This window comes from Anabaena sp. WA102, assembly GCF_001277295.1.
In the GTDB taxonomy this organism is placed as follows: domain Bacteria; phylum Cyanobacteriota; class Cyanobacteriia; order Cyanobacteriales; family Nostocaceae; genus Dolichospermum; species Dolichospermum heterosporum.
The window spans coordinates 2246559-2304229 of the sequence record NZ_CP011456.1 but is presented as its reverse complement, the minus strand read 5'-3'; the positions used below and the strand labels follow the sequence as shown (position 1 = coordinate 2304229).

The window sequence follows — 57671 nt, the reverse complement described above, 5'->3', positions numbered from 1 at the left end:
CGGGTTTCAGGATTAATTCTGGGGACTAACCGCCCACTTTTATCTTTGGTGACATTGGCACTAGAAAGAATACCTTCCCGCACAACCCGCAAGTATGACCAATCGAGAGCAATTTGATCAACAACTTCCGTATATTCGGGGTGATCTGTTTTTAAATTATAAAGGGCTGCTAATAGTCTTCCCACATCTAAAGACGACCAGCCAGTACCTTCTGGAACTGGATTACCACCATAATCTACTGGTTGCAATGTTCGCGGATCATAACCCCGACTCGGTAATTCCCCTGCATACAGCGGTATCTGCGCTAAAGCACTCAACAACTGTCGAATGCGTTGATCAAATTCCTTGGGAGAAATTATATCCATTGCCCATGCTGCATTGAGCGCTGTTAGATAATCTCCTAATCCCCACAATGTTGAACCCTTAACATCAGAGCGATCGCTCACCAATCCTGTGCTAGGCTGAGAATTAGCGGAGAAATAGTTCCAGGCAGCTTGAGCGTAGCGTCTTTGTACAACTGTTAACGGTTTAGGTAATGGTTTAGCTGGCTGCGGGACACCCAAGGATGGAATAGGTTTAACTATCAGCGGAGGTGGGTTAGTCGCTGTATTAGTCTTAGCAGGTGTAACATTTATGGGAATAGGACTTTGGGCTGGAGTCGGGGAATTTGCAGAAGGTGATTTAGAATCTGAGGGTTTAGAATCTGAGGGTTTAGAATCTGAGGGTTTAGAATCTGAGGGTTTAGAATCTGAGGGTTTAGAATCTGAGGGTTTAGAATCTGAGGGTTTAGAATCTGAGGGTTTAGAATCTGAGGGTTTAGAATCTGAGGGTTTAGAATTTGAGGGTTTAGAATCTGAGGGTTTAGAATCTGAGGGTTTAGAATCTGAGGGTTTAGAATCTGAGGGTTTAGAATCTGAGGGTTTAGAATCTGAGGGTTTAGAATTTGAGGGTTTAGAATCTGAGGGTTTAGAATCACCAGACGGTATTTTTGCAAAACTCACCCCACTACCACCAATTAAGGGGCGATTTCCTCTAGCTTTATAATATAAAATCTCCATGATTAGGCCATTAGTATTACCTGTCAAGGATTTATTAGGTTTTTTTGTTTCTTCATACAGTCCAGCGTAGAAGCCACCACCTTTAGGATCACGTAAATCCTTAACAGCATCAAAAACCTTTTGAGCATAAGCATTACCTGGATAAAGATAGCGCCAGCCAAAGGCAGCTTTAGTGCTAATACTCCGCAACTCTGTATAGGGCTTATTTTTCTCCGTAATTGTTGCCCAAGCAACTCCATTAGAGTAAATAGTATTGTAGAGAAAATAAGGAGGTTGATCAATATTGTCTTCAGAAACAGCAGTTAGTTGTCCCGTAGATTCAAAGCGTCGCTTTTGTACTTCTAAAATGTCAGCAGCATATTTTTTTAAATAACCTTCTAAGCCAAATTCAATGCCATCAAGAATATAGGATTCACCAACTACATAATTATTAGCATTAGTGCTTTGAAAATCACGGGTATCAACAGGAATTTTCACCCCATTAATATCTACAAGTTTGAAAGGCTCTAAAGCCGCTGCTTTGGGTGCTTTAAATCCCCATAGTTCATAACCCCTAACAGCATATTCCTCATAACCAAGTCGCCCTTCTTGTACCAACAATGTTTTACCATTAGGTAAGACAAGCGCTCCGTAAAGTTGGTCATCTTTCAGTGATCTTGCTAACTGCCACTTACTGAGAACTCCCTTCAGCCAATTTTTATATTGAGGATGACAAGTACCAATAATATGAAAAGCAGCCAATATGCGACCAATATCCAAAGCTGACCAACCTAGCCCCTTTTCTACAGGTTTATTACCATAATCAGTCATTTTTCCATTAGCAGCATTGTATACCTTATTTGGTAAAGCGTTTTCAAATAAACTAAGGTTAGCAAAATTGGTAAGAAATTTATTAAAGCGCGAATCAAATTCCGACTGGTTAATCAAATTCATCCACCGCGCTGCATTCAAAGCCATTAGGTAATTACCAATGTCCCAGAGAGTACCAGAAGGATAACCACCAGTAGAATTAGTAAACCCTGTATTTGCTTGATAGTTATTGACAAAATACTGCCAAGCTGCACGAGCGTAAATCTGTTCCTCCGGTGTCAGAGGCGCTGAAATTTGACTACAGCCATTAGGAGTAGAATTTTGTGCTAAAGATACTGTAGGCACACAGAACAGAAATTGCAGAAATGCTCCACTTAGGAACAATGCAATCCATCTTAATATTTTGTAGTGACGGTGTTGCTGTATCATTTATAAATAAAATTTGAGAACCATTCAGGGAGGACTAGAGTGCTAGAGAAGACAGAATCACTTCGCTATAGTTAGAAATGACACCAAAAATCTGATACATTAAATAACAACTCTACTTTAACAAGCTACAGGAATCCTCAGTGATATCTAAAAAATATCAAGGACTATAGACTGGCTATGGACAACCATGGGAGTTCAAATCAAAAATCAAATACGTGACTCGTATAAAAACAAACAACCGCTAATTGACTAATTTAAATTTTATTTTTGGTAGCAAAATGAATTCAGCCTCCTCTAGTTATGATTCAGCGAATTTTTCCGGTAATAGCCGTTCAACACTGAAAAAAAGAACCCTACTTTTTCGGTACTTAGCGGAAATCAACTTAATTTTTGGTGCTTGGTATTTACAATGGCGGATAACCCATTCTATCAACTTTGATGCTCTATGGCTGTCTATTCCTTTATTGCTGGCGGAAATTTACAGCTATTTCGGAGGAGTTATGTTTGTCATCGGATTATGGCGGCCTATAGTCCGACAGGTTAAGTCTCTCAATCAGTTAAGCCCACCTCTCCCTACCTGTGATTGGGCAAATGTAGATGTGTTTATAACCTGCTATAATGAACCCTCAGAAATGGTGGAAGAAACTGCTAGAGCAGCTTTAGCAATAGATTATCCAACCACAAAGCTGCGTGTATATGTATTAGATGATGGTAATTCTGAACAAATGCGAGCTATGTCAGAAAGATTAGCTCTGGAGGATTTACAATCACCATTATTACAACAGGAAGCTAATCGAATTGACGCGGAATTATCTACTTTAAATCAACGAATTGAGCAACTAGAAAATCTAGCACCTGAAGTAAAAGCCGCTGAAGAATGGCTGCAAAAATCATCTTTAAATACCTTAAATACTTCAAATACTTTCGAGGATATTCCCTCTAGATTTGTCCACAGTTTACAACAGTTTATTCTCTGGTTAAATCCTCAAAATCAAAATAGTCATCATGCCAGTAAATCAACTATATATGAACATCTTAATCATGAACGTAGCGCATTAGAATTAGCAATTCGTCAAAAAGAATTAGAACTTGTGCAACTGGTTAGGTTGCGGTATATTGCTCGTCCTAAACAACCAGGAGTACCTCATCATGCTAAAGCAGGTAATCTCAATTACGCCATTTTTTCTGGAGAGACCGCAGGAGATTTTATTCTTACTTTAGATGCAGATCATGTTCCTAAACCAGCATTTTTAAAGCGAGTTTTGCCATATTTCTATACCTATAATTTGTATTCAGGAAAATATGAACCAAACCGCATTGCATTTGTGCAAACTCCCCAAGATTTTTATAATATTCCTCCTGGAGACCCCTTTGGACATCGAGCCAATTTATTTTATGGACCCATTCAACAGGGTAAAGATGGCATGAATTCAGCTTTCTACACAGGTACAAATGCAGTCCTAAGAAGAGAAGCATTAGTTAGTGTGGGTTTACAATATTTTGCAGATGAATTTGTCAAAGATGGCAAAAAATTAGATGAATTTGAATTAATTGGTGGTGTTTCTAGTAATAGTATTACCGAAGATATGAATACAGCCATGCGGTTGCATAGTTCTGGTTGGAAATCAATTTATCATCATGAATTATTAGCAGAAGGACTTGCTCCTGATGATTTAAGTTCTACCCTCAAACAGCGAATGCGCTGGTCTCAAGGCACAATTCAAGTGTTAATGAGAGAAAATCCTCTCACCAAACCAGGACTGACATTTTGGCAACGATTACACTATTTTAAGACAACATATAGTTATTTTTCTGGGTTTGCAACTTTGATTTTCATTGCTTGTCCCATTATCTATTTTTTTACGGGAACTATCCCCGTGGAAACTTATGGCTTTGATTTTACTATCCATTTTCTTCCAGCTTTTATAATTAATAGGTTGACTTTTTTAGCCGCTGGTTGGGGAATTAATGCTGCGGAATTATGGCGTTCAGAACAATATTCTATCTCTTTATTTCCCCTATTCATTCAATCTGCATGGAGTGTATTAACCGGACAACCTATTAAATTTCAGGTTACACCTAAGCAGCGACAATCAGGAATTTATCTCCAGCTAATCTGGCCACAACTAACTGTGTTTATTTTGATGATTTTAGGTATAATATGGAGTATATATCGTTTCGCTATTGGTCAGTTAGAAACTCCTTGGGTTTATTTGATCAACACATTATGGGGTATATATATTTTATCTCTACTTTGGGCAATTATCAGCGCTGCTGTTTGGCAACCACAGGACTTACACAAAACAGAAGTAAAGTAGAGGTAATTCATTAATTATCTCTAAAAGGGTGTTTCAAACGAATTGCATAGAACCACAAAACTTAACCCCCTAACCCTGTGGGGAGAGGTTTGGAAACTGGTTATATTGAGCTTTTCTTGTTTACATCTCTTCTTGACTTTTTTTGAACTCGTATAATCTCAAAAATGAAAGTTCTTATTGCTTATAAATCTATTTTTTAAAGTTCTACAAAATGCCTTAAATAGTAGTAGAATTTTAAATAGATATGACGATTTTCAATAGCAAATTTACAAACTAACACAGAAAGGAAGATAATTTATGACTTCTAAAATTCACGTCTTTGAACCATCAGGAATTTTAAACGCCACCGCCGGTAACGAATTACGTCGTCAAATTACTGATATCCTTAATAATGGATTTAATATGCTATTGATTGATATGTCAAAGGTGAGTTTTATTGATAGTTCTGGTTTAGGTGCTTTAGTAGGAGCAATGCAAAGTGTGAGAAATGCTAAAGGAGAACTATTTGTATGTTCCATTAATGAGCAAGTCAAAATGTTATTTGAATTAACGAAAATTGATCGAGTTTTGAACATATTAAGTAATAGAAAAGAGTTTGACAGCAAAGTATTAGAACTAGCAAATCGCCAAAAACTTTTCAAACAACCTTGATAAAAGTTTACATCTTAGGGATTTTGATATCCACTAAAATTAACTTGTAGTAAAGACAAATCATCATCAAAATTTTCGTTCCCGCTGATATTTATAATCTCAGGTAAGAGTTGATTAATATGATTGTTATTTGTCTGATTATGGGTGAGCAATAAATTAACGAAGGAGTCGAAACCCCAAATTTGTCCCTCTGGTTGCAGCAATTCGTAAGCACCATCACTAAAAATATATAAAGTGCTGTTTTCTGCAACTTCCAAAATAGCAGTTTCAAAACTGATATCTTGTAAAAAGCCAATGGGTAAATCTAGAGATTTTAGTTTTATAACCTCAATACTGGAGGGATCATTTCCAAATATTAATACAGCCGGTGGATGTCCAGCATTGCCATAAACTAGCTGATGATTAACACGATTAAAAACACAGTACAAAATGGTAAAGTATTTATCGCCATGTTTACTCATTTGAAAAGTCTCATTGAGTGCCTTGAGAACTTCTGCTGGTTGACAAAAATTAGTATTTGGTAGAGACTGCGATCGCAAGATATTCAATACAGATACAGATAACAAAGCCGAGCCTACACCATGACCAGAGACATCTAATAGATAAATTGCCAAATGCTCATCGTCAATCCAATAGTAATCAAAACAATCCCCTCCCAACTGTGCTGAAGGTACAAATAAAGATTCTATGGTCACTGATCCTATAATCGGTAATGGTAAAAGCGATCGCACATAATCAGCAGCTTCAGCTAGTTCGGTTTCTAAAACCTGCTTTTGATGCTGCAAATCTCGATTTAACTGCTCTAAAATTTGCTTTTGATGCTGCAAATCTCGACTTAATTGATGTAGCCTTAATCCTGCTCTTACCCGTGCTTTTAATTCATTCATCTCAATGGGTTTAGAAATAAATTCATCTGCTCCTGCATCCAATCCTCTAACACGATCATCTTCCTCTCCTAAAGAAGCTCCTTTTGCAGTCAGAAGAATAAAAAAAGTTGTAGCTAATTCCGGATCTGACTTAATCAGACGACACACTTGTAAACCATCTATCCCAGACATTACCCAATCACAGATAATGAGAGCGGGACATAATTTTTTTGCTTCTATTATTCCTTCTTCGCCATTAGCCGCTATGGTAACATCATAGCCCTGGGTTTTCAGAGTTTTTTTCAAAACCATTCGTAAGATAGGATCATCATCAATGACGAGGATTTTAAACATTTTGACCATGAAACAGTTTGAATAATTACTTATTAATTACTCTACATTAAATCTTGTCTAAGGATTTACATTTTTCTTTTTCACATTCTATGGATTGACCAATGAATCATAAAATCTACCTAAAAACCAATACAGATATTAATGCTACAAGTGAAGTTTTATCCTGGCTGGAGCAAATCAACCAGCCCCCATTTAATAATCAAAAAATTTGGTGGGAATTACAAACACTTCTAGTCGAAGGATTTATTAATGTTGTAGAACACGCCCACAAAAAATTACCCAGAGAAACTCCGATTGAATTAGAAGTTATTAGACTCGAAGAAGATATAGAAATTCGGATATGGTCTTTGGGAGAACCTTTTGAGTTAGAAAAGCAATTGCAAATAACTTCAGCATTAGAGGATAATGATCAAGAAAGAGGACGGGGATTGCAAATAATGTCCTCCATTGCTGACAAACTGTCTTATAAACTAACAGATGACAATCGTTATTGTTTATTTATCAGTAAACATTATTGTTAGAATATGAAATTTATTTTGCAATTAGGATACAGTTTAGCAGAATCAGCACAAGGTTATGGTTACATGACAGAAGCCTTGTCTATTTCCACTAAGTATGTTTTTCAAGAATTAAATCTGCACCGCATTATGGCTAATTATATGCCCCATAATCGCCGCAGTGGTAATGTTCTTAAAAGGGCTGGTTTTGTAGTTGAAGGATATGCTAGAGATTATTTAATGATTAATGGTAAATGGGAAGATCATATTTTTACAAGTTTGACAAATTCCCAGTGGCGATCAGATTTATAATATTATAATACCTCAGATCCCCGACTTCTTGGACAAGTCAGGGATCTGAAGATAATTATGGAGAAATAAATTATGTCAATATATAATAATCGCGTGGCTATTTTGGCGACAATGCACAATAAAGAAAAAGTAATTTCTCCTTTATTGAAAGAACATTTAGGAATTAATTTGATAGTTCCTCAAGGCTTAAATACTGATGTTTTTGGAACTTTTACTAGAGAAATTAAACGTCCAGATACACAAATTATTACTGCTAGGTTAAAAGCTAAAAAAGCCTTGGAAATGTATGATGAAAAAATAGCAATTGCTAGTGAAGGAAGTTTTGCACCTCATCCCCTAATTCCCTATATTTATGCTAACCGAGAAATAATTATTTTTTTGGATCAAGAAAATGATTTAGAAATTATTGGTGAATTATTTTCTATAGAAACTAATTTTAATCATCAAACTATATCTAGTTTAGAAGAAGCTGAAGAATTTGGTAAAAAAGTAGGTTTTCCTGAACATGGGTTAATAATTTCATTTGATAATATATCTACAGGAACAACAGAATTTATTAAAGGTATTACCAGCCAAGAAAACCTAATCAATTCCGTAGAAATTGCCATAAAAAACACAAATGGTAAATTTCATATAGAAACAGATATGAGAGCAATGTATAATCCTACCAGGATGAAAAATATTGCCTTTGCTACTCAAGACTTAATTAATAAAATTAATAGTTTATGTCCCCAATGTCATACTCCTGGTTTTATGATTAATCAAAAAATCCCTGGACTACCTTGTGAACTTTGTCATCAGCCAACTTCATTAATTAAAGCAGTAATTTTTCAATGTCAAAAATGCGGTTTTACCCAACAACTATTATTTCCTAACAATCAAGAATTTGCTGATCCTAGTTTATGTGAATATTGTAATCCTTAGATCCCCGACTTCTTGAAGAAGTCGGGGATCTATTTTTTTATTTATCATTCTCAAGAAAATAAATAATTTTCATAAGCTACTTTAAAAAATCCATCACTTCTTGTAGAACATCAGCTATATGTGGTTTTTCGCAAGCAATTACATTGTCAAAAAAATGTTTATGGTGGGGGAAACTAGGCAAGTTGGGAAAGTGTGGTGTACTGTCATAACGAAAAATCAGACTATTTTGCTCATCTTGAAAGTGATAGCGGTAATCAATATATTTAATCTGATTATCTACAACAACAAAGGCTTCACTGACTGCTAGTAAATATCTAATTGCAAAACGTATCCTAATGCGGAGATTAGCCCGCTCTGTCGTTAAAATGACTGCACTATATTCCTCAATGTATGCATTAGAGCAATTGAGTAAAAGTTGCTCAATTTCATCTAAATACGCTTGGATAAGTTTACGCGACATCTTGGAGTTTGCTGGTTATTTCTTGATGTAAAGCTAGATAATGCTGATAATTTCCTGCCCATTCGACAAACACTTCATCATCAGAAGTTTTTCCTTGCTTATATTTGGCAAAAAAATCTTCTGAACTCATTTGGTACTTGATTTCATAAACATTTAACTGTTTGGTAAGGGCAATCAACGCATCTAGTGGAGATGTATATTCGATAACTTGTTTACGCATTAATTTATCTGTTTAATTTGATTAACTTAATCATCTTGTAATTTTAATCTTAACGCCCATAGATTGTAGGTAGCGTTGATAGGCTTCTGACTTTTCCCGTTATCTTTCCAGTTGAGCGATCGCTTATTATAACCCATGTCCCAAAGTCCTATTTTTTCGCTGATTATTCTCATTAAAGATCATTTATTGAGAATAGGGCTTTATTCCAAAACCCTGATTATTTGGATGTTTCGAGACTTACAACAATTCCCGATCTAATGAAATACAATAGAGGGCGCAGACCCTGCGCCCCTACTTGTTTGGCGATAAAAAACTAGACCTCATAACATCAGGAAGTGCTGTAACAGGAAAAGTCAGATTCCCTGTTCCCTGCCCTCATAGACAAATTTTATGGCTTACGCCACGCTACGCTATCAGCAAACCCTAAATAAAAAGATCGTAAGCTTTTTTGTCTATTATTAAAGAAATATCACATTAAGCATAATTATAATGACTCTGGATGAAACTCCCAATCACACCCATTCTACTAATCCTTTACTTACCCTCAATTATGAATCAGCCTTAGAATCTCTAGGTGATGATTACTATGATCAAGTTGTTGCGGAAGAATTTCCCCAACATATTTTACGTTGGCGCAATGACGTACTATTACCACGCTTAGGAGTTGATCCCCAAGTAGTTAAAGACGAAGATTTTATTAACGCTTTTGGTAAATTTGAGGGACGAGAACCCCTATTAGCACTACGTTATCACGGTTATCAATTTGGACAATATAACTCCCAATTAGGTGACGGTAGAGGCTTTCTCTATGGACAAGTGCGGGGTATTGATGGGGAATTATACGATTTTGGCACAAAAGGTTCGGGAAGAACCCCCTACTCTCGCGGTGGTGACGGAATGTTAACACTTAAAGGAGGAGTGCGGGAAGTTCTCGCCGCTGAAGCACTTCATAGTTTAGGCGTTCGCACTTCTCGCTGTTTAAGTATGATTGAAACGGGTTTGGGTTTGTGGCGCGGTGATGAACCTTCTCCAACTCGTTCTTCTGTCATGATTCGCATGAGTAAATCTCATATTCGTTTTGGTACTTTTGAACGATTAAACTATTTCAAACGACATGATTTAACTCAAAAACTGTTAGATCATGTAATCGAACAATATTACCCGCATTTGCAAGCTGAAAATGATAAATATGCTTTATTTTATGCCGAATTAGTGCAGCGTGTCGCCGAATTAGTAGCACAATGGATGGCAGCGGGTTTTTGTCATGCAGTTCTGAATACTGATAATATGTCAATTACCGGGGAAAGTTTTGACTATGGACCCTATGCCTTTATTCCTACTTACGATCTCCAATTTACGGCGGCATATTTCGATTATTATAAACGTTATTGTTACAGTCAGCAACCAGGGATTTGCAAATTAAATTTAGAACTTTTGCAAGAACCTTTAAAGGCGATAATTCATCAAGGTGATTTGGATATTGCTTTATCTAAGTTTGCTGAATATTACCAGGCTGAATATCGAGCTTTGATGTTGAAAAAATTGGGTTTTGAAGATTTACAATTAGCGGAAGCTGATGAATTTTTGCGGTTAACCATTACCTTTTTACATGATAGTCAAGTTGGTTATCATCAATTCTTTGCTGATATAGCTGCTACCTTTTCTAGTAAATGGCGAGATGATCCAGCTTTTGTGATGAATGGTTCAGAACTTAGCCCCGCATTAGGAAAATCAGCCACTTTTGATAATTGGTGTTTCCTCTATCATAAAATTCTCAATCATTTTGATCCTGACCAAATGGATAAAATTCACCAAACTTTGATTGAAGCTAATCCCAAAACAGCTTTATTAAGACCTGTGATTGAGTCTGTTTGGGAACAAATCACTGAAGATGATAATTGGCAACCTTTTTATGATTTAGTGGAAACACTGCAAACAGGGAAGTAATCAATCAGAATCAATCAGATCCCCGACTTCTTTAAGAAGTCGGGGATCTAAAGTTACCAAAACTATGATCAGCATTAATTTCAATTACTAAATCAACAGATGATGATTGAATTAAGGGATTAATGAATAATTCGGGATGTAAAGAACGCCAAAAATAATTTACAAATTCTTCTATTTCTGAGTCAGTCATTCCTGATTTACCAGCAGCAATCATTTGTCTTTCTGCTTGCTTGCGCCATGCTAAAGAATAACGGTAATCTGTGGGATAAAGAACTATTAAACTATCTAATCTTTCCCACAGTGGTAAATAATCTTTTAGCTGATTATTCATATCAGAGGCAAATTGTTTATCTACGTCTGTAAGAATAGGTGGTGGTGGAGTTAATAACACTTTAGGAGGAATTGGTTTTACGCCCACAAACCAGCCTTCAAACAGAACAATATCTATAGGATTTGTGATAACTTCAGAAGTAGTGCGATCGCCTGCACCCCCATGAGCGGATTTATCAAATCTAGGAACTATAACAGGACTCTTGCTTTGGTGAATCTGATCGAGTAGACTTAAACCTAGATGAATATCGTGGGTTCCGGGCGGACCACGCCAAACTAACCGGGAATCTTGCTGCATTAAAGCCAAGCGATCGCTATAAGTTTTGTATAAGTCGTCCAAAGAAAAACTTAACGTCCTGTATCCCAAATGCTGGAGAATCAAACCCAGTATGTGGGACATTGTAGTTTTACCCGTGCCTTGTGCGCCTAAAATTCCCTGGATAAAAGGTTTCCCCGACTCTTGATGCTGTGCTGCAATTTTCATTCCCAAAGGTAGCCACACATCCCACAATACCTGCAACATTCCTTGAGGATCAGTTTTTAGGCTAGTTTGACAAAATTGACTAAAATCAGGGAAAACTAACTTCAGTAAATCCCCTCTGTTTTCCATAATTTCAGCCACATGATCAGAAGTAATATTAAACACCTTAGCTCGCAAAGGATCTGCCAATGCTGCGGCTTGTGCTAATACTTGCCAAGATGTGTCCGTTGTCAAAATCTTACTCAACCATTCGCTATTCATAAAATTACGAACCCAGTTTCAAGGCTTCTAGAAATAGACTGTAGATGAAACCAACCTTGAGATAGTTGAGTGTTTCTACCCAAAATGCTTGGCGAGAAAAAAAACTGCGACTGTAAAATATCCTACTGGTAATTTCAGTTAATAGCACTAAAAATCCAGCTACTACGATGTCTAATTCTGCCTTCTGTCCAGCGGTTGTTGATACTGCTGATCCCAGAAAAAAACCAAACAAAAAACTAATTAGTAGTAATGATAACCGTCGCCAAGGATTGAGAAACCATTCACTCAAGCTTCTATAAATTGTTTCTAATAGGTTGTTCAGACGAGTATTTTGCATGAAGAGGGGAACAGTGAACAAAAATAATCACCAATCATTTGGGTTTAGCTGACAAAAAATCTTATTTCTAAATCTATATCATTATGAAAAACTTGGCTCTTCGGTATCGTAACTTCATTATCGGTTTTTCTGTATTAGGATTTATGGGGATCGTAACTGGATGCTTAGATATGAGGATATCCTTGGAGTCTACAAATCCAGAAAAAAATTCACCTGTAGTTACAAACACGGTCAATAGTGCTGATGCAATCAATTTAGATAATACACCAAGTGAATCAGTAGAATCAAGTTCACAGAAAAATCACTCTACAGTTGTAGCCTATCGGTTTGATTCGGATAGTAAAACCAAGACTGCTGGATCACTTCGCATGAGCAACAAAACTACCCAACCTGTACGTCTAGCATTATTAGCTAGACAATCATCTCAAAAAAGCGCCACTGCGAATAAATCTAAATCTGGTATTCCGGCTCATTGGGATTTTGCTCCCCAAGAAGGAAATGAGAACGGGTTAATTTTATCTTTACCTCAAGGTAATTTAAAGCTAGAGAAAGGTGATATTTTGGTGGCTTTTGCTCAAGATGGTTCTCGACGCTATTGGGGTCCCTATGTTGTGGGAGAAACTTCTTCTCCACAATGGAATTCGCAAACTCAAGAATGGCAATTGGTGTTAGAAAATAGGTGATATGGGAGGAGTCAGGAGTATGGCTAACGCCACGCTATCAGGAGGTAGGGGCGCAGGGCCTGCGCCCATTCAGCAGTATGGCTAACGCCACGCTGCGCTATCAGGAGGAAGAAGAAGTAAGAAGGAGTTGTTTGAATTTTGATAGTAAAGCTCCTCGAAAGAGGCATTTTGAATTGTAAACTGTTGTGTATTGGTAAGGACATGATTACCGTGTCTCTAAGTATGAATTCATGAGTATAAAATTGAGTGTCACCGATAAAGTGGTTGATAAGTGGTTGAATAATTTACAACAGCGTCCAGTCATACTTGTAGCTGTTTCGTCTCTGTGGTTGTTGGTGATTGGTTGGATAGCTTTTGGCTGGAATTTGGGGAATGTGGGCTTGATTGATGAAACTGAGCCGCTGTTTGCTGAAGCTTCCCGGCAAATGTTGCTAACTGGTGATTGGATTACGCCGTTTTTTAATGGTGAAACTCGCTTTGATAAACCTGCTTTGATTTATTGGTGTCAGGCGATCGCTTACTCTATTATGGGAGTAAATGAATGGGCTGTGCGTATCCCTTCAGCATTGGCAGCAATGGGCGTAATTGCTTTGGCATTTTACACTGTGCAGTGGTACTTTGCCAAAAAAGATGAATTAGAACAAGTTACTAATTTGCCTAGACGTTACTTTACAGCCGCCATTGCCGCTGCTTTAATGGCACTCAACGCAGAAATGATTGTTTGGGGCAGAGCCGGGGTTTCTGATATGTTACTCAACGGCTGTATAGGTTCAACTTTATTATGTTTTTTCCTGGGATATGCTCAGAATAATTCCCCAATCGTCACTGCTAATTGGCGACTTCCCAATAAATGGTATTTAGCCAGTTATGTCTTAATTGCTGGGGCAATATTAACTAAAGGTCCTGTAGGCATTGTCTTACCAGGACTAATTATGATTGCTTTTGCCTTGTATGTGGGGAAATTTTGGGAACTATGGCGAGAAATGCAGCCGATTTTAGGAATGGCGATAGTTTTAGTTATCTCACTTCCTTGGTATGTTTTGGTAACTTGGCGCAACGGCTGGAATTTTATTAATGCCTTTTTTATCTATCACAATATAGACCGTTTTACCGAAGTTGTTAATGGCCATTCAGCCCCTTGGTATTTTTACTTTTTAGTCGTTTTGTTGGGCTTTGCACCATATTCAGTGTACATCCCTGCGGCTCTAGTTAGAGTAAATCTTTTGCAGCGATCGCATTGGTTAAACCAAGAACGCTCCCAACAACTAGGTTTATTTACCTGTATATGGTTTCTGGGTGTGTTTGGATTTTTCACCATTTCCGTGACCAAACTGCCCAGCTATGTATTACCCTTAATGCCAGCAGCGGCGATTCTTGTGGCATTATTTTGGAGTGATCTTTTCCCCAGTTCACCTACTATTACACCAACGCCTCCCAAATTTTTACGCATCAGTGCTTGGATAAACGTAGGATTCTTGACTATTCTGGCGATCGCACTTTTCAATCTTACCCAAATTGCTGGACTTGATCCCGCTGCTCCTGAATTATATGTACAAATGGAAAGATCAGGAATCCTCAAATTTGGAGGCATAATTTGGTTATTATCCACAATTACTACCGCCATCCTCATCTTAACTCACCGTTACCAGCAGATCATTACGATTAACTTATTAGGATTTATCGCTTTTATTGCCATCGTTTTAATACCTGCTGTTTCCATCATGGATCAACAGCGTCAACTTCCTCTCAGAGAATTATCCGCCCTCATTGTTGAATCAAAACAACCCAATGAAGAATTAATTATGGTTGGATTCAAAAAACCTACCGTGACTTTCTACACGCACAAAAATGTTAATTACATCAAATTTGCTCAACAAGCTCTTGAATATATTCAAAAGCAAGCATCCCAACCAACTAAACCACCATCATTATTACTCTTAGTTGAACAGGGAAAATTTCACGAAATGGACTTACCACCGGATAACTATAAAAGTCTAGCCACCAAAGGTGCTTATCATCTTATTCGCATTCCCTTGAAAACAGCCAAACCAGAAAATATCAACCTGTCTTAAACTATGATTTTTTTGATTGATGTGATTTATGTGATGATTGATTATTGTCATCGTCACAATCAAATAAATCATAGTCTAATTTGTCAAAGATTGATTGATCTGAATTAATAACTCTTCCATTGGGATAGAACGAGGTAGTATTTGGGTAGCAATTCCTCGAACCGCAGTTTCCACAGAAGATGTATATCTTTGTTTCCGAGATTTTGCCGCATTTCCATAATTAGGTTCATTTAATTTTTGGTCAAGTACCAAAATTGGTGGCAAATTCAACTGTAAATTCCCCAATGATTCAATAGCTTTTTGTACTTCCTTATTAATTGCCGTTTCATGCAAGCAAATTAACAGTAAATCAACACTTTTATGGCTAACTTGTTGGACAACTTCCGACCAACAACTGGCAATAGAAGCTCTAAAACCAGCAGTTTGTAAATATTGAATTAAAGCTTGAAACCACTCATATCCCCGATTAATTTGCTCATCTTCAAAATTGAGAAAATAATTTTTGACTGACTGATCATCCTTAATTGGTTTGCGTTTTGATTTGGGTAAATCACTCAGCATATTTATATCTACCACTAAAATATTTATTGGGCAACAAATACCAGCAGCAATTTGTAATACAGATGACAAAGCACCTTGTTGATAATTTTGATTATTATCTTCCTGAGTCAAAGGACTTAAACAAGGAAATACAGACAATCCTGGTATTTGAGAAGCAGCTAAAGTAGTCGCAACATCACAAGTTACCAATGGTAATGTCGCCAACCTTTGGTGTTTATTTAATTGTTGTAGATAAGTGCGAGCAGTAGAAATCCCCATATCTAGCAAAATTACATCAAACTGCCAAACTCGCGCTAACAAATCTGCTTGATCTAGATCATCTACTTCAATCACCCGATGTTCTCGCAGAGAAGGATAGAGATTAATTACCTCCAATTCTGGGTGTACTAACCTAAGAATTCGCAAAGGAATATTTTGAGAATTGATACTATTATTTTCCAGTCCTGAATGCTGAAATTCGTTCGTTATTGATATTTTTTCTAATAATGATGCCAATGGTTGATGCTTAATTGGTAAACTCAAAAAACCATCAGCTTGTTTAGTAAATGCTTGCTCTTTTTCTGCCGCTGTGGCTGTGACAATAACATGAATATGACGAGTTAAAACATCATATTTCAGTAAAGTCATCAGATCCCAGCCAGAAAGTAAAGGCAGTAAAGGATTTAAAAATATCGCCTTTGGTTGTAAGCGACGAGCTTTTTCTAGTGCCTCTGTTCCTGATCTAGCAATAACAACACGATACCCTAAACCTTTGAGTTGTTCAGTTAATTCCTCAATATATTGAGCTACTGCTTCCACTACTAAAACCAATCTTTGGGAAGAACTATTGAGATTTTGAGGGGAAGGATTAATGTTATTGCCTACTTCTATCTTAGGAACTATATCTTCGGACTCATTAAAACTAGCCTTTGGTGGATTGGGAGGTAAAAGCAGCGTAAACTGACTGCCTTTACCCTCACGAGATAAGAAACTGACATCTCCACCATGCAAACGAGCTAAAGCTCTAGTTAATACTAATCCTAAACCCGTTCCTTCAAACTGACGAGTGAGAGGATTTTCTAATTGCTGGAATTTTTGAAAGATTAAATGTTGTTGTTGTTCAGGAATACCAATCCCTGTATCCCAAACAGTAAAAGCAATCCAGCCTTCCCAACGGCTTACCCGTAAACCAATTTCCCCGGATATTTCTGTGAATTTAAAGGCATTAGAAAGTAAATGTACTAACATCTGTCGCAAGCGTAATTCATCTGCCACCATTTCTTCTAAACCTGGTTCAATGGCTAGGCTAAATTGGTGATTAGATAAAGTTTGATTGTCTGGTGGGGATACTGGTTTAGCTTTGTTAGTTTGATGATGAATGTTTTTAACGTCTGAAAAAGCCCTTTCACATACTACTTGAATTTGGACTGGATTGAGGGTGAGTTCCATCTGTCCCGTTTCCATTCGCGTTAAATCTAAAATATCATTCACCACACTCATCAAATGTCTGCCACTTTGATGAATTAGTCCAGCATAACGGGCTTGACGCTCATTTAATTGTCCCAACTGTTGATCTGCCAAAAGGCGAGATAGTCCCAAAACTGCCGTTAGTGGTGTTTTTAGTTCATGACTAATGCAAGCTAAAAATTCATCTTTTAAGCGATTAAGTTGAATTAAATCAGCATTTTTTGCTGCTAATTCCTTACACAGTTGTTGTTGTTCTGTTACGTCGGTGGCTAATATTAACCATAGTTCTTCCGTAATTTCTGGTACTTCTGACTCAGAAACCCAAATTTTTAACTCGTTACTGTCTAAAGGAATTTTAGCAAACTGCCACACTCGTTCCTGACCAGTTTTAATTTCAACCACACAAGTACAAATACCCAATTGTGTATCTAAAACGCAGTGGTTGGCAGCCTCATTTACGGGTAGAGGTGATTCTTGTACAAAAGTGAAAGTTGATGGTGAGGTTCTTTGTCTATGGGTCGTGAAAGGATCGGTTTTCTGATTTTCTTGAGGATTGGCATAAATATATTTGGGAGTAAGTATAGTCTCTACCTGTTTTCTAATGCCTTCAGGGTCTTTTAATGCTCCTAGTTGTTGCTGCCAAGCGATATTTTGCGTAACCACTTCGCCTTGACTAGTCTGTAACATCATTGGCCAGGGTAATTTAGCCAATAAGTGGACTATGGATTTGTGTATGTTTGGCTGGTGTTTATTAGCTGTATGCTCGATGTTTTTTTGGTGTTGAGAAGTTTTAGTATTTGTCACATACTCATGACTTTCTTCTTTTTTGGTTGAGTTAAGGGGAATTTTCTCCTGAGATAACAATGTTAATAGGCGTAAAGTATTTAGGATTCCCAAATATTTACCATCTGAATCAACTAGCGCCCAATCTAAGTTACTTTGTTGTTGGCTTTCTTGATGCTTGAGAACCAAACTGAATTTTTCCAGATTTGCTGCTGCTGGTATGGTCTGTATTGCTTCTATGAGGGATTTATCCACCTGTGAGAGTGGTTGTTGCAAATTTAAGAGGTTATTATTAGCATCCGCTGCTAAGAATTGTGGCAGTAATTGAGCAGAATACAATACACCAATTGGACGTTGTTGGGAATTGACTATTACCAAGCGATCGCTCTGTTGTTTAACAAAAATATCCAACGCTGCTGCCAGAGTATTTGTTTCCCAGCACATTGGTACAGGTGCTATAAATTCATAAAGTGGGTACTGTAGCATTAAAATAAGTCCTCGGTGGTCTTTCTTCTTGTGATTAACTCCGGCATCACCATCAGCACTTGGTTTAGATGGTCTTCAAGCCTGAAGCAATATCCTCCAAGAATATTTAGAATGGCTACGCCACGCTATCGGCGATTCTGGTTACAATTGACAGACCTCTTCAAACTAGCTATTTAGCTATGGCTTTCGGTAACACTCCGCTATAGACATCCATTGTCTCGCAGCCAATTACCAATAATTTTTCTTAACTGGTGCAAGGTGTGAGTTTCCATCCTCAGCAAGCAACTATCTTCAGCAACTTGCTACTGGTATTGAAAGTCATCATTTTTTATAGTGACAACTACAACAATAATTATGGCTCTAAAGATTCGCTTTAGAACCTTGAGGAATTATAATGATTTAAAATGCGACAATTCTTTAAGTTCGTTTAAGTATCTTATCAATAAGTGAAATAATGTAATCTATCTGCCGCTAGATATGCTAATACACACCATCCATCAGTCATGACTCTCCCTGAGTTTAATGCGTCATCCTACTTAGAGTAGACAAGTATCATTAATTATAGACCGATGTATCTCCCGCTCAAAAATTCATGATCTATAAACAGTAGATGTTATTACCTATATTGCTTTTACAAACAAATATAAAACAAATTCTCGATAAACCATGTGCAAAAAACAAGGGCAAAGGTTTATTTTTTCAGATATGGGATTTCATTGAGGGGATAATAACTCAATACTACTGGCAGCCTATACCTAGTCAGATATACTATTTGCCCCATTTTCAGTCACAAAACCCTTATCGAAAATTAGATAATAAAGATAATAATTTCTTGGCTTTTAATAAACAAAAAAAGACCCAAACTTTTCAGGATATGACCGCTGCCGAAAAACAGGAACTTTTAGCAGCACTGAAAGCAGATTACCGTCAGATTATTATAAATTATTTTATCAGTGACAAAACATTACAAGAAAAACTTGATAAGTTTATTAATACCTTATTTTATACTAGTGTTCCCGTACCACAAATTATAGAAATGCACATGGAAATTATTGACGAATTTGCCAAGCAATTAAGAATAGAAGGCAGAAGTGATGAAACGCTACTGGATTACCGTTTAACCTTAATAGATATTTTGGCACATCTTTGCGAAGTTTATCGCTGTTCTATTGCTAAAATCATTTAAATGCCACAAAGTAGAAGTTGCACTTATATTCATGGTAAATTAATACCTGAGTGTATATGTAGTATCATAAATTTTGATCTTTTACCTCAATATTTTTAGGAGTTGATATTATGAACGAAGCTAAAAAGACCTATGTTCTCAAGCTATATGTAGCAGGAAATACCCCTAATTCAATGCGAGCTTTGAAAACACTCAAAAATATTTTAGATGAAGAATTTCAAGGAGTTTATGCTTTAAAAGTAATTGATGTCCTGAAAAACCCCCAGTTAGCCGAAGAAGATAAAATACTCGCCACACCAACACTATCAAAAATTTTGCCGCCTCCTGTGCGGAAAATTATTGGTGATTTAACGGATAGGGAAAGAGTATTAATTGGGTTGGATCTGCTTTACGAAGAATTGAATGAAGAATATGGGAAAGAATAAGACAAAATGTAGGATTTAGAAGCCAATAAGTAATAATTCTGAGTAAAGCTGTGGCGTTAGCCACTTTTTGATGGAAATTTGGGAATTTATTTACCTACAATTTGGTATATTTATTTAGTTATTAAAAATAATTAAAAACTTTCTTGATTTTAAAAACCTGGGTTGAATATCCATATTAGATGAACCATGAATAAAAAAGAGCAACCTGAACAAAAAAAAATACCTATTGGTGTCGAAAAAATTCGCACGATGATCGAAGGCTTTGACGATATCAGTCATGGCGGTTTACCTGTGGGTCGAACTACTTTAGTTAGTGGAACTTCAGGAACTGGCAAGACTCTATTATCACTGCAATTCCTTTATAATGGCATCACTTACTTCGATGAACCCGGAGTATTTGTTACCTTTGAAGAATCACCCAGTGACATTATTAAAAATGCCCATATTTTTGATTGGAATTTACAACGGTTAATTGATGAAGGTAAATTATTTATTCTCGACGCATCTCCTGACCCTGAAGGTCAAGACATAGTTGGTAATTTTGATTTATCTGCCCTGATTGAACGTTTACAATATGCCATTCGTAAATATAAAGCTAAACGGGTTTCCATTGATTCCATGACAGCCATATTTCAACAATATGAAGCTGTCGGAGTAGTGCGACGAGAAATTTTTCGGTTAGTAGCACGGCTAAAACTATTGAATGTCACCACCATCATTACCACTGAACGGGGTGAAGAATATGGACCAGTAGCATCTTTTGGAGTCGAAGAATTTGTTTCCGATAATGTAGTAATTTCTCGCAATGTTTTAGAAGGAGAACGTCGGCGGCGAACCATTGAAATTCTCAAGTTACGGGGAACAACCCACATGAAAGGTGAATATCCCTTCACAATTACTAATGAAGGAGTTAATATATTCCCCTTGGGAGCAATGCGTTTAACACAACGATCTTCTAATGTGCGGGTATCTTCTGGAGTGAAAGTTCTTGATCAAATGTGTGGTGGTGGTTTCTTTAAAGATTCGATTATTTTAGCCACAGGAGCTACAGGTACTGGTAAAACTTTATTAGTTAGTAAGTTTATTCAAGATGGCTGCATTAGTGGTGAACGAGCAATATTATTTGCCTATGAAGAATCTCGCGCCCAACTTTCCCGAAATGCCCATTCTTGGGGTATAGATTTTGAAGAATTAGAACATCAAGGATTACTGAAAATTATTTGTACCTATCCTGAATCAACTGGTTTAGAAGACCACTTACAAATTATTAAATCAGAAATCTCCCATTTTAAACCTGCTCGTATTGCCATTGATTCACTTTCTGCAATGGCTAGAGGTGTTAGTAATAATGCTTTCCGTCAGTTTGTAATTGGTGTCACAGGTTATGCTAAACAAGAAGAAATTACTGGTTTTTTTACCAATACTACAGACCAATTTCTGGGTTCTAATTCCATTACTGACTCCCATATTTCCACGATTACAGATACAATTTTGATGTTACAATATGTAGAAATTCGGGGAGAAATGTCGCGGGCAATTAACGTATTTAAAATGCGTGGCTCATGGCACGATAAGGGCATTCGTGAATATAATATTACGGCAGATGGTCCTGACATTAAAGATTCATTCCGTAATTATGAGCGGATTATCAGTGGTGCGCCTACGCGCGTTAGTATAGACGAAAAGGCAGAACTTTCTCGGATTGTCAAACGTTTTGAAGACAAACCGAGTTCTGATGTCTAACATGAGTTATCGTGCGATATTCCTGCCCAAATCTCCAGATCGTGCTATATTTTGTGTTGAAGACAAGTATTCTGCCGCTAAATTAATATTTTTTGTGTGAGGGGATGCGGTGAAAGGACAGCAATTATTCCATTGTTTCTTACCTGGTGTAACAGTAGCAGTATTAACAACCCAGCCCGCTTGGGCTACTGTTATTAAAGTGAATGAGTTACAGCTAAAGTCTACTTCTAGTGTGTTGGTTTCTACTGATAGTAGAAATTTATTCCCAGACAATAGCCTACTGCCTAAAAGTAAAGTTAATAGTAACCCAGGATTATTACCTGTTAGTTATTTTAGTCAAGGCAGTATCAAGCTTGTTGGTAACTCCACTCTACCTATAATCATGGCTGACAATGATTTCAGCACTGGGAGAGAAAAAAATTCTCCAAAATATGACAGTAGATTTGTAAGTTTTTCTGATTTATCAAATTCAAATAATAATTTACTGTTTGCGAGTAATTCTCAGTTAGGTAGTTTAAGTAACTCTGATCAGCAAGTTATCAATGGTGATGTTGAGGTATCAAAGTTACTAGAGTCTAGTAATTGTCCACAATCACAGCCCAAGAGTCAAGCAGCTTTGCTACTTACTGCTAACACCTGCTTAACTCAAAATAATAGTTTGATAGCACAAACAACTGTTCCGACTACGACAGAAACCAGTACACCTCCGACCGCAGAAAATGTCAATTCTGCACCTAGTCAACCTGTAGATTTTCCTAATGTTCCTAAGGAGTTGAATCCCAGTCCTAATCCGCTGTTATATCCAACGCAAGCAGAGGAAGTGAAGGTACAAGAAACTCAGCCAATTAGTTTGTCACAGGCACTGGAACTGGCTAAACGGAATAATAATGATTTACAGGTGTCTGTACTGCAACTGGAACGGAGTAAGTCGGTTTTGCGTGAAGCTCAAGCGGCTTTAATGCCCAGCGTTGATTTGAATGGTGATGTGACCAATAGTCGTAGTGTTGGTGACACACTAGCTGTTAAAAGACAACGGAATAATGGATTAACCGTAGATGATGCTCCATCTAATACGGTATTTAGCGGTACTGCACAGATAAAATATGATCTCTACACTTCTGGTAGACGTAATGCAGCGATTAAAGAGGCGCAAGAAAGGATACGAGTGCAAGAGTTAGATGTAGAAAGGCAATCTGAGGAAATTCGCCTGAATGTGGCTAGGGCATATTATGATTTGCAACAAGCTGATGAAAATGTGAGAATTTCTCAGTCAGCGGTTACAAATGCTCAGGCGAGTTTGAAGGATGCAGTGGCTTTAGAACGAGCGGGTGTTGGTACTCGTTTCGATGTGTTGCGATCGCAGGTAAATTTAGCTAACTCCCAACAGGACTTAACTAGTGCCTTTTCTCAACAACAAATTGCCCGCCGTAAGTTAGCACCACTGTTGAATTTATCCCAATCAGCGAGTATTAGTGCGGGTGATCCTGTGAAATTGGCAGGTTTATGGCAACATCCACTAGAACAAAGCATCGTTTTAGCTTATCAAAATCGTCCTGAACTACAACAGAACTTAGCACAGCGTAATATCAGCGAGGCTCAAAGAAAACAAGCATTAGCAGCTTTGGGTCCCCAGGTAAGTTTGGTGGGTAGATATAACTTGTTGGATCAGTTTGATGATGACACAAGCGTGAGTGATGGTTATTCTTTGGGAGTACAAGCCACCTTCAGTTTATATGATGGTGGGGCAGCAAAAGCCAGAGCAGCCCAATCTAAGACCAATATTGCGATCGCTGAAACTCAATTTTCTGAACAGCGTAACCAAATCCGCTTTCAGGTAGAACAAGCATACTCTACCCAGGCTTCAAACTTAGAAAATGTGCAAACTTCTAATGTGGCTTTAGAACAAGCTAAAGAATCTTTGCGGTTAGCGCGGTTAAGATTCCAGGCAGGTGTCGGGACTCAAACTGATGTAATTAACGCATTAAACGATCTCACCCGTTCTGAAGGTAATCGCGTCAAAGCAATCTTAGATTACAACCGTGCTTTAACAGAATTGCAAAGATATGTTACCACTAGGGGTTTGAATCAGTTACAGGAATCAGGGGTCAAGTAAGAGGTAGGGGAGGTAGGGGAGGTAGGGGAGGTGGGGGAGGTGGGGGAGGTAGGGGAGGTGGGGGAGGTGGGGGAGGTAGGGGAGGTGGGGGAGGTAGGGGAGGTGGGGGAGGTAGGGGAGGTAGGGGAGGAAATTCTTCACCAATCACCAATCCCCAATCACCAATCCTCAATCCCCAGTCACCAATGCTGTAAAATAGTTTTCAAATCCTGGTCTAGTCAAAAACTCATGACTACAGTTACATCACAAGAGATTGCAAAATTTCGTTCTCATTTAGCAGATGATCCGCAAGCAATGGAAGCATTAGACTTGATAGAGGATTGCGATGGAGATTTAGAAGATGCGGTAATGACTCTGGCTATTCGGGCTGGACAAGAACCAGAACAAACTAATTCCGACTGGTTGGATGCTTTAGCCAAAAAGTGGCGGGCGGTAATTTGTGAACAAGAATATCGAGAAAACTTGTTAAATGGGTCAATTCAAGGGATGATAGTACATCTAAGGACAATACCGAGTTTTCCCAAAAGTCTGGCTACACCGGTTTTAATTTATATTCTTAAACAAGGTGTGAATAATTTTTGTGAGCCTTTGGATTTGCTAAAGTCACATTAATCCTGAGTTTTAAAATTGATGAATTATCTTGTTGCTGTATTATCAGATCGCATCCAGGCTGAAGCCGCTGATTTAGCTTTAGAAAGAGAAGGGATAAATGGCACTATTCTTGGTAGGGGCTATAAAAGTGCTGATGAGTTTGGTTTAATTGATCCCAAAGAACAAGCGAAAAAACAAGTTAAGCTAATGGCGATTTGGTTAGTACCATTTGGCTTTTTCTCCGGTTTTACCTTCAGTTTGATTACCGGTTTGGATACCTTCGCATGGGCTGGGGAAATTGGAAATCATGTAATTGGCGGCATTCTGGGCGCTGGTAGTGGTGCAATGGGTAGCGTATTTGTAGGTGGTGGAGTGGGTTTATTTGAGGGTGGTGGTGATGCTTTACCCTATCGCAATCGTTTAGATGCAGGTAAGTATTTAATTGTGGTACAGGGTTCGGAAACTCTGACTCGTCAAGCTACTCGCATTCTCCGCCAGTTTGAACCAGAAAATATTCAAGGTTATGCGGAAAATAATTAGTAGATACCAGATCCCCGACTTCTCAAAGAAGTCGGGGATCTATCTCCTCCTGCTCCCTGTCACTCCTATAATTCCATGCTACCTAGAGAAGAACTTTTAAAAGGTGTTGAAAACCGCGATACTGTCGCCCGTGTAATTGATCAAGCAGATCAGGCTATAAAGACGTGGGAAGTAGTATTTACAGATTTTTTGTCTCCGCCGGAGTTGGCGGAAATTCAACGGGTATTTAGCCGCTTGACGGAGGTGCATTCGGTAGCGTGGGGTGGATATCCACAGGCGGAAAGACAAAGGTTAGCGATCGCTCGTGCTGATTTACCATTAGATCAGTCTGAAGTGGCGATTGTGGCTTTAGAAATTGCTGGTAATTTCTTGTTTGATACAGCAAATCACCGGGATTTTTTAGGCGCAATGCTGGGAACGGGGATTGTGCGTGAAAAAACCGGAGATGTGATTGTATTGGGGGAAAGAGGGGCGCAGGTGATTGTTGTGCCTGAATTGGTAGAATTTTTAGAGATGAGTTTACAACAGGTGCGTTCTGTGCCAGTGAAAACTCGACGCATTGAGATTAATGAGTTAAAAATCCGTGAACCGAAGAAGAAGGAAATGACGACGGTGGAGGCTTCTTTGCGGTTAGATGCAGTGGCTTCGGCTGGGTTTGGGATGTCCCGGAGTAAGATGGTAGATTTGATAGACTCTAATGATGTGCGTGTCAATTGGAAGGAAGTCACCCAAGCCAGTTCTCACGTTAAAACAGGGGATTTAATCGCTATTCGGGGAAAAGGGCGGTTGGAAGTTGGGGAAATTGCGGTGACGAAAAAGGATCGCTATCGGGTGCAGTTGACTAGATATATGTAGGATAAAATTTTGGTTTTACGGGTTGACAGATTATGTTTTATGTGATAGATTGTTAATCTGTGTTGATTACGGACGGTTAGCTCAGGTGGTTAGAGTACATCGTTGACATCGATGGGGTCGTTGGTTCGAGTCCAATACCGTCCATATTTTTATCTCTCATCTGTACTTTTCTTTTCTGCTATTCTCAATTTAGCAGAACGGGAACGGGGGTTTTCTTTTATTTCTTCTTCTGTGGCAATTATGGGTTTTTTTGTCAATACTCGCAATGAGGGGGAATTTCTCAAACCATGTTTAACTGGTCTATCTTCTAAACTGTGAAAACTGATTATGGCTATTCTTCCTTCAGGAATTAGCGCGTGAGGTGCTTTTTCTATTAAGGTTTCCAGGACTTTTAATTCGTCATTGACAGCAATTCGCAAAGCTTGAAAAACACGGGTTGCGGGGTGAATTCTCCCATGACGATATTTAGGAGGGACGGAGTAGGCGATCGCATTGGCTAATTCTGTAGTAGTGTTAAATGGGCGTTTTTCAACTATTCTTCTAGCTATTCTGCGAGAAAGTCTCTCTTCACCGTATTTAAAGAAAATATCCGCCAATTCTTTTTCACCCCATTCATTGATAATATCTCCAGCGGTAAGGGATTGTTGCTGGTTCATTCGCATATCTAAATTTGCGGTATTTCTAAAACTAAAACCACGTTCTGGGTTATCTAAATGATAGGAACTTACTCCCAAATCGGCTAAAATTCCATGATAGGTATTTTCTGGAAATTGGTAATTAGCAAAGTTGCTATGAATAAATTTGACTCTATTTCCAAATTCTGCTAGATTCTCTTTTGCTGCATTTAAAGCATCTTCATCTTGGTCAAGTGCGGTAATTTTCACATCTTCAGCAGTTGCTAATATTAACCGACTGTGACCACCACCACCAACGGTTAAATCTAAATAATGTCCACCAGGTTGGATATTCAAACCTGTAATCACTTCTTGACTGAGAACAGGAATATGGGAAAATGTAACTTCTTCTAAATCTATGGGTGTTTGTGAATCTGATTTCATTATAAAATTCTTAGTAATAGGAATTAAACATTAATAAAACTTATGTACAAATAAGGGAAAAATAAACCACGAAGAAGCGAAGGACACGAATTAAAGAGGGTTTGAGAGATTTTTTGCATAAGTCTTGATAATTAGGAAGCAAGTTTAGCATTGATAAAACTGAAGATTTTTTCTAATTCCAATAAACCAGACAATTCTGCTTGTTCATCTGAATTAAGTAGATTTTCTTTATTCTTTTCTAAGAGTTCTTATAAAATAAGTTGTAACTCTTCAGTAAAAGAAAAAGGACAAAATTGATCTGAAAGATTCAGGTTTATTCCATTTGGTAGCCAAGATGAGGGTTGTTTCATTAATTCTTTCATAAATATCTCCTTAATTGACAATTTTGCTTAACTAAGTTTAGATAATACTTTTGATTTATTAAAATGTAAGTGCTTTTTGCTTTTCAATGACAGAATTAAAATCAATTCCCTTCCAATCTTTAAATAATTTAGCAATTTGTTCAGGTGTTGTAAAATTGTCTGTAAAATATTCAAACTTACCACTATCAATATTTAGGAAAAAATTCAAAAAGCCACAATGATCTTTTACACCAAAACCAAGAGAACAATCAACGCGCCAATTATCTATACTTGTTCCATATTCATTAATAATGGCACAGATTTTTTCAATTTTAATAGAATATTTTTGGCATAATTCTAGTAATTCAGAAAGATTTTTACCAATTTCACAAAATAACTCTATTGCTTGATAGGTTGAATTGGTAGGACGATATTTAAAATCAATTAATGATTCACAAATATCTAAAGCTTCCAAAAATTTTTGTTCAGATGTTTTGTTCATTATAAATATCGAGAATATTGATCATATTTTGAACAAGCGGCGGTTAGAAACCGCATCTACACAGACGAAACCCACCTTCGTGGGTTCTTAATTTAGTCCGCAAAGGCGGACTTTGCTTGTGTAGCCGCGAATTCCATTCGCCGGGATTTTATTAATCTTATTCTAACGGAAAACCGCCATATTTTTCAATTATTTGATCAACATCTTCCATAATCTTTACAGTTTCCGATATGATGGAAATTATATTTTGATAATGGCTAATATCATCAAAATTCAATTGTCTCCCTTTTCTATCTTTCAGCCATTTTTGACAAACTTGATAACCTCCAATATAAAAATTCCAAATTTGCGAGGGAACTTGATCAAAATACTGTTCGGAATTTATCCAAATTTGTTGATGATTTTCATTATATTTGACTTGTTCGACAAGATCAGAACCAGGAATAGCATAAATAGAAATTTCTGTTGCTGTTGCTTTCATTAAAACCCGTTTCCGGTACTCGATGTTGAGCGAAACGGATAAACTTTACATAATCATCTAATAATCCTTTGGGGTTTCTTTCTCCTCTTTAGCTTCAATATGACCAACATCTAAAACACCATTCTTTACCAAAAAATCCGGCGCACCGCAAGCGATTCTTTCCGGTTCATTAATAGCTTGAATACCAGAATCTAAAGACTCCATTAACTTCCTCAAAGCTGGACGATAACTATGCTCAGTAGCATTTTGTCCTTGATAAACTTGATTAACTTCCTGAAAATAAACTTGCAAATAATTCATAACTAAATCACACCCCTTAAAAACTCTGCTTCTCTTACTTTGCGCCTTTGCGCCTTTGCGTGAGCTAAAATTTAACTATAGATATTAATTAGAGTAATTATAAATTAAATCTATCTTGCCACGAAGACAAAATCAGCAAAATCACCAAGCCATTGATACAATTATAGTTTAGTCATCTGCACCGGGAAGATTTTTCCCATTCCCACAACCCCAGGTACATGAAAAAAATCCAGATTCTCAATCCCTTATATATCAGGCTTACCTATAATAATTGAAGAAGCTGCACAAAATAAAACATCAAGTACAAAACCGACTCTGCTATTCTCTCTCCAACGTCACCTGTAGAGATAACCTAGAAATTATCCCTATAAGCTAAATTTTGGCAGACAATAACAATCGTGGCAGGTTAATCTTAGCGGGTCAATTTACAACATCCACAACGGGAGAACAGCAAAATCTATGAGTAGAATCGAAACCCGCACTGAACCGATGGTGCTAAATATGGGTCCTCATCACCCATCAATGCACGGAGTCCTACGTTTAATCATGACCCTAGATGGTGAAGATGTCGTTGACTGCGAACCAGTTATTGGCTATCTACACCGGGGAATGGAGAAAATTGCCGAAAACCGTTCTACAATCATGTATGTCCCCTACGTTAGCCGTTGGGACTACGCTGCGGGGATGTTTAATGAAGCGGTGACAGTTAACGCACCGGAAAAATTAGCGGGTATCACCGTTCCTAAACGTGCCAGCTATATTCGCGTGATTATGCTGGAATTAAACCGCATTGCGAACCACCTATTATGGTTTGGTCCATTCTTGGCTGACGTAGGCGCACAAACACCCTTTTTCTACCAATTCCGGGAACGGGAAATGATTTATGATCTGTGGGAAGCTGCAACTGGCTACCGCATGGTTAATCATAATTATTTCCGAGTTGGTGGTGTAGCTGCGGATTTACCTTATGGTTGGGTAGATAAGTGTTTAGATTTCTGTGACTACTTTATTCCCAAAGTGGATGAATATGAACGCTTAGTTACTAATAACCCGATTTTCCGCCGCCGGATTGAGGGTTTGGGAACTATTAGCCGTGAAGAAGCGATTAACTGGGGACTTTCTGGACCAATGTTACGGGCTTCTGGGGTAAAATGGGATTTACGAAAAGTTGACCACTACGAGTGTTACGATGATTTCGATTGGGATGTTCAGTGGGAAACTGTTGGTGATTGTCTTGCACGTTACATGGTACGGATGCGAGAAATGCGCGAGTCTGTTAAAATAGTTCGGCAAGCGATCGCTGGATTACCCGGTGGACCCTACGAAAACCTAGAAGCCAAGCGGTTAATGGCTGGGAAAAAATCCGAGTGGGATGCTTTTGATTACCAATTCGTTGCTAAAAAAGTTTCTCCTACTTTCAAAGTTCCCAAGGGTGAAATCTACTCCCGTGTTGAAAGTGGTAAGGGAGAATTAGGAATTTATTTAGTAGGTGATAATAATGTTTTCCCCTGGCGCTGGAAAATTCGCGCCGCAGATTTCAACAACCTACAAATTCTACCTCATTTACTCCGAGGAATGAAAGTAGCAGATATTGTTGTTATTCTCGGTAGTATTGACGTAATTATGGGTTCTGTTGATAGATAATCAATCTTGATACTCCAGGACAAGGACTTCAATGTGTATCTTCTGGAATTCTTGTAGAGACGTTCCATGGAACGTCTCTACATTACCTGCCACCTAATGTCTAATTGGCTACGAATTTTCAATTTTTAATTGTTGAAGGTGGGGTTTGATTTTGGAATAAAGGGCGCACAATTAAATACCCAGCGGCAAAACCAGTTATCATAATGAATATAATGGTTATTGCCAGCCACCAACCATTTAAGCCTTTACCCTCAGACTTAGATTGGGGATAGTAGTTAACTTTCTGTTCTTCTATAAATACTGTTTCTGATACTGGTAAGTTTATATTTATCCTTGGTGCAGTAGACTCCTGATGACGGTTTTCAGAAGGGGTAGGTTTTGTTGATGTTTTTGGTCGGGGACGATTTGTTGGCTGACGCGGAGATTCTGCGGTAATAGTTGGTTTAGATGTGTGTTTTACCTCCTGATGATAATGAGGTGTCGGCTGAGGCTGAGGTGGGTAATTAACTTCATGATCAGATAGAGATGGTGCGGGAGAACTGGGTGATGGTGTACTAACTAGCTTTTGCAGTTCTAAGCAAGACTGAATCACCTTAGTAATTTCTTGCCGCAGTTGTTGATTTTCTTGGACTAATTTCTGATTATGACTGGTAATGACATCCAATTTAGATTGGACTGCTTGTAACTCCGCTGTCAACTCTCGATAAACGCAGAGGGGAACAGAAGGGGGGTAGTTATTAGTTGGTTGGCTATAGTGAGATCCTGTAGTTGTTTTCATGGAGATTTTAGTATCAAAATACGGTAGTTAGAGTAAGGGTACGCAAAACCAGAATATGATTATTTATGAGATTATGCCCAAGAATCATAGAAAAATGCACAAAAGGCAAAGATGGGGAAAAATATCAGGAGTCGAGAATGAAAAAAGAAGCAAGAAGGGTTAAATAATTAAAACTACCAGTATATTAACTGATTTTATGTAATTAATACAACGATTAATAAATAAATTTATTTGATCAATAATGGGAAAAAGTGTCCCACTGGTCCTTGTCCTTTGCCAATATCTAAGGAATAGGTAAGGGCATTTGTCACATATTCCTTGGCTATTTGCACTGATGTCCATAGGTCTTTACCTAAAGCTAGATTAGCAGCGATCGCCGCTGATAGAGTACAACCTGTACCATGAGTATTTTTTGTCTCTACCTGTTTCGTTGTCAAAATCTCCAATTGTTCCCCATCAAACCAAACATCAACACCCCGCAAATTCCCATACATTCCCCCACCCTTGACTAAAACAGCCTTAACTCCCAATTCCCTGTGGATAATTTCCGCTGCTGCTTGCATATCTGCTAAAGAAGTAATTTCTAACCCGCTTAAAATCTGCGCTTCATAACGATTTGGGGTAATAATAGCTGCTAAGGGAATTAGAGTATTCCGCAGGGTTTGTATGGCATCATCATCAATTAATTGCGCTCTTGTGCGTGATACCATCACAGGATCAACCACTAGATTCTCAATTTTATAAGCTGTTATTTGCTGGGCTACAGCCAAAATAATTTCTTGATTGAGTAACATTCCCGTTTTTGCAGCCTGTACACCAATGTCCTCTACAACCGCCTGAATTTGAGCGATAATAGACTGGGGAGCGATCGCATCAACCCTACTAACTCCCACAGTATTTTGGGCTGTAATGCAGGTAATAGCACTTGTTCCGTGAACACAGTGAAAAGCAAAAGTCCGTAAATCAGTTTGAATTCCTGCACCCCCACCACTATCAGAACCAGCAATAGTTAAAGCCACAGGCACGAAAGTTTTGTTTATTGTCATAATAGAGTTTAATTAACCATCTTTTTAAGATCATATTATCAATTACTTAAATAAAAAATAAAAATTGTAGGTTGGGTTGACAAAGGAAACCCAACAAAATTGCTAATTAATCAATTTCTATTTATCAGCTTGCAAAGAAGAAAATAGATTTTTCCAATCTAGATTATTAGCAATTATTTCACTCTCCTTAACTTCAAAAGTGAGATAACTTGCTTTTGGTTCTTTAATTGCTCTAACACAAATTTCCGCAACATCATCACGGCTAACTTTTCCTCTAATATTATCACCTTGCTCAAAAATTAACTCCTTCCCTCCTGCTGCTTCCGTCAAAGCACAAGGCCTAATAATTGTATAGGGAATTCCACTAGCTTTCAGGCTTTCTTCTCCTCGCAACTTCCAGGTTAAAATCCCTCCCAATTGGTCATTTAATCTCACTGCTGGTGGTTCTTCATCTAAATTAATTCCTGGTCTTCCAGGACGAGTTACCCCAGCGGAACTGATTAATACAAATTGAGGTAAAGTTTCCCCCCCATAAGCTTGAATGGAAGCAACTTCCAGCGCGAAACCCCCCGGATTAAATGCAGGATTTAAAGCACCATCATATTCAAACTTACTCAACATTAATTGCACAGAACAAACTTTGCTAATGTCCATTGGTGGACAGTCTTTAACAATTTTGGCACGAAATACGGGAACTAAATCTGTAAAAGGAATCTGAATATCTAGCCAAGTATTAGCAACAGTATCAAAAGAATAGCTATAACCAACACCATCCCAAGTTGACTCTGTGCGGATAAATATTTTATAACGTTGTCCATCACCTTTAACCCGCAATTTCACACCTTGATAGCCAGATAAATCCAGCAGAGGTGAAAAATTCTTAGTTCTCACCGAAGCAAACCCCCCAGAATTAGCAGTAGAAACATTACCTGTAAATACTGCTGTATTTTCCCTAATTTGGAAACTACTAGCACTAACACCCCCCATAACCACATCATCTAAAGCACCCCAGATATTTTTGATTTCATCTGATGGTTTCGTAAAATCAAATATCGGTTTTTCACCCGCAGCAACCAGATATTTTGCGGCCGCTGTTACTAAATTTTTCACACCTTGATATTCAACATTTTCTGGTGTATCCCCGACAATTTCCGGCAGATAAAATTTCACACCTTGATTATATTTTGCTCTATCGGGTGTATCTCCCTCCACAGGTTGAACACGCACTGACGTACAACAAATTACAGCTTGAATATTAGCCATAACTAAATTTGTCAAAGTCTCTGGTTTGGTAATATCTCCAACTACCAAATTAATATCATCACCCAAAACTTGCCGCGCTTTTTCAATATCCCGAACTAAACAGCGCACATTATAACCCTGTGTTATTAAGTTCTTAACAACTCGTTTACCCACACCACCCGTTGCACCAGCTACCAGAATTACAGCCATATTTCCTCCTTGTTTTGGTCTATCTTGATAATCTGTGGAACTACCTGGAAATAATTTTTGAATCCAATTAAGAATCGGAAATACTTCAAAGTAAGTTAGGGTTTTAATAAACCTGCATAAATCCCATTGAGAGCGGTTGTTATTATTCATAGTTACGATTTAAACATGGTATTTTAGTGTTATTGTATCAATTTTTTGTAGATTTAGATCCCCGACTTCTTTGAGAAGTCGGGGATCTGGATAGCCAGATTACTATTTTTTGGTATAATGCTCATAGAATATGATAATTGCCGTGATGAGCCAATTTGCCAACGCCCAAGCTGAATATGAAAAATTTCCTGAAGAATTTACCAGCATTATTATTAGTACGGTAAATACACAAGGCATCCCTAATGCTAGTTATGCTCCTTTTGTGATGGATGATGACAAGAACATCTATATTTATGTGAGTGGACTAGCTACTCATACGCAAAATATTCAAAATCATCCTTTTGTAAGTGTTCTATTTATTGATGACGAAATTAAAACTAAACAGATTTTTGCTCGTCGGCGGTTAAACTTTGATTGTACCGCAAATTTGATAGAAAGGGAAACTGAAAAATGGCAGCAAATTGTTGATAAATTTCAGCTTCGTTTTGGAGAACTGATTTCTACATTACGCAATTTACCAGATTTTCGGATTTTGCAACTGACACCGAAGACTGGACGTTTTGTAATTGGGTTTGGGGCTGCGTATAATATTAGTAACGACAATATAAATCAACTTGTACAAATTACCAAGGATTCACTTTCATAATTATGCTGAAATTTCAACCTCCGGGTTTTGGTAGTAAATTCATTCATACATCTTTGGGGGCAATGGTTTATTATACCCAAATTAGCACTCCTTGGGAAAATACCAAAAATCAAGATTTACCACCATTATTGTTTCTACATAACTTTGGTGGTGGTGCGTCTGCTTATGAATGGTCAAAAATTTACCCAGCTTATGCGTCAAAATATCGAATTTTAGCCCCGGATTTAATTGGCTGGGGAAAATCTGCTCACCCTGTGAGAGATTATCAAATTGAAGATTATTTAACGACGATTCTTGAGTTCATTTCGCAAACTTGTGATCAACCTGTAACCGTCATAGCATCTTCTTTAACTGCGGCTTTTACTATTCGTCTGGCTGTTACTTATCCCGATTTATTCAACGCTTTATTTTTAGTTTGTCCTGCGGGTTTTAATGATTTTGGAGAAGGTGCAGGGAGAAGATTACCACTTTCTTTAATTAATACACCGTTAGTAGATAATTTAATTTATGCTTTAGGTGCAGAAAATGAAATTGCAGTGAGAAACTTTTTGCAGAGTTTTCTATTTGCTAAACCGGAAAGAGTGACACAAGAAATGGTGTCAGCTTATTTAAGTTCTGCACAAAGATATCAAGCTAAGTTTGCAGCTTTGTCTTTTTTACGAGGAAATTTGTATTTTGATTTGAGTTTATATATTCAACAACTTCAAGTTCCCACTGTGATGTTGTGGGGCGAAAATGCCCAATTTACAAATATGCAATTAGGACGACGGTTAGCAAATTTAAATACTGAGGCAATTCAGGGTTTTCATGAAATACCCGATACGGGAATTCTGCCTCATTTAGAAATACCAGCAGTTGTGATAGGAATTTTGCAAAAATACAACAAAACTGGAAAATTAGAAATCTAAAGGACTAAAATTATCTGTGTTCATCTGCGTTTATCTGCGTTTAATTCTGACTTCTTGTCCGCAAAAGGTTTACACCATCAAGAAAGTTGTAATATAGAAAAAGTAACATAGCTCTTCACTCACCACAACCAATGACATCAACTCTGCTGAAATTTCCACGCCTTAATGCACCTACGCTGCACTATTTACCCAACGGTTTGACGATTATCGCCGAACAAATGCCGATAGACGCGGTTAATCTTAACCTCTGGGTAAAAACCGGTTCTGCAATGGAGTCAGATGCTATTAATGGTATGGCTCACTTTTTAGAACACATGATTTTTAAGGGTACGCAGAAACTCATTAGTGGTGAATTTGAACGCCGGATTGAAGAGCGCGGTGCGGTGACTAATGCTGCTACTAGCCAAGATTACACCCACTATTACACCACAACTGCGCCTAAAGATTTTGCCGAATTAGCTCCTTTGCAAATAGATGTTGTTTGTAATCCGAGCATTCCTGATGATGCTTTTGAACGGGAACGATTAGTAGTTTTAGAAGAAATTAGACGTTCTGAAGATAATCCTAGACGACGAATTTATCGTCATGTCATGGAAACTGCTTTTGATTCCTTACCCTATCGTCGTCCTGTGCTGGGACCTGAATCTGTTATTTCTCAAGTTAAACCGCAACAGATGCGAGATTTTCATGCTCATTGGTATCAACCTCAGTCAATTACAGCAGTTGCTGTGGGTAATTTACCAGTAGAAGAATTAGTAGAAATTATTGCGGAAGAATTTAATAAAAATTATCAACAAACGACCAATAAACTAACACAAACAGCAGCAATTCCTGAACCTGCATTTACACAAATAGTTCGTCGAGAAGTTGTTGATGAAACTCTCCAACAAGCAAGATTAGTGATGATGTGGCGAGTTCCTGGATTGATGGAGTTAGATGAAACTTATGCGCTTGATGTTGTGGCGGGTATTTTAGGACATGGGAGAACATCTAGATTAGTGCGAGATTTACGGGAAGAACAGGGATTGGTATCTTCAATTTCTGTGAGTAATATGAATAATTTATTGCAAGGTGTGTTTTCGATTTCTGCTAAATGTGATGTAGAAAATTTAGCGGCTGTGGAAGCAGGAATTATTCAACATCTTCGCAGATTACAAACAGAATTTGTCAAAGAATCAGAAATTGCCCGTGTTCAACAACGAGTAGCTAATCGGTTTATATTTGGAAATGAAACACCAAGCGATCGCGCTGGGTTGTATGGTTATTATCAGTCATTGATTGGTGACTTAGAACCAGCCTTTAATTACCCCCAATATATTCAAGCACAAGCAGCCACTGATTTAATCCAAGCTACAAAAGATTATCTGTCCCCAGATGCTTATGGTGTCGTTGTCATCAAGCCTGTTTAGTTAAACCTCATCGAAGATAAAAATCGTAGATTAGTTGTTAAACCCTTACAGTTACCCAAACTATCAAAGATAGTGAATTCAAAGTTGACCAAATCCCCGCCACTAATTTGAGATTTGCGGCTGCTGTGGCAACTTTTGGGATGATATTACGTGATTCTGAATACAAAGGGAATGCTAACTATGATTTGGTGATGAAATTAGCAACTCAAGGTCAGGGGGAAGATCAGGAGGGCTATCGGGGTGAGTTTATGCGTTTGGTAGAGAAATCTAGAAATTTAATGATCAAAAAGTGATGCAATACTGAGCAGTTAAGGAAATATAGTAATCTTATTTGATTTGTGATAGCGTAGCGTGCCGTAGGTATACATTGCAAGAGTCAGATCCCCGACTTCTTAAAGAAGTCGGGGATCTTATTGCTATAAAACCATCCTCTAGAAAGATGATCTATATCAGCAGGGGAAATAAATTAGTGACCATATCAACTCAGAATTAATCTCAATTAAATTGTGAGAAAAAAGAGATTATTTAACTTTTTAGGATTGGTAATAACAATAGCGATCGCTCTTATTAGTTGTCATAATTTGCTATTACCAAAATCACCCCCACCCATTACCGTCAAACTCAGTGGTTGGACAGGTAATCCCCTAGAACAAACACTGTTAAAACAGGTAATCCAAGACTTTGAAAGGCAGCAGTCCCAGATCAAAGTCAAATATGAAGCGATCGCCGATCAATATATGGATGTGATTAAAACCCGCCTAGTAGGAGAAGCCGCACCAGATGTATTTTATCTTGACGCTTTAGAAGCCCCTTTTTTAATGGGTCAGAATGTCCTAGAACCCCTTGATAAATACATTAACCCCAAATTTGACATCACAGACATAGAACCCAACCTCCTCAACAATTTTACCTACCAAAATCATATTTATGGTTTACCTAAAGACTATTCCACCCTAGCCCTATTTTATAACAAACAAGCATTTACTCAAATTGGTTTAACCAATCCACCAACCACATGGGAACAACTCCGTACCTATGCCAAACAATTAACAGGCAAACTGAATAAATATGGCTTTGGTGAAATTCCCGAATTAGCCCGTCAGGCATATAAAATTACAGCTTTTGGCGGAGAAATTATTGATAAAAATGGTTATGCTACCTTTGCCAATGATCCAGGTTTGCAAGGTTTAGAATTAGTCATTAATCAATATCAAAAAGACCGTTCTTCCGCTCAAAAATCTGATGTCGGTACAAATTCAGGGAGTGAAATGTTTGGACAAAATAAGGTAGCAATGGTAATTGAGGGGAATTGGGCAATTCCCTATTTGCAAGAAACCTTTCCCAAACTAGAATTTGCCACAGCAGAGATTCCTAAAATTAATCATCAGAAATCTACAATGGTTTTTACTGTTGCTTATGTCATGAATAAACAAACACAGCATAAACTTGCAGCTTGGAAACTTATTTCCTATCTAACAGGAAAAGAAGGCATGAAAAAATGGACAAGCAAAGGATTTGCATTACCGGCTCGTAAATCAGTAGCACAGCAATTAGGCTATGATCAAGACCCTCTTAGAGCATCATTAGTAGCAGGAGTTAATTATGCCACACCCTGGCAATTAGGCAAGTATCCCGCCGCAATTATCAACAACTTTGATAATCAATTTATTAGTGTTTTGCTAGGACAACAACCATTAAAACAAGCAATGTTAAAAGCGCAAAATGCAGCCAATCAACAAATTCAGGCAGATATGTAGTGTTTGTAATTAAAACTTGTACCCGACTCCAATTTTTCTATTCCTTTCTTCCTTTGCGCCTACTCTTCGAGATCACGAAGCGTGATTGCGCCTTTGCGTGAGATATAAAAATGTGTTTCATTTACCAGAAAATCACTGTAATAGACAAATCAAACAAAATTTAACAGCTTATTTATTCATAACTCCCAGTATTTTAGTTTTAGGCACATTTGTAATTTTACCTATACTCTATGCCGTATTTCTTTCCTTACACAAAGTGCAAATGCTAGGAGGGATTCATTACCAGTTTTTCGGATTAGGTAATTTCCAAAGATTGCTAACAGATGAAAGAGTAGGAATTGCTTTAAAAAATACCGCAGAATATGTAGCCATTGTTGTTCCCACTCAAACTATTTTAGCTTTAGGTTTAGCTGTAACACTCAATTCTGGCATTCGCGGGAAAAATTGGTGGCGAATTCTTTACTTTTTACCAACAGTCACATCTTCCGCCGTATTGACACTAATTTTTATGTGGATTTATAACACAAATGGACTCCTAAACAATTTTTTAGCTTTCCTAAAATTACCTATTTATAATTGGTTAGGAGATCCATCTGTTGCCCTCAAAGGGATTATGATCATGAATATTTGGTCAACAGCACCGTTTTTTATGGTGATTTATTTAGCAGCTTTACAGGACATCCCCCAAACCCTTTACGAAGCCGCAGAACTTGATGGTGCTAATAGTTGGGAGCAGTTTCTTTATATTACCTTGCCTTTATTGCAACCTGTGACTTTCTTCGTTATAGCGATGGGGATAATTGGGACTTTTCAATTATTTGATCAATCTTATATATTTTCTGGAGGAACTGGTGGACCAAATAACGCTACACTCACCTTAGTTTTGCTAATTTATCAAACCGTATTTCGGAATTTACAGATGGGATATGGTGCAGCGATCGCTTTTTTACTGGCATCTGTAATTATTATCCTCACATTAATTCAGAGACAATTCTTCGGAGGTTATAAAATTTGAATAAAATCCTTGATATTTTCTGGTTTAAAGTTCTATTATATATCTTCCTCACAGTTTATGGAATTATCACCATAATTCCCTTTCTTTGGGCATTTTCCGCATCATTTAAGCCCCTTCCTGAAATCATTAGTGGTGAGTTTAATTTCATCCCCAAACATTTTACTCTTGATAACTACAAACAGATATTTCTGCAAGAACCTTTATTTTGGCGATGGTTATTTAATAGTGTAATTATTGGCGTTACCGTCACAATTTTAAACTTACTATTTAACTCAATGGCAGGTTATGCCCTAGCCAGATTACATTTTCATGGTAAAAGTTTCTGGTTCTTCCTAATTTTGACAGTCTTAGTAGTTCCAGCGCAAATTACCCTAATTCCCACATTTTTAATTCTCAAAGCCATCGGCTGGTTAAATTCATACCCAGGGATGATAGTTCCGAGTATGGTTAATGCTACTTTTATTTTCATGATGCGGCAATTCTTTGTTAATTTCCCTAGAGAATTAGAAGAAGCCGGTCAACTAGATAGTTTAAATGCCTGGGGAATTTTTTGGCACATAGTTTTACCTCTAGCCAGACCAGCATTAGCCGCACAAGCGATTTTTGTATTTATGGGCAGTTGGAATAATTTTTTACTGCCCGTAGTCATTCTTTTTGACCCAGAAATGTTCACCTTACCCTTGGGACTAAACACCTTTAAAGGTCAATATATCAGCTATTGGAACTACATTATGGCAGCCTCAATGGTATTCACCCTGCCCGGTTTAGCCATTTATGCCTTCTTTAACCGCTACTTAATTCAAGGTATTACCTTTACCGGTAGTAAAGAATAATTCCTCAAACTCTTCCTCTCTGCGCCTCTGCGCCTCTGCGTGAAAAAAAATTATCCCTTCCTCCCAACAGCAACACAGTAAATAGCCGCATGACGTTGCCCATCAATCCCCAACATAGCGTTTAAACTCATATCATGAAATCCACCGAGACAAAGACTGTCCAGCCCCAATTGCACAGCCATTAAACTTATGTTTTCAGCTTGATGACCAGCTTCCAACAGTGCAAAACGATAGCCTCGCGCTCCATATTTGCCCATTGAGCGCATAAAAACCGACGTGAACACAAACAGAGCATTGGCATTGACAATATAATCTTGCTGCAAAAATGCTTCTACAAAATCTGTTGGTACAGCATCATTCACCCAATGTAACCCGTGTCCGCGAGGTTCATAGTGATAAAGTCCGGCAACCAAACCCTCCACTGCTTGTGTAGATACGAACACCTCCAGGGGATACAATCCTCCCGCAGAAGGAGAGTTGCGAGCCTCATAGCATTGATTATCTACCTCACGCAGTCCATTGAGTCCACACCCTGCATCCAGTAGTTGCGCTAAGGAGACGAGTGGCATCACCTGATTTTCAAATGATCGCACAGAACTACGCCGTGCTAAAAGTTCCGACAGCGGGTTATCACGTGGTGCTGGTGGCAATTCCAGAAAGGGATCTTCTGGCAGATATCGCAGTTCAGTAGCCGGAACACGCTTGACATAACTTTTGGGGACTGGAGAGTTCAAATGATAGAGAAGAGCTAACTCCAGAGGTTCATTGACTGTGTGCATTGTTCTAATTTCCTCATAAGAATACCCGGTAAGTGGGAAACTCAGTGGCTTGGCTCCCTGAGAGGGAAACGACACTTCGACAAGCTCACTGACCACGGTTTTAACCGCTGTGGATATTAAAATTGAAACCAGATTTTTGATTGGAATCTGGAAACCAACTCCCATTTCTGGGGTAATGTTAGCCTTGACCTGTTATAAGAGCTTGCTTGAGCTTGCGACACTGTTCCAGTGACCTTAGAACTGTTTAATCACAAGCGACAGAGCAGGGAACTGGCTACGCATTCGGTGGGTGTCGTGACTCAAATAACGGCTACCCTTCGACTTCGCTCAGGGTGGTCTGGTCAGTACGGCTTGCTTGATGACTCTTGCAAGCCCAGTCCCTTTAGGGCTGGGTTACTGACTTTAAGCCATCGGATGTGGACAGGGATTGAGGTCATTTTCAGTTCGTCGTCCACCATAACCTAACCTTTCTGGGACCTCAAACAATCGCCGAGTTCCCAGTGGTTCTTGTCCATAACCAAAATAAATAGGAACTAATTCACTGGCTAAAGTCCGCACCACTCGGAAACCAAGAGAGGCGATATCAGGGGCGGTAATTTCCACGACATAAGGTTCAACACCCACTGAATTCAACTTGGCAACTACTGATTGCAAATTCTCCGCTTCTGATGCAGATTCGTAAGTTGGTAGATATTCAACTTGGCAGGATTGATGATGATGAAACAGAAAATCCAACTCACTCAACCGAGCCGTTGTATAGAAAAAAGCGTTGTGATCATCCAAATTCTGAACATCACTATATTGATGGAGATTAGTCCCAGCACCAGTTTTCATCCGTTCTATGTCGCCAAAGCGAGCCTGACAAACTTCAAAAACTGCCTTGTGAAAAGCCGTTGCTCCATCAAGATGACATCCCATACCAGTGGAAACAGCGGGACCTTTGCCCGAACGGTCAATTAACATAGCCATGAAAACTGGGACTTGAATATCAGTAATCAACTGGAAGACAACTAACTCAATGCCAAAGCGGGCATAGTGGCGGGCAATTTCCGTCTCAATTCCTGGCAGGTGGTCAAAATAGATGCGCGGAGCGGGGAGACGATTTAACCAAGTAATGATGAAAGCATCGCGTTCAATTAATTCGCACAAACCCCTATAGGCTGCAAACTCCCAAGATGGTCCACTAGCCATACCGTTAGTAGTGACAGGTAAAATATGATCTCCTGGTTGGTTGCCATCCCAGTCTAAATAAACCAAAAACGCTGGAATTAAAACCTGTTGGTTACTAGATAAAGAAAGGGCATTTATCCACGAAGTCTGCATTGTGGGATTAAAAGCTGGAAAAGGGAAATTTGGATCAGAGTATTGTTGGTCAGAAAAAGGGGAAAAAACCGCAGGAGAAACGGCACGATTACCTAATTCTTCATAGTTACTAACAGTCAGTTGCCGATGATCAACAATACCACCGCAGTATCTTTCTATAGCTTCGCCCACAGCCCCAAAAATGGCTTGTTCATCCGTCATGCCTCTGCCGACACCGTAGCGTAAATCATCCTGCTGTTTGCGAAGCTGGAAATTTGCTAATTCGGCTTGCCACAAAACCGGGAAATCGAACTCTGTATAAGGCTTGGTGAATCTATCTAAGGATCGAATAATGCCAGTATGGGGGCTGACTAAATCTTGCCAGCGGGGACTGGCGATCGCCCCTGGTACTGCGCTCTGCGAAATCGCTGTATTCACTGTGTTCTCTCCTATCTCCTATCTTTTTCCGTTCCCTGTTCCCTGTTCCCTATTCCCTTTCTTTGGTGAACAATGGGGACAACCTGGTTTCTTGAGAACAACATTGTGAGTCAGCTTTGTACCAAGTAAGTCTATATGTAGTAATTTTCCGTCAGTAGCCATAGGTAGACCGAGCATCATCTTCACCGCATCAAGAGCCATATAACTTCCCACCAACATCTGACCTATTGGTAAATTTTCCCGTAGTCGTGGTTGAGAACGCCGTTCCCGGTTGAGCAACTGTTCAACCGCCAATTCCGCCTCTGGAAACTTAGAACAAGCCATAGACCGCATCCGATAGCATAGATAACAGGGTCCATCCTTGGCAAAAACCAGTGGACCGACATTTCCCTCAATCCCAGCCGCCCCACCCGGTAGCAATGGGCGCTGCATCTTCAGGCATAGTCTATTTAGACGATAGGCTAGATTTACAGATACGGCATCAGTAGCAACAATCACTAGATCAACATCCGCCAACAAAGGATTGATGGTTGTATCGTCATTTAAATTATCTGTAACAATCTCAGTTTGAGTAACTCCACCAATGGCTTCAATTTGTCGAGCCGCTTCCACACCCCGAAAAGCACCAATTTTATTCAATACTGAGCCTGACATCATCAAGGAATCCGACGGCAGGATACAGGCATCATCGCACAAACGGACAAAACCAATACCAGCAGTAGCCAGATTAATTGCTGCTATCAGTCCCGAACCTCCCAGTCCAAAAACAGCAATCCTGGCATTAGCTAAGTGTTTCCGAGCATCTTTTTGGTTAAAGCCTAATTCATGATAAAGACTAATTTGAGGCAGTAAATAAGCACGACTATCTAAATCATCTGGATTTTCCAAAGACTCTTCCACTAGGCGATTGTCCATCAAAAACTCTAAACATTGATTTAGAGAAGAATCGGTCAATTGTTCGCCAATAGCATCGCGGATTTCTCCTATTGTGCGAGAGCCGTCTAGTAAAGGTAAAACAATTTTTTCTACATTATGCAAAGCGTGACCCTGTACTCTCAGGGTTCGCCGTGTCGTATTAAATATCATACTTTCTTCGCCACTGCAATCTGCCGGCATTACATTAATGACAACGTGTTCTAGTAGCCGGAGCCGCTTACCATCATTTAATTTCATAGACTTTATTGCAAAAATTGAATCCTGCTATCAATAGCAATTAAAAGAATTAAAAACCCTGTTTTTGCTAACAAAAAATATTGAGAAAAAACAGGGTTTTTATTACGCTTTTTCAGCCAGATGTTGGGTATCTAAACTCAAAAAACTCGGTTTCTTGAATTACTGAATTGCTGTTCTATCTCTAGGTTTAGTTAGTATCCAAATCCAAGTTCATCAGTGTCTTCCAACACACTTGATACTGTTGCATGACATCCTCCACAACCACCACAAGGTCTACCACAACCACCGCAAGGTCTACCACATCCACCGCAAGGTCTACCACATCCACCACAAGGTCTACCACATCCACCGCATCCACCACAGCCACCGCAATGAGCAAACCATCTTTGGGTGGTTTCAGAGTCAAATACTCCCGACATTGCTAATTTTTCTAAAGTTGCTATTTCCTCCTCAGACAACAGAAGTTTCTCTAATTTGTCGGCTTGATCTACCAAACGCATTTCTATTGTTGGTTGATTCAGTGTTTTTTCTGCCAGCATTGTCACTTACTCCTTTTAAATTGAATTCAATAACCTGTTTGCACATCTGTATTTGAGTTTATGAAAAGCTGTGATGATTTTTTGAGTCATTCAGTATTCACAAGTTTGAAGAATAATCAAAAAATCAAGCAATCACTAATGCCTAACTATTATCCCGATACAGATATAGTTAAAAAGCATGAAGACTCATTCTTAAGATTTCACTAGTCCACAAAAGAGCAAAACCAATTTATAATCAATGCGGGGAAGTATCAGATGAGATTTATATTTCGTAAAACCTTGTCTTTTAGGAAAATTGCTCTTGTCAGAATTGCCAATTATGTCTTCATTTGCTTATCCAACTTCTACAAGAATATCTTTTTCTAGACAATTTTCTTCTTTCTTGAGTAGTATTATTTTATCTCTTAATAGATTCAGGCTCAATTTATAAAATTGTGCTAATGATGAATCAAATTCTTATAATTCAAAGTAATTTTGTAGTTAAAGCCAATTTAAAATAATGCTCATAGGTAGGTGAACACAATAAAATCAAAGTGTGTAAAGAAAAGTAAAATCGCCCAAAGCTTCTTCACTCTTGCATGATTGCCTCTTGCCTTCCCATAACGACAATTTTCAATGCTAACCTACTTAGCTGATTTAAAAGCGTAGTTCTATTTCTTTATAGTTACTCCTTTAGTAAGATTGTCAGACAGCATACAGTTGAAAAATTTTAAAATATTCATCCTTAAGAAGTGGAGAACAAAAATTTTCAAAAGTAAGATATTAAGTTAATAGACAGCAAAATCCGAAAAATCTCTGATAAATTTGCTAGTAAATGATTAAACTTCTCCGGTAAAGATTGTAGAGACGTTCCATGGAACGTCTCTACAAGGGTTTCAAACTACGCACTAAAAGGGATGAAATTTGATCACTGCATATTTTATTTTTGAAGAATCTCTCCCAAGTAATAGATCTAGTTATTACTTAGAAAATATCAAACTTTTGGAAATCAGGGAATTATCTAACAGCTTATAAAAAAAATCAGGGTTAATTAATGAGTGATTTAAGAGTTTGGGTGGAAGATTATAGTAGAGTTTTATGGCGTTCCTTACCCTTGTTATGGACAGCAGCACCTCAAGAAATGGTGTTTTTGATTGCTGTAACCTTATTGCAAGGGTTTCTTCCTGGGGTTAGTGTTTGGATTACCAAACTAGTGGTAGATACTGTCGCTACAGCCTTAACAACTGGTAAAGCATTAGATGATTCAATTTTGTGGCTTTTAGTAGCAGCATGGGTGGGAGCTTTGCTATTAGAAAACCTTCTCTATCCTTGGATATTGGCACTTCAAGGAAATCTCAATGATAAATTAGCGGCTCACATTAGTTTATTATTAATGCGAAAAGCTGATAGTTTTTCGGACTTGAGCCGATTTGAAGATGCTGAATTTTATGATGAGTTACAAATTCTTCAACAACAAGTTAGCTATAAACCCTTAAACTTAGTTGAAAATTTGGTGGAATTAAGCCGCTCATTGATTACTTTAATCGTGGTAATTGGGCTATTAATTCCCCTGGCTGTTTGGATACCATTGGTAATTGCGATCGCCACTATACCCCAGATTGTAGTTTCTTCCCAATATGGTAGAGAGATTTGGATCACTTTATTTGAAAACAGTCCCCAATCTCGGAAAATGCAGTATTACACGACAGTAATGCTCACTGATACCTATGCCAAAGAAATCAGGTTATTTCAGCTAGGTACATTTTTTATGCAGCTTTACGGACAAGCTTTTCAATCTTTACATCAATCTATGCGTCATCTGCGAGGTAAACAAGCATTTTGGTCATCTAGTTTAGCTATTCTCAGTACATTAGGAAACGGATTTTCTTTCTATTGGGTAGTCAAGCAAGCTTTTAGAGGACAGTTAAGCCCAGGAAGTGTCCTTTTATTTGTACAATCATTAACTTACTTCCAGAATAATTTAGAAAGATTTGTCAGTCATTGGTTGGATTTATTCGAGAATATTATCTATATGCAGCAGTTTTTCAACTTTCTCGACAGTCCCACCCCAATGGTATTGAACATACCTGGAGAAAAAATCCCCACTCCGATTCGTGCAGGTATTACCTTTGATCAAGTTGATTTTCACTACCCAGATGGTAGATTAGCACTCAAGGATATTTCCTTTACCCTTTACCCAGGACAAACAGTAGCCATAGTTGGAGAAAATGGCGCAGGTAAAACCACTCTAGTTAAGCTATTAACCAGGCTCTACGACCCCACCACAGGACGGATTATCGTTGATGGTGTAGACCTCAGAGATTTGAACTTAGAGCAGTGGCGGCAGCAAATTGCGGGGGTTTTCCAAGACTTTGGACATTACTCGCTCACCCTGGGAGAAAATATCGCCTTAGGAAACCTAGCCGCCCTAGAAAATCGAGAAATTCTCAGATATGCAGTAGAAAAAGCCGATATCGTCAAACTAGTGGATGATTTTCCCAGTGGAGAAGATACACAATTGGGTAAACAGTTTGGCGGTACAGAACTTTCTGGAGGACAGTGGCAAAAATTAGCTCTAGCTCGTGCCTTTGTCCGCCAAGAAGCCCAACTACTCCTTCTAGATGAGCCTACCGCAGCACTAGACCCCCGCAGCGAGTGTGATTTTTACCTACGCTTTGTGGAACTAGCGGAAGGGAAAACTACCATCCTAATTACCCACAGATTAGCCTCAGTGCGAATGGCTGACCGCATCTTAGTCCTCAAAGATGGTCATTTAATTGAAGATGGCACTCACCAAGAACTTTTACAACTGGGAGGCGAATATACATCCCTATGGAATATGCAGGTAGAACAGTACGGAGTGTAATACAAAAAAACTTAATTCTAGGACTTACGCAGAAATCATCTTCCACTCTCATTTCTCTGTGTCCTCTGCGCCTCTGTGGTTCGTTATTCCATCAGCCATGAACATCAAAAATCCGATTCCTTGGCTCATTGGGCTGACTGCATTTGGTTTATCTGGAATGGGTATTGCTTACTTCAGCCATTGGTATCAACCCAGCAAAAAAGATATTACAGATTTAACAGTCCCTGTGACTACCAGCAACTTAAACATTAAAATCAAAACCAATGGAGTCGTGCAACCAGTTCGCAAAATTAACATTAGCCCAAGAGAAGCCGGTCGAATTGCCAAACTCTATGTAGATGAAGGTAGTTCTGTCCAAAAAGGACAATTAATCGCAGAAATGGAGCGTCAAGCCTTTCAAGCCCAGGTGAATCAGTATCGAGCGCTGTTATGGAAGGCAAAAGCCGAATTACAAGAAAAGCGTAAGGGTTATAGACCAGAAGAAATTGCGATCGCTCAAGCTGATGTACGTAAGTATACAGCCCAAGTCCGGGAAGCTGAATCTCGCTTGGTATTAGCCTCTCAACGAGTTAAGCGTAGGCAATATCCTGTATCTCAAGGAGCAATCTCCCGTGATGAACTAGATGCGGCTTTAAATGAAGAAAAAAGTGCTAAAGATAACTTAGAACAAGCTAAATTTAGTCTGATATCTGCCCAACAACAACTGAAAAAACTACTTTCCGGTTATCAAACTGAGGAAATTACCAAAGCCGGTGCTGAAGTAGCTCAAGCAACTGCCCAATTACAATTTTACGAAAATCAGTTAGAAAATACTTTCATTCGCGCTCCTTTCTCTGGCTTAATTACCCGACGTTTTGCCCAAGCGGGGGACTTTGTAACTCCAAATACTTCTGTTTCCACTAATGAAGGGGGAACTAGTGCCTCCATTGCCGAATTATCCAGTGGTTTGGAAATAGAAGCTAAAGTTCCCGAAGTAAATATGGCGCAGATTCAGAAAAATCAGCCTGTAGAAATTCGCCTTGATGCTTTTCCTGATCAAGTTTTTCAAGGGAAAGTCCGTTTGATTGCCCCCAGAGGAGTTAAGGAAGAAAATGTCACATTTATGCGAGTCAAGATTGCTTTGGCAACGGGTCAAGATAAACTCAAGGTAGGGCTAAATGTGAAGTTAACTTTTCTAGTAAATGACATTCGCAATGCTTTGGTAATTCCTTCGGCTGCTGTGGTTTCTGGTAAACAGGGGCAAGTGGGTGTATTGTTACCAGATAAGGATAATCAAGCCAAATTTCATCCGATACAGGTAGGAATTACTTCTGGTGATAAAACGCAAATTTTGGGCGGACTTTCTGAGGGTGAACGGGTTTTTATCCAACCACCAGCTAATCAATTAATTGATGGTGTTGATCGTCCTATGGGATCTTAGGGATTTCTAATTAAAAAAATACTTAAATAAACGAACCACAGAGACACAGAGAACACGGAGGAATGAGAGTTTAAGAAATTTTTTGCTTTAGGTGGTTGGGTGTTTTTTATTTGCAGGTTTCTTGGTGTAAGGAGTCAGCAGAAGAAATTTATCTTTTTATCGTTTTAAATTATGAATTTGCTAGAAAGTGTGAACATGGCTTTTGCAACTCTCGCTGCTAATAAACTCCGTAGCGGACTAACTATGCTGGGAATAATTATTGGCAATGCTTCTGTTATTAGTATGATTGGGATTGGACAGGGCGCACAAAATCTTGTATTGGGCAAACTTGAGGCTTTTGGCGCAAATCAACTCACGGTATATAGTAATTTTGAAGATGATGAAGGCATGAAATTTCCTGATGCCCAATTGGTGTTATCAGACGCAGAAGCAATTAAAGCTCAAGTTCCTAGTGTTAGCAAAGTTGCTCCTATAGATGAGCAGAAAATGCCAATTAGCTTTAATAATAAATTAACATCCACAACTGTTAAAGGAACTACGTCTGATTTGCTCGCTGTGCAAAATCTTGTTCTTGCCACTGGTAGAATGTTTAATCAAAAACAACAGCAACAACAGGCTCAAGTCACTGTTTTGGGTGCAGAAACTAGCCGCAAGTTGTTCGGTGATGAAAATCCTGTGGGACAAGAAGTGATGATTAATAATATCTCGTTTCAAGTTATTGGTTTATTGCAATCAAAGGGTGCATTTGCTGGGGAGAATTTGGATCAAACTGCAATTGTCCCACTGACAACATTTGCTAATAGATTAGTTGGACGTAGATCAATATCTGATATTCCTCTCAGTTATATTTTAGTGACTGCCAAAAATAGAGATAGTGTTCGCGCGGCAGGTTTTCAAATTACTAATATTCTGGCTCGACTACATGGTAAGAAAGATGTGGCTGTTTTCGCTAATAAAAAGTTTCAAGAATTGGTAGTTCAGGTGACTAGTATTTTATCTTTATTATTAGCTTTAATTGCTGCCATTTCTCTGTTAGTAGGTGGAATTGGTATCATGAATATTATGTTAGTTTCTGTGACTGAACGCACTCAAGAAATTGGTTTACGCAAGGCAGTTGGGGCAACTCAGAATGATATTTTAGCGCAGTTTTTAATTGAGGCAATTATTCTCTCTCTTTCTGGCTGTTTGCTGGGGATAATTTTAGGAGTTGGGGGAACTATCCCCTTGGCATTTTTCACGCCTTTAACTCCTCAATTTCCTCTATATGCGATCGCTGTGGCTGTGACAATATCTGGTAGCATAGGCTTAGTTTTCGGTGTCTTTCCCGCCCGACAAGCTGCTATGTTAGATCCCATTGTCGCCCTCAGAAGTGGCTGATTATCTTAACTCCTGCTGTAATTCTGCCCGATAATCAGCTTGACAATGATATTGGGATAATTCTTTCCAGTTGAGTACGGCTTCTAACAAGTCCTGATAACCCAGTGTGTTGGGGTGCAGTCCGTCACTGGTGAGGCGATCGCTTCTCCATCCTTGACTCCGCTGCATCCATTGATCAAAAATATCTAAATAGGGAATTTGTCTTTGTTCACAAGCTTGTCGTGTTGCTTCTTTGTAGCGGTATTGGTCGGCATGATTATAGAATAAACAATCAAGGAAGGGCATTTTGCTTTCGTCTACGGGAACCATCCCCACAAACAGCACGGGGCAGAGTTTTTGAGATTGATCCAGCAATGTAGCGATTTCTGATTCAAACTGACTAAAATCTGTGTAATTTCTGCCGTTAGGACTTCTTAACCGAGGTGTATCGTTAACACCCACAGACAAAATAATCAAGTCAGGAACACGATTGCGGATTTCTCCCCGGTGACGAAATTCTGCTTCTAAACGTTGGCATATTTGTTGTGTGCGATCGCCCCTTACCCCCAAATTATAAAGCACATGACCCACACTGTCCGGTAACATCCACCACCGTCGCAATTGTTCCACCCAACCGCCTTTCTCTGGATCACCGTATCCATATACTAGGCTATCCCCCAAGGCGACAATCTTTAAAGGTTGACAAAGTTTTGGCGCTACAGATATTTGCATTAAGGTAGAAGTCGGAAAACTTGGCATTTCAAAAAGTAATGTAATGGATATTTCCAGAATATTCTATATATTTTTACACTATTACCACAAAGTAGGGGCGCAGGGCCTGCGCCCAATCATTGATTTTTTGCATTTCCCCAATTATAAATTAATTGGTAACACACTATAACTACCAAAAATTTTCAAAATTTCCGTATAATTTCGCAACTCTTCCAAAGCAGATTTCATAATTTGTGCATTTACATCTGCTTCAATATCCAAATAGAATAAATATTCCCCTAAAGAACGTTTTGTCGGACGCGATTCAATCCGACTCAGATTAATACCCAAATGAGCAAATACTGACAATACTTTCATTAATGCACCTGGTACATTGGCTGGCACGCTAAAGGCTAAAGATGTATGAGTACAATCAACGGGATGATTTTCTTCCCTGCTTACTACCCAAAACCGAGTACAGTTTTCTGGATAATCATTAATCCCTCTGGCAAGAATAGGTAAATTATACAATTGTGCCGCCCGACTAGAAGATATAGCTGCTGTAGTGACCTCTTCTTCTAATCCCTGTAGTGCTTCAGTGGTTGAATTTCGGGGAATTAAATTGACATTTGGCAAGAACTGTGATATCCATTCTTGACATTGCGCTAACGCTTGAGGATGAGAATAGACAGTTTTAATATTATCTAAACTTGTGGCATAGGAAATTAATGTATGTTGGATTGGTAAAACTAAAGCTAATTGAATTTTTAAATTTCCTAATTGCCATAAGCTATCCATTGTCATGTTGACACTACCCTCAATAGAATTTTCCACCGGAACAACAGCTATGGCTGCTCGTTTATCGGCGATTGCTTGTAGGGACTGAGCAATGGTAGAATATGGACATAATTCAAAGCTTCTTTGAGAATTAATATCCGAATGGGCTTTTAACCAGTTGAGATAAAAAAAAGCCGCTTGTTCGGCATAAGTTCCTGGCGGACCTAAATGAGCGATTTTCTGGTTCATGCTGTTAAATTTGGCGAATTTGATGAATAATAAATTAAAAGTTAGATTTTTGGCAATTCAAATTGTTAAAAAATATTACAATTAAAAAACAAATGGTTTAATTTGCTCATGGTTACTAAGTTTATTGCCTCTCAATCGGTGGAAATTTCCCTTCCTAAGCAATCTATTCCTATTCAACACTACCTGCGGCAGCCTCAACGTTTAGTCAATGCCTTAGCTGATAATACAAGAATTCAACAACTTTCTGAAGAAGGTTTTCGATTAAAAATGCGTCCTCTGTCTTTTATGTCACTGAGTATTCAGCCGACTGTAGACATGAGAGTCTGGGCAGATGCCAGCGGTACAGTTTATTTGCGATCGCTCGGTTGTGAGATATTGGGTTTTGAGTATATTAACGAAAGGTTTGCACTGAATTTAAAAGGCTATTTGTCACCAGTTCAACTCAATGGTGAAACTTACTTGCAAGGGAAAGCTGATTTGGAAGTTTTAGTAGACATACCGCAACCATTTTCCTTTACACCCAAATCAATTTTAGAAACTACAGGAAATGGATTGCTCAAAAGTGTATTACTAACAATTAAGCAAAGATTGTTACATCACCTCTTAGCAGATTATCGTCATTGGGTAATCTCACAAACTCAAAATAACGAAACTGATCATAACATCACTGATAGCGGTAGTGTGGCGCAAGCCATATTACCAAGTTTAAATTTTGAGTAGTTTATGGAAAAATAAGGCAAATTTGGCAATTGTTCTCAAAAACTGGAAATCCAAAATCTCAAATCCAAAATCTCAAATCTCAAATTATTTGGCAGGGACGAAAAGAGCGACGATGTAAAGATGAAGGTCCGTATTTTTGAAGTGCGAGTAAATGACGCGGACTTCCATAACCTTTATTTTTTTCTAGATCATACAGGGAATATTTTAACGCTAACCGTTGCAGCAAATCATCACGCCAAACCTTTGCCATGATACTAGCTGCGGCAATATTAAGCGATCGCTCATCACCTTTGACAACTGTTTCTTGAGGTATTGGCAAATTCTTCACCAACTGATTACCATCAATCAAAAACAGTTCCGGCTTTACCCGCAACTTCAAAACAGCCCGCTTCATAGCCAAAAGAGTCGCCTGTAAAATATTCAACTCATCTATTTCCTTCGTTGTAGCATAACCAATTCTCCAATCTACAGCCAACGTGGCAATTTTTTGAGCCAGTTTAGTTCTCCGAGAACTAGACAACTTTTTACTATCCTTAATATTATCTAACATCAGTATTGATAAAGCGTCTACTGGTAATATAACTGCCGCCGCTACCACAGGACCAAATAAAGCGCCCCTACCTACCTCATCTACACCCCCAACTGCACCCTGCATATTTGAGTAAGTAGAAAACTCTAACCAACTCGAATTATCCCAGGATGCAGGTTTAATGTCTGCCATTGTCTAAACTATGATTTGTTTGATTTATTTGATGTAGATGATTAATCGGAACTATGATTTATCTCATTGATTTGATTTACCTGATTGATTCATTAATCAATCAATTAATTAATCAATTAATTAATCAATCACAAAAATCACACAAATCATGAAAATCACAGTCCAAAACCATCTGTATCTAAGGCTGATGAACGACGACGACGACGACGATTAGGAATAGAACTACTATTACTATCAGATTCTATTTCTTTTTCAATTTCCGTTTTTTCTTCAACTTTAGTTTCTTTCTCAGGTTCTATTTTTCCTTCAGCTTTAGTTGCTTTTTCTCCAAGAATTTCTGTCAATTCTGGAAATATTACTAATGGTGGAAAGGATGAATCTTCTTCTATCTCAAATTTTGATGTCGGTAGTTTAATAGCGACAACTTCAGGAAGTGTTTTTTCAGTAACAATTGGTTCAGGAACAACTTCAGATTCTTCAATAGGTGATTGTCCTGGTTGCACAACATTGATAATCACCGATCTAGGATTTTTTCCCTCCCGATCTAACTTGAGTAAAGGAGAAATTCCCATTTCAGCATAAGTATCCTGTTCCTTTGCTGACATTTCCACCGTAATCACCTCTGGTGGTTCTACCTTAATCGGGTCTAATTTTACCTTTGTCCGTTCTGGTCTTTCCGTCCAACCTGATTTATTAATAGTTGGGGGAGAGATTTCTGGTATTGGTAATTCAGGTTCTTCTAAGTCTAAATCTGGATCATTAACAAAAGCTAGAGGATTACTAGGTAAGCGGGATTCATCCTTACCGTTACCACCATTCACACTAATGCGGCTACGGCGGGTCCGGGTACGACGCTTATCATTTAATTCTTGGTAACTAGGATGATTGATCAGATGCAGAGAACTAAATTCCGGTTCAGTTTCAAATCCATCACCAAAGCCATCATAGACATCTTTTGGTGTCACTTGTGGCACACTACCGATATCAGGTATGCGAGTAGTGGGTGCAGGTGGACGAGATTCCCTTTGAGGCATGGGTACAAATCGCTCTGGGATGTCCGCAGCCGGGATAGGCAGACGGTTTTCTAGTTCTCCAGGTAATCTGACGGTATGTCCTAAGCCGCCACAAGTAGGACAAGTTTCGCCAAACAATTCATAAATGTTTTGACCTTGACGCTTACGAGTAAGTTCCACCAAACCTAGTTCAGTCAGTTGGGCAATTTGGGGACGGGCTTTATCAGCTTTAAGAGCTTTGTTAAAGTGTTCTAAAACTTGCATTTGATCACGTCGGGATTCCATATCAATGAAATCAACCACAATCACACCTGCAATGTTCCGCAACCGTAACTGACGAGCAATTTCCGCTGCTGCTTCGCAGTTTGTCCACAGCACTGTTTCTCTAGCAGTTGCCGAACGGGTGAATGAACCGGAGTTCACGTCTATGACTGTTAAAGCTTCCGTTGGTTGGATGATCACATAACCGCCTGATGGTAAATCTACCCTCGGTCTGAGGGCTTCACGGACAGCGGCATTGATGCGGAAATATTCTAAAATGGGTGAGCGATCGCGGTGATGATCAATTAACAATCCTTGGGGTGTTTGTCCACCACTCCAGTTTTGTAAATACTGCTTCACTCGTTTTAAACCAGTGCTGGAATCAACAACTATGCGATTCACATCACTACCATACATATCTCTAAGAACGCGCTGAATAAAGTCATCATCACGATTCAGTAGAGCCGGCGCACGGGAAGTCACTGCTTCTTGCTGGACAATTTCCCACTGCTTTTGCAGCACTTCCAAATCTTCAATAATGGCTTCTTCTGGCTTACCTTCTGCTTCTGTGCGTACCAGTAACCCCATCCCTGCTGGTTTCACTAAAATAGCCAAAGCTCTGAGGCGGTTACGTTCACTTTCGCTTTTAATCCGTCTCGATAAATTTACCCCTCGTCCATAGGGCATTAACACTACATAACGTCCAGGTAATGTGATATTACCTGTGAGCCTGGGACCTTTTGATCCGGTTGGCTCTTTCATCACCTGCACTAAGGTTTTTTGTTGTGGTGTCAACAGTTCTGTGATTGCTGCTGCACTACGTTTCAGCCTTAATGGACCTAAATCAGTGACGTGAATAAATCCGTTGCGTTCTGGATCGCCGATATTGACAAAAGCCGCATCTATCCCAGGTAATACATTTTCTACTACACCCAGATAGATATCACCAATTTGGTGATGACCCGTAGCTACAACGAGTTCTTGTATTTGATCTTCTGAAAATACAGCAGCAATTTGATACTGCTCCGCGATGATAATTTGTTTTGGCATTCAATTTCCTCAAAAATTGGCAGCACCGCTGGGAATTACCAGGAATTTCTTTGTTATCCCGCTTGTCCTAACGGTCGCTGCTACAAGACGCTACTAGTAATAAAAAATTCCAACTTGAGTAGCTCTGCAAAGTTATGAAGAGCTAATGATACTGTGATTGCGTTTACACGCCGGATTATTCCTGGATAACTGCATATAGTTTAAGAACTTCCATCAACCGCCCTTGGCTGATTTCCCCTACTATACGCTGCTATTTAAACTTTGGATATCCGTAGATATCTGTTTCAAAGTTAAGATTCATTAAGTAAAGCTGACCATATCTAAATATAGCAACACACAAGGTAGTTAGGACATCAATTAATCATGAAACTCATCCCCAACCAGGGTTTTACTCCTGACTCGCTGACTCCTGACTTCTGACATCACACACGCATGGTAAAAAACCTCTGCGTCTAGATACGGTATCTCTTTGGGTTTACCATCTGCCGATGTAGGGAAATCTGCCTTAATCACTGGATTCACTATCCGTGTTTTTACTAGAAAGTCTAGCTAGGTGCAGATAACTCATGTGGTCATCCTTGTAAGAATTATGGCAGGGTTGTAATCTCTGTCAATACTTGTGTTGTACTTTTACAATTTAACACACTTGCATTCATAGCAATTGCTTAAAAGCCCGCAATAAAAGCAAGTCTTATTTAAGAGATGGACTTGGATCGGTCAATGGAGAAGTTAACGAAAGCTATTGTTATTGACACTCTGCGGTCTGAAGACACGCGGATTCTTTAAGACTTGCTTAAAAGGGACAGTCAAGTACCCCTTAGACACTCAAAACAATTACTAGTACGACAGGTATTGCAATTGTGCTTACTTTTAGATTGATTTAGTGCTTTCCGATGCCATCAGTTTTTAGTGTTAAACGCTCCATGCTTCACCATTGCTTGTTTACCCAGGCTACGGCTATGCCGAGACGAGATAAATCAGGGGTTTCTCCTTAATAAAACACTTCTTTGCGTTGATAGTTACTCCTACTAGCTCATTAATTCTATCATGTCACTGCGAATAAATTCGCCGTTGGCACTTCCTCCATTGTCTAAAGCCAAATGGCTTCCGTGCCATTCGTTATTTCTTGTGATTTGTAATCAGCAGTAGAGTTTCTCTGGGATACAATCTTAGAAGTGACATTCTTACAGCAGAATTCACCGAGTTAGGAGTAAAACTGGCTTGCTGTCCGGCTTTGAATTTAGATCCTGTACCTCATTAATTTGCAATCTACTGTATATCTTTGCCTTCGTTCCTGTGATGATCGCAGGTAGTGAATCAAGTCATTCAATGCAGTGCCAGAAAATTTCTCTTGATCATCATTCTAACGCAACCTTGCCAAAAATCAATTCCTACAATGTTCTAATTTTTGACAACTACTAGCAAGTTAGCCAATAACTAGAAGTTCGTCAAATTTATTTTGACGGGTAATGAGCGGAAAAAACTTCTGTTCTTCCCTCCCCTGCCCCCCCTTGCCTCTCTTCTCCCCCTGCTTGCCTTCACCCGTCATTTTCGGGTTGACAGACTACTAGACGCTGGCGGTGGATATGCAAGATGTGAAATTCTACATTTGCCACTGTTTCCAGCATAGACAAGATTTGCTCAGGACGCAAGATTACTCCATCAGGACGACAGCTACCCAAGTAACGCACAACGGCTATTGAGTCCAATTCTTGGTGAGAGACTGAAATTAATTCTATCTCCCACAGGCGATCGCGCAGATTTATTAATTGCTGTTTACCGGATTTGGTTGTATGTGCCGATAAAATCTCCTCTTGATGTTTAATAGTCTCAATCCAGTTTTGCCATTGTGCCGATTGTCCCTCGCTTTGGGCTGTAGACAATGTGAGTAAATACTCGGCTGCTTCTAGCTTTTGGGTAGCGGAGGGAGACTTAATGTCTATTTCTACCACATTATACACAGGAATGTCAGTAGGTAGTTGTTTAACCAATTGGGTATGAAAAGTTGCCACATCAATTGGTTCAGTCAACTCAAAATCAACTATTTCTCCACTACTGGTAGCACCTAAACTTAAAGCACTGGCTAAAGCAATCCTCGGTCCAGGATGAAAACCACCTGTGAAGGTGATGGGTAAACCAGCACGGCGCATAACTCGATCAAATAGACGCATCAAATCTAAGTGACTGACTAAAGCCATATTTCCTTGTTTACCAAAGCATACTCGCAATCGTTGGGCTTTGGTGGTGTTGGGAACAAA

The 57671-nt window shown here is 38.7% G+C and carries 50 protein-coding genes, 1 tRNA gene and 1 pseudogene (2 of these 52 cut by a window edge); 28 read left to right on the top strand and 24 right to left on the bottom strand.

The window, feature by feature from the left end:
• On the bottom strand, positions 1–2297 hold the 5' portion of the coding sequence (locus tag AA650_RS09985; RefSeq protein WP_053538904.1) for a DUF3131 domain-containing protein. Its footprint begins 778 nt before the window's first position; 2297 of the gene's 3075 nt are visible here — the first part of the coding sequence; it begins with the start codon at positions 2295–2297; its stop codon lies beyond the left edge, outside the window.
• 278 nt (positions 2298–2575) lie between these two features.
• Here AA650_RS09985 and AA650_RS09980 point away from each other — a divergent pair, with 278 nt between their 5' ends.
• Together AA650_RS09980 and AA650_RS09975 are read left to right on the top strand one after the other, a co-directional pair.
• A complete protein-coding gene (locus AA650_RS09980) occupies positions 2576–4615 on the top strand; it encodes a glycosyltransferase (protein WP_053538903.1) in 2040 nt (679 codons plus the stop codon).
• A gap of 297 nt (positions 4616–4912) precedes the next feature.
• Positions 4913–5266, top strand: coding sequence for an STAS domain-containing protein (locus tag AA650_RS09975; protein ID WP_053538902.1), 354 nt, complete (start codon positions 4913–4915; stop codon positions 5264–5266).
• A 14-nt stretch (positions 5267–5280) separates the two neighbouring features.
• Here the strand turns inward: AA650_RS09975 and AA650_RS09970 are convergent, their stop codons facing one another.
• Positions 5281–6486, bottom strand: coding sequence for a SpoIIE family protein phosphatase (locus AA650_RS09970; RefSeq protein WP_053541242.1), 1206 nt, complete (start codon positions 6484–6486; stop codon positions 5281–5283).
• A 101-nt stretch (positions 6487–6587) separates the two neighbouring features.
• Between AA650_RS09970 and AA650_RS27795 the strand changes: the two genes are divergently transcribed.
• From AA650_RS27795 to AA650_RS09955, 3 genes and pseudogenes are all read left to right on the top strand, one after another.
• Positions 6588–7007 carry an ATP-binding protein gene (locus AA650_RS27795; protein ID WP_053538901.1) on the top strand — a complete coding sequence of 140 codons (420 nt, stop codon included), beginning with the start codon at positions 6588–6590 and terminating at the stop codon, positions 7005–7007.
• 21 nt (positions 7008–7028) lie between these two features.
• Positions 7029–7295 (top strand): annotated as a pseudogene (locus AA650_RS27790) (GNAT family N-acetyltransferase); the annotation flags it as partial.
• A gap of 72 nt (positions 7296–7367) precedes the next feature.
• Positions 7368–8219 (top strand): DUF6671 family protein, encoded by an 852-nt coding sequence (locus AA650_RS09955; protein WP_053538900.1) that lies wholly within the window; start codon positions 7368–7370, stop codon positions 8217–8219.
• A gap of 76 nt (positions 8220–8295) precedes the next feature.
• Here the strand turns inward: AA650_RS09955 and tumE are convergent, their stop codons facing one another.
• Genes tumE through AA650_RS27785 form a run of 3 tightly spaced genes read right to left on the bottom strand, consistent with a single transcriptional unit; the run spans position 8296 to position 9072 of the window.
• Positions 8296–8679 (bottom strand): toxin TumE, encoded by a 384-nt coding sequence (gene tumE, locus AA650_RS09950; RefSeq protein ID WP_053538899.1) that lies wholly within the window; start codon positions 8677–8679, stop codon positions 8296–8298.
• Positions 8669–8899 carry an antitoxin TumA gene (tumA, locus tag AA650_RS09945; protein ID WP_053538898.1) on the bottom strand — a complete coding sequence of 77 codons (231 nt, stop codon included), beginning with the start codon at positions 8897–8899 and terminating at the stop codon, positions 8669–8671. Before tumA ends, tumE begins: the two co-directional genes overlap by 11 nt.
• A gap of 26 nt (positions 8900–8925) precedes the next feature.
• Positions 8926–9072, bottom strand: coding sequence for a hypothetical protein (locus AA650_RS27785; RefSeq protein ID WP_199924418.1), 147 nt, complete (start codon positions 9070–9072; stop codon positions 8926–8928).
• 316 nt (positions 9073–9388) lie between these two features.
• Between AA650_RS27785 and AA650_RS09940 the strand changes: the two genes are divergently transcribed.
• The gene (locus AA650_RS09940; RefSeq protein WP_053538897.1) at positions 9389–10846 is read left to right on the top strand and encodes a protein adenylyltransferase SelO; all 1458 of its coding nucleotides are present in this window, start codon (positions 9389–9391) and stop codon (positions 10844–10846) included.
• A 31-nt stretch (positions 10847–10877) separates the two neighbouring features.
• On the opposite strand, the gene AA650_RS09935 is transcribed toward AA650_RS09940, so the two are convergent.
• Both AA650_RS09935 and AA650_RS09930 read right to left on the bottom strand, forming a co-directional pair.
• Positions 10878–11918 (bottom strand): glycerate kinase, encoded by a 1041-nt coding sequence (locus tag AA650_RS09935; RefSeq protein WP_053538896.1) that lies wholly within the window; start codon positions 11916–11918, stop codon positions 10878–10880.
• 4 nt (positions 11919–11922) lie between these two features.
• Positions 11923–12255, bottom strand: coding sequence for a DUF565 domain-containing protein (locus AA650_RS09930; protein WP_053538895.1), 333 nt, complete (start codon positions 12253–12255; stop codon positions 11923–11925).
• A gap of 83 nt (positions 12256–12338) precedes the next feature.
• Here AA650_RS09930 and AA650_RS09925 point away from each other — a divergent pair, with 83 nt between their 5' ends.
• Both AA650_RS09925 and AA650_RS09920 read left to right on the top strand, forming a co-directional pair.
• The gene (locus AA650_RS09925) at positions 12339–12938 is read left to right on the top strand and encodes a hypothetical protein (RefSeq protein WP_053538894.1); all 600 of its coding nucleotides are present in this window, start codon (positions 12339–12341) and stop codon (positions 12936–12938) included.
• 230 nt (positions 12939–13168) lie between these two features.
• Positions 13169–15010: an ArnT family glycosyltransferase gene (locus AA650_RS09920; protein WP_053538893.1), complete on the top strand. Its 1842-nt coding sequence runs from the start codon at positions 13169–13171 to the stop codon at positions 15008–15010.
• Between the two features lie 75 nt (positions 15011–15085).
• Here the strand turns inward: AA650_RS09920 and AA650_RS09915 are convergent, their stop codons facing one another.
• Positions 15086–18286, bottom strand: a complete 3201-nt coding sequence (locus AA650_RS09915) for an ATP-binding protein (RefSeq protein ID WP_053538892.1) — start codon at positions 18284–18286, stop codon at positions 15086–15088.
• A 610-nt stretch (positions 18287–18896) separates the two neighbouring features.
• Here AA650_RS09915 and AA650_RS09910 point away from each other — a divergent pair.
• The 8 genes from AA650_RS09910 (at position 18897) to AA650_RS09870 (ending at position 25883) form a co-directional block, all read left to right on the top strand.
• Entirely contained in the window at positions 18897–19472 is a 576-nt protein-coding gene (locus tag AA650_RS09910) for a KaiA family protein (RefSeq protein WP_053538891.1), read from the top strand.
• A gap of 110 nt (positions 19473–19582) precedes the next feature.
• On the top strand, positions 19583–19897 hold the full coding sequence (gene kaiB, locus AA650_RS09905) for a circadian clock protein KaiB (RefSeq protein ID WP_039201202.1): 315 nt from the start codon (positions 19583–19585) through the stop codon (positions 19895–19897).
• Between the two features lie 186 nt (positions 19898–20083).
• Positions 20084–21640, top strand: a complete 1557-nt coding sequence (kaiC, locus tag AA650_RS09900) for a circadian clock protein KaiC (RefSeq protein WP_027401467.1) — start codon at positions 20084–20086, stop codon at positions 21638–21640.
• Between the two features lie 109 nt (positions 21641–21749).
• On the top strand, positions 21750–23753 hold the full coding sequence (locus AA650_RS09895; RefSeq protein ID WP_053538890.1) for a TolC family protein: 2004 nt from the start codon (positions 21750–21752) through the stop codon (positions 23751–23753).
• A gap of 228 nt (positions 23754–23981) precedes the next feature.
• A complete protein-coding gene (locus AA650_RS09885; RefSeq protein ID WP_053538888.1) occupies positions 23982–24365 on the top strand; it encodes a hypothetical protein in 384 nt (127 codons plus the stop codon).
• Between the two features lie 18 nt (positions 24366–24383).
• Entirely contained in the window at positions 24384–24884 is a 501-nt protein-coding gene (locus AA650_RS09880; RefSeq protein ID WP_053538887.1) for a hypothetical protein, read from the top strand.
• A 75-nt stretch (positions 24885–24959) separates the two neighbouring features.
• Positions 24960–25739, top strand: a complete 780-nt coding sequence (locus AA650_RS09875) for a photosystem II S4 domain protein (protein ID WP_027401464.1) — start codon at positions 24960–24962, stop codon at positions 25737–25739.
• 70 nt (positions 25740–25809) lie between these two features.
• Positions 25810–25883: transfer RNA gene (locus AA650_RS09870), tRNA-Val, on the top strand.
• A gap of 5 nt (positions 25884–25888) precedes the next feature.
• Here the strand turns inward: AA650_RS09870 and rsmH are convergent.
• The 4 genes from rsmH to AA650_RS09845 form a co-directional block, all read right to left on the bottom strand.
• Complete coding sequence (gene rsmH, locus AA650_RS09865) at positions 25889–26797, bottom strand: 16S rRNA (cytosine(1402)-N(4))-methyltransferase RsmH (RefSeq protein ID WP_053538886.1); 909 nt, start codon at positions 26795–26797, stop codon at positions 25889–25891.
• 420 nt (positions 26798–27217) lie between these two features.
• On the bottom strand, positions 27218–27640 hold the full coding sequence (locus AA650_RS09855; protein WP_053538885.1) for a hypothetical protein: 423 nt from the start codon (positions 27638–27640) through the stop codon (positions 27218–27220).
• 157 nt (positions 27641–27797) lie between these two features.
• A complete protein-coding gene (locus AA650_RS09850; protein ID WP_053538884.1) occupies positions 27798–28121 on the bottom strand; it encodes a type ISP restriction/modification enzyme in 324 nt (107 codons plus the stop codon).
• A 57-nt stretch (positions 28122–28178) separates the two neighbouring features.
• On the bottom strand, positions 28179–28421 hold the full coding sequence (locus AA650_RS09845) for a hypothetical protein (protein ID WP_053538883.1): 243 nt from the start codon (positions 28419–28421) through the stop codon (positions 28179–28181).
• 459 nt (positions 28422–28880) lie between these two features.
• Here AA650_RS09845 and AA650_RS09840 point away from each other — a divergent pair, with 459 nt between their 5' ends.
• Positions 28881–30065, top strand: a complete 1185-nt coding sequence (locus AA650_RS09840) for an NAD(P)H-quinone oxidoreductase subunit H (protein ID WP_053538882.1) — start codon at positions 28881–28883, stop codon at positions 30063–30065.
• Between the two features lie 118 nt (positions 30066–30183).
• On the opposite strand, the gene AA650_RS09835 is transcribed toward AA650_RS09840, so the two are convergent.
• The 3 genes from AA650_RS09835 to AA650_RS09825 form a co-directional block, all read right to left on the bottom strand.
• Positions 30184–30843 (bottom strand): hypothetical protein, encoded by a 660-nt coding sequence (locus AA650_RS09835; protein ID WP_053538881.1) that lies wholly within the window; start codon positions 30841–30843, stop codon positions 30184–30186.
• A 227-nt stretch (positions 30844–31070) separates the two neighbouring features.
• Positions 31071–31889 (bottom strand): bifunctional hydroxymethylpyrimidine kinase/phosphomethylpyrimidine kinase, encoded by an 819-nt coding sequence (gene thiD, locus AA650_RS09830; RefSeq protein ID WP_053538880.1) that lies wholly within the window; start codon positions 31887–31889, stop codon positions 31071–31073.
• A gap of 117 nt (positions 31890–32006) precedes the next feature.
• A complete protein-coding gene (locus tag AA650_RS09825; protein WP_053538879.1) occupies positions 32007–33491 on the bottom strand; it encodes a CIA30 family protein in 1485 nt (494 codons plus the stop codon).
• A 145-nt stretch (positions 33492–33636) separates the two neighbouring features.
• Between AA650_RS09825 and AA650_RS09820 the strand changes: the two genes are divergently transcribed.
• From AA650_RS09820 to AA650_RS09790, 7 genes are all read left to right on the top strand, one after another.
• Positions 33637–34137 carry a HugZ family pyridoxamine 5'-phosphate oxidase gene (locus AA650_RS09820; protein WP_053541241.1) on the top strand — a complete coding sequence of 167 codons (501 nt, stop codon included), beginning with the start codon at positions 33637–33639 and terminating at the stop codon, positions 34135–34137.
• A gap of 2 nt (positions 34138–34139) precedes the next feature.
• Positions 34140–35045, top strand: coding sequence for an alpha/beta fold hydrolase (locus tag AA650_RS09815; protein WP_053538878.1), 906 nt, complete (start codon positions 34140–34142; stop codon positions 35043–35045).
• A 131-nt stretch (positions 35046–35176) separates the two neighbouring features.
• Entirely contained in the window at positions 35177–36454 is a 1278-nt protein-coding gene (locus AA650_RS09810) for a M16 family metallopeptidase (protein ID WP_053538877.1), read from the top strand.
• A 62-nt stretch (positions 36455–36516) separates the two neighbouring features.
• Positions 36517–36747: a YfbK domain-containing protein gene (locus AA650_RS09805; protein WP_257720911.1), complete on the top strand. Its 231-nt coding sequence runs from the start codon at positions 36517–36519 to the stop codon at positions 36745–36747.
• Positions 36748–36960: 213 nt separating this feature from the next.
• Positions 36961–38211, top strand: a complete 1251-nt coding sequence (locus AA650_RS09800; protein WP_053538875.1) for an ABC transporter substrate-binding protein — start codon at positions 36961–36963, stop codon at positions 38209–38211.
• A gap of 112 nt (positions 38212–38323) precedes the next feature.
• On the top strand, positions 38324–39226 hold the full coding sequence (locus tag AA650_RS09795) for a carbohydrate ABC transporter permease (RefSeq protein WP_053538874.1): 903 nt from the start codon (positions 38324–38326) through the stop codon (positions 39224–39226).
• Positions 39223–40059, top strand: coding sequence for a carbohydrate ABC transporter permease (locus AA650_RS09790; protein ID WP_053538873.1), 837 nt, complete (start codon positions 39223–39225; stop codon positions 40057–40059). Before AA650_RS09795 ends, AA650_RS09790 begins: the two co-directional genes overlap by 4 nt.
• A 50-nt stretch (positions 40060–40109) precedes the next feature.
• On the opposite strand, the gene AA650_RS09785 is transcribed toward AA650_RS09790, so the two are convergent.
• From AA650_RS09785 to AA650_RS09770, 4 genes are all read right to left on the bottom strand, one after another.
• A complete protein-coding gene (locus AA650_RS09785) occupies positions 40110–40838 on the bottom strand; it encodes a SagB/ThcOx family dehydrogenase (protein WP_053541240.1) in 729 nt (242 codons plus the stop codon).
• A 402-nt stretch (positions 40839–41240) separates the two neighbouring features.
• Positions 41241–42578 carry a YcaO-like family protein gene (locus tag AA650_RS09780; protein ID WP_053538872.1) on the bottom strand — a complete coding sequence of 446 codons (1338 nt, stop codon included), beginning with the start codon at positions 42576–42578 and terminating at the stop codon, positions 41241–41243.
• Between the two features lie 18 nt (positions 42579–42596).
• Positions 42597–43751 carry a TOMM precursor leader peptide-binding protein gene (locus tag AA650_RS09775; RefSeq protein WP_053538871.1) on the bottom strand — a complete coding sequence of 385 codons (1155 nt, stop codon included), beginning with the start codon at positions 43749–43751 and terminating at the stop codon, positions 42597–42599.
• A gap of 191 nt (positions 43752–43942) precedes the next feature.
• Positions 43943–44290: a hypothetical protein gene (locus AA650_RS09770; RefSeq protein WP_053538870.1), complete on the bottom strand. Its 348-nt coding sequence runs from the start codon at positions 44288–44290 to the stop codon at positions 43943–43945.
• 1033 nt (positions 44291–45323) lie between these two features.
• Here AA650_RS09770 and AA650_RS09765 point away from each other — a divergent pair.
• From AA650_RS09765 to AA650_RS09755, 3 genes are all read left to right on the top strand, one after another.
• A complete protein-coding gene (locus AA650_RS09765; RefSeq protein ID WP_053538869.1) occupies positions 45324–47135 on the top strand; it encodes an ABC transporter ATP-binding protein in 1812 nt (603 codons plus the stop codon).
• 97 nt (positions 47136–47232) lie between these two features.
• Positions 47233–48555, top strand: coding sequence for an efflux RND transporter periplasmic adaptor subunit (locus AA650_RS09760; RefSeq protein WP_053538868.1), 1323 nt, complete (start codon positions 47233–47235; stop codon positions 48553–48555).
• A 171-nt stretch (positions 48556–48726) separates the two neighbouring features.
• The gene (locus tag AA650_RS09755) at positions 48727–49932 is read left to right on the top strand and encodes an ABC transporter permease (RefSeq protein WP_027401440.1); all 1206 of its coding nucleotides are present in this window, start codon (positions 48727–48729) and stop codon (positions 49930–49932) included.
• Here AA650_RS09755 and AA650_RS09750 read toward each other — a convergent pair whose 3' ends face one another.
• Both AA650_RS09750 and pheA read right to left on the bottom strand, forming a co-directional pair.
• Positions 49933–50670 carry a GDSL-type esterase/lipase family protein gene (locus tag AA650_RS09750; protein WP_053538867.1) on the bottom strand — a complete coding sequence of 246 codons (738 nt, stop codon included), beginning with the start codon at positions 50668–50670 and terminating at the stop codon, positions 49933–49935.
• A gap of 114 nt (positions 50671–50784) precedes the next feature.
• The gene (gene pheA / locus AA650_RS09745; RefSeq protein ID WP_053538866.1) at positions 50785–51648 is read right to left on the bottom strand and encodes a prephenate dehydratase; all 864 of its coding nucleotides are present in this window, start codon (positions 51646–51648) and stop codon (positions 50785–50787) included.
• 108 nt (positions 51649–51756) lie between these two features.
• On the opposite strand from pheA, the gene AA650_RS09740 reads away from it, so the two are divergent.
• On the top strand, positions 51757–52368 hold the full coding sequence (locus tag AA650_RS09740) for a DUF1997 domain-containing protein (protein ID WP_053538865.1): 612 nt from the start codon (positions 51757–51759) through the stop codon (positions 52366–52368).
• A gap of 79 nt (positions 52369–52447) precedes the next feature.
• Here AA650_RS09740 and AA650_RS09735 read toward each other — a convergent pair whose 3' ends face one another.
• From AA650_RS09735 to AA650_RS09725, 3 genes are all read right to left on the bottom strand, one after another.
• Positions 52448–53089 carry a ribonuclease HII gene (locus AA650_RS09735; RefSeq protein WP_053538864.1) on the bottom strand — a complete coding sequence of 214 codons (642 nt, stop codon included), beginning with the start codon at positions 53087–53089 and terminating at the stop codon, positions 52448–52450.
• Positions 53090–53244: 155 nt separating this feature from the next.
• The gene (locus AA650_RS09730; RefSeq protein WP_053538863.1) at positions 53245–55413 is read right to left on the bottom strand and encodes an Rne/Rng family ribonuclease; all 2169 of its coding nucleotides are present in this window, start codon (positions 55411–55413) and stop codon (positions 53245–53247) included.
• A gap of 1538 nt (positions 55414–56951) precedes the next feature.
• A protein-coding gene (locus AA650_RS09725) for a TIGR03960 family B12-binding radical SAM protein (protein ID WP_053538862.1) crosses the window boundary here: on the bottom strand, positions 56952–57671 show its 3' end. The gene runs 1902 nt beyond the window's last position; 720 of the gene's 2622 nt are visible here — the last part of the coding sequence; the start codon falls outside the window, past its right edge; it ends in the stop codon at positions 56952–56954.

Excerpts from the sequence above, each read along its gene's own strand:
- AA650_RS09885 (WP_053538888.1), top strand. The coding sequence starts at position 23,982 with ATGACTACAGTTACATCACAAGAGATTGCAAAATTTCGTTCTCATTTA.
- AA650_RS09935 (WP_053538896.1), bottom strand. The coding sequence starts at position 11,918 with ATGAATAGCGAATGGTTGAGTAAGATTTTGACAACGGACACATCTTGG.
- AA650_RS09930 (WP_053538895.1), bottom strand. The coding sequence starts at position 12,255 with ATGCAAAATACTCGTCTGAACAACCTATTAGAAACAATTTATAGAAGC.
- AA650_RS09850 (WP_053538884.1), bottom strand. The coding sequence starts at position 28,121 with ATGAAAGCAACAGCAACAGAAATTTCTATTTATGCTATTCCTGGTTCT.
- kaiB (WP_039201202.1), top strand. The coding sequence starts at position 19,583 with ATGAACGAAGCTAAAAAGACCTATGTTCTCAAGCTATATGTAGCAGGA.
- AA650_RS09735 (WP_053538864.1), bottom strand. The coding sequence starts at position 53,089 with ATGGCAGACATTAAACCTGCATCCTGGGATAATTCGAGTTGGTTAGAG.
- AA650_RS09810 (WP_053538877.1), top strand. The coding sequence starts at position 35,177 with ATGACATCAACTCTGCTGAAATTTCCACGCCTTAATGCACCTACGCTG.
- AA650_RS09760 (WP_053538868.1), top strand. The coding sequence starts at position 47,233 with ATGAACATCAAAAATCCGATTCCTTGGCTCATTGGGCTGACTGCATTT.
- AA650_RS09750 (WP_053538867.1), bottom strand. The coding sequence starts at position 50,670 with ATGCCAAGTTTTCCGACTTCTACCTTAATGCAAATATCTGTAGCGCCA.
- AA650_RS09855 (WP_053538885.1), bottom strand. The coding sequence starts at position 27,640 with ATGAACAAAACATCTGAACAAAAATTTTTGGAAGCTTTAGATATTTGT.
- AA650_RS09765 (WP_053538869.1), top strand. The coding sequence starts at position 45,324 with ATGAGTGATTTAAGAGTTTGGGTGGAAGATTATAGTAGAGTTTTATGG.
- AA650_RS09880 (WP_053538887.1), top strand. The coding sequence starts at position 24,384 with ATGAATTATCTTGTTGCTGTATTATCAGATCGCATCCAGGCTGAAGCC.
- kaiC (WP_027401467.1), top strand. The coding sequence starts at position 20,084 with ATGAATAAAAAAGAGCAACCTGAACAAAAAAAAATACCTATTGGTGTC.
- AA650_RS09815 (WP_053538878.1), top strand. The coding sequence starts at position 34,140 with ATGCTGAAATTTCAACCTCCGGGTTTTGGTAGTAAATTCATTCATACA.
- AA650_RS09955 (WP_053538900.1), top strand. The coding sequence starts at position 7,368 with ATGTCAATATATAATAATCGCGTGGCTATTTTGGCGACAATGCACAAT.
- AA650_RS09755 (WP_027401440.1), top strand. The coding sequence starts at position 48,727 with ATGAATTTGCTAGAAAGTGTGAACATGGCTTTTGCAACTCTCGCTGCT.
- AA650_RS09940 (WP_053538897.1), top strand. The coding sequence starts at position 9,389 with ATGACTCTGGATGAAACTCCCAATCACACCCATTCTACTAATCCTTTA.
- AA650_RS09970 (WP_053541242.1), bottom strand. The coding sequence starts at position 6,486 with ATGTTTAAAATCCTCGTCATTGATGATGATCCTATCTTACGAATGGTT.
- pheA (WP_053538866.1), bottom strand. The coding sequence starts at position 51,648 with ATGAACCAGAAAATCGCTCATTTAGGTCCGCCAGGAACTTATGCCGAA.
- AA650_RS09975 (WP_053538902.1), top strand. The coding sequence starts at position 4,913 with ATGACTTCTAAAATTCACGTCTTTGAACCATCAGGAATTTTAAACGCC.
- thiD (WP_053538880.1), bottom strand. The coding sequence starts at position 31,889 with ATGACAATAAACAAAACTTTCGTGCCTGTGGCTTTAACTATTGCTGGT.
- AA650_RS09840 (WP_053538882.1), top strand. The coding sequence starts at position 28,881 with ATGAGTAGAATCGAAACCCGCACTGAACCGATGGTGCTAAATATGGGT.
- tumE (WP_053538899.1), bottom strand. The coding sequence starts at position 8,679 with ATGTCGCGTAAACTTATCCAAGCGTATTTAGATGAAATTGAGCAACTT.
- AA650_RS09925 (WP_053538894.1), top strand. The coding sequence starts at position 12,339 with ATGAAAAACTTGGCTCTTCGGTATCGTAACTTCATTATCGGTTTTTCT.
- AA650_RS09740 (WP_053538865.1), top strand. The coding sequence starts at position 51,757 with ATGGTTACTAAGTTTATTGCCTCTCAATCGGTGGAAATTTCCCTTCCT.
- AA650_RS09910 (WP_053538891.1), top strand. The coding sequence starts at position 18,897 with ATGTTATTACCTATATTGCTTTTACAAACAAATATAAAACAAATTCTC.
- AA650_RS09980 (WP_053538903.1), top strand. The coding sequence starts at position 2,576 with ATGAATTCAGCCTCCTCTAGTTATGATTCAGCGAATTTTTCCGGTAAT.
- AA650_RS09915 (WP_053538892.1), bottom strand. The coding sequence starts at position 18,286 with ATGCTACAGTACCCACTTTATGAATTTATAGCACCTGTACCAATGTGC.
- AA650_RS27785 (WP_199924418.1), bottom strand. The coding sequence starts at position 9,072 with ATGAGAATAATCAGCGAAAAAATAGGACTTTGGGACATGGGTTATAAT.
- AA650_RS09730 (WP_053538863.1), bottom strand. The coding sequence starts at position 55,413 with ATGCCAAAACAAATTATCATCGCGGAGCAGTATCAAATTGCTGCTGTA.
- AA650_RS09825 (WP_053538879.1), bottom strand. The coding sequence starts at position 33,491 with ATGAATAATAACAACCGCTCTCAATGGGATTTATGCAGGTTTATTAAA.
- AA650_RS09785 (WP_053541240.1), bottom strand. The coding sequence starts at position 40,838 with ATGCACACAGTCAATGAACCTCTGGAGTTAGCTCTTCTCTATCATTTG.
- tumA (WP_053538898.1), bottom strand. The coding sequence starts at position 8,899 with ATGCGTAAACAAGTTATCGAATATACATCTCCACTAGATGCGTTGATT.
- AA650_RS09820 (WP_053541241.1), top strand. The coding sequence starts at position 33,637 with ATGAGCCAATTTGCCAACGCCCAAGCTGAATATGAAAAATTTCCTGAA.
- AA650_RS09770 (WP_053538870.1), bottom strand. The coding sequence starts at position 44,290 with ATGCTGGCAGAAAAAACACTGAATCAACCAACAATAGAAATGCGTTTG.
- AA650_RS09835 (WP_053538881.1), bottom strand. The coding sequence starts at position 30,843 with ATGAAAACAACTACAGGATCTCACTATAGCCAACCAACTAATAACTAC.
- AA650_RS27795 (WP_053538901.1), top strand. The coding sequence starts at position 6,588 with ATGAATCATAAAATCTACCTAAAAACCAATACAGATATTAATGCTACA.
- rsmH (WP_053538886.1), bottom strand. The coding sequence starts at position 26,797 with ATGAAATCAGATTCACAAACACCCATAGATTTAGAAGAAGTTACATTT.
- AA650_RS09875 (WP_027401464.1), top strand. The coding sequence starts at position 24,960 with ATGCTACCTAGAGAAGAACTTTTAAAAGGTGTTGAAAACCGCGATACT.
- AA650_RS09845 (WP_053538883.1), bottom strand. The coding sequence starts at position 28,421 with ATGAATTATTTGCAAGTTTATTTTCAGGAAGTTAATCAAGTTTATCAA.
- AA650_RS09775 (WP_053538871.1), bottom strand. The coding sequence starts at position 43,751 with ATGAAATTAAATGATGGTAAGCGGCTCCGGCTACTAGAACACGTTGTC.
- AA650_RS09920 (WP_053538893.1), top strand. The coding sequence starts at position 13,169 with ATGAGTATAAAATTGAGTGTCACCGATAAAGTGGTTGATAAGTGGTTG.